Annotated in this window: 36 protein-coding genes and 1 pseudogene; 32 read left to right on the top strand and 5 right to left on the bottom strand. The window is 38.5% G+C overall.

Annotated features, from left to right (window positions below; translation table 11 throughout):
- Window positions 1–145: 145 nt before the first annotated feature.
- Entirely contained in the window at window positions 146–1189 is a 1044-nt protein-coding gene (locus J7E77_RS27305; RefSeq protein WP_214718373.1) for a LacI family DNA-binding transcriptional regulator, read from the bottom strand.
- Window positions 1190–1523: 334 nt separating this feature from the next.
- Between J7E77_RS27305 and J7E77_RS27310 the strand changes: the two genes are divergently transcribed.
- The 5 genes from J7E77_RS27310 to J7E77_RS27330 are packed head-to-tail and all read left to right on the top strand — an operon-like array spanning window position 1524 to window position 8054.
- Entirely contained in the window at window positions 1524–2960 is a 1437-nt protein-coding gene (locus J7E77_RS27310; RefSeq protein WP_214718375.1) for an L-fucose/L-arabinose isomerase family protein, read from the top strand.
- Between the two features lie 18 nt (window positions 2961–2978).
- Window positions 2979–3809 carry a transketolase gene (locus J7E77_RS27315; RefSeq protein ID WP_214718377.1) on the top strand — a complete coding sequence of 277 codons (831 nt, stop codon included), beginning with the start codon at window positions 2979–2981 and terminating at the stop codon, window positions 3807–3809.
- Window positions 3806–4774 carry a transketolase family protein gene (locus J7E77_RS27320; protein WP_214718379.1) on the top strand — a complete coding sequence of 323 codons (969 nt, stop codon included), beginning with the start codon at window positions 3806–3808 and terminating at the stop codon, window positions 4772–4774. The genes J7E77_RS27315 and J7E77_RS27320 overlap by 4 nt, the downstream gene beginning before the upstream one ends.
- A 9-nt stretch (window positions 4775–4783) precedes the next feature.
- A complete protein-coding gene (glpK, locus tag J7E77_RS27325; RefSeq protein ID WP_214718381.1) occupies window positions 4784–6274 on the top strand; it encodes a glycerol kinase GlpK in 1491 nt (496 codons plus the stop codon).
- Between the two features lie 28 nt (window positions 6275–6302).
- Window positions 6303–8054 carry a DUF5605 domain-containing protein gene (locus J7E77_RS27330; protein WP_214718382.1) on the top strand — a complete coding sequence of 584 codons (1752 nt, stop codon included), beginning with the start codon at window positions 6303–6305 and terminating at the stop codon, window positions 8052–8054.
- A 187-nt stretch (window positions 8055–8241) separates the two neighbouring features.
- On the opposite strand, the gene J7E77_RS27335 is transcribed toward J7E77_RS27330, so the two are convergent.
- Complete coding sequence (locus J7E77_RS27335) at window positions 8242–9126, bottom strand: LysR family transcriptional regulator (RefSeq protein WP_214718383.1); 885 nt, start codon at window positions 9124–9126, stop codon at window positions 8242–8244.
- 170 nt (window positions 9127–9296) lie between these two features.
- Here J7E77_RS27335 and J7E77_RS27340 point away from each other — a divergent pair, with 170 nt between their 5' ends.
- Window positions 9297–12182: a 2-oxoglutarate dehydrogenase E1 component gene (locus J7E77_RS27340; RefSeq protein ID WP_214718385.1), complete on the top strand. Its 2886-nt coding sequence runs from the start codon at window positions 9297–9299 to the stop codon at window positions 12180–12182.
- A 90-nt stretch (window positions 12183–12272) separates the two neighbouring features.
- On the top strand, window positions 12273–13532 hold the full coding sequence (odhB, locus tag J7E77_RS27345) for a 2-oxoglutarate dehydrogenase complex dihydrolipoyllysine-residue succinyltransferase (protein ID WP_214718386.1): 1260 nt from the start codon (window positions 12273–12275) through the stop codon (window positions 13530–13532).
- A 142-nt stretch (window positions 13533–13674) separates the two neighbouring features.
- Here odhB and J7E77_RS27350 read toward each other — a convergent pair.
- Together J7E77_RS27350 and J7E77_RS27355 are read right to left on the bottom strand one after the other, a co-directional pair.
- A pseudogene (locus tag J7E77_RS27350) lies at window positions 13675–14169 on the bottom strand (RNA-guided endonuclease TnpB family protein); the annotation flags it as partial.
- Between the two features lie 133 nt (window positions 14170–14302).
- Window positions 14303–14947 (bottom strand): hypothetical protein, encoded by a 645-nt coding sequence (locus J7E77_RS27355; RefSeq protein ID WP_214718388.1) that lies wholly within the window; start codon window positions 14945–14947, stop codon window positions 14303–14305.
- A 159-nt stretch (window positions 14948–15106) separates the two neighbouring features.
- Between J7E77_RS27355 and J7E77_RS27360 the strand changes: the two genes are divergently transcribed.
- From J7E77_RS27360 to J7E77_RS27435, 16 genes are all read left to right on the top strand, one after another.
- Entirely contained in the window at window positions 15107–15790 is a 684-nt protein-coding gene (locus tag J7E77_RS27360) for a reverse transcriptase domain-containing protein (RefSeq protein ID WP_251026579.1), read from the top strand.
- Window positions 15791–16102: 312 nt separating this feature from the next.
- On the top strand, window positions 16103–17671 hold the full coding sequence (locus J7E77_RS27365; RefSeq protein ID WP_214718391.1) for an alpha-L-rhamnosidase-related protein: 1569 nt from the start codon (window positions 16103–16105) through the stop codon (window positions 17669–17671).
- A gap of 380 nt (window positions 17672–18051) precedes the next feature.
- On the top strand, window positions 18052–21495 hold the full coding sequence (locus J7E77_RS27370) for a glycoside hydrolase family 3 C-terminal domain-containing protein (RefSeq protein ID WP_214718392.1): 3444 nt from the start codon (window positions 18052–18054) through the stop codon (window positions 21493–21495).
- Window positions 21496–21778: 283 nt separating this feature from the next.
- The gene (locus J7E77_RS27375; protein ID WP_214718393.1) at window positions 21779–23572 is read left to right on the top strand and encodes a sensor histidine kinase; all 1794 of its coding nucleotides are present in this window, start codon (window positions 21779–21781) and stop codon (window positions 23570–23572) included.
- A complete protein-coding gene (locus tag J7E77_RS27380; protein WP_214718394.1) occupies window positions 23550–25037 on the top strand; it encodes a response regulator transcription factor in 1488 nt (495 codons plus the stop codon). The genes J7E77_RS27375 and J7E77_RS27380 overlap by 23 nt, the downstream gene beginning before the upstream one ends.
- A 51-nt stretch (window positions 25038–25088) precedes the next feature.
- On the top strand, window positions 25089–26393 hold the full coding sequence (locus J7E77_RS27385) for an ABC transporter substrate-binding protein (RefSeq protein ID WP_214718395.1): 1305 nt from the start codon (window positions 25089–25091) through the stop codon (window positions 26391–26393).
- A gap of 240 nt (window positions 26394–26633) precedes the next feature.
- Window positions 26634–27959 carry an ABC transporter substrate-binding protein gene (locus J7E77_RS27390; RefSeq protein WP_214718397.1) on the top strand — a complete coding sequence of 442 codons (1326 nt, stop codon included), beginning with the start codon at window positions 26634–26636 and terminating at the stop codon, window positions 27957–27959.
- A gap of 86 nt (window positions 27960–28045) precedes the next feature.
- On the top strand, window positions 28046–28912 hold the full coding sequence (locus J7E77_RS27395; RefSeq protein ID WP_214718399.1) for a carbohydrate ABC transporter permease: 867 nt from the start codon (window positions 28046–28048) through the stop codon (window positions 28910–28912).
- Window positions 28912–29805 carry a carbohydrate ABC transporter permease gene (locus J7E77_RS27400; RefSeq protein WP_214718401.1) on the top strand — a complete coding sequence of 298 codons (894 nt, stop codon included), beginning with the start codon at window positions 28912–28914 and terminating at the stop codon, window positions 29803–29805. Before J7E77_RS27395 ends, J7E77_RS27400 begins: the two co-directional genes overlap by 1 nt.
- A gap of 70 nt (window positions 29806–29875) precedes the next feature.
- Window positions 29876–32710, top strand: a complete 2835-nt coding sequence (locus tag J7E77_RS27405; protein ID WP_214718403.1) for a family 78 glycoside hydrolase catalytic domain — start codon at window positions 29876–29878, stop codon at window positions 32708–32710.
- Window positions 32711–32985: 275 nt separating this feature from the next.
- Window positions 32986–33315 (top strand): hypothetical protein, encoded by a 330-nt coding sequence (locus J7E77_RS27410; protein WP_214718405.1) that lies wholly within the window; start codon window positions 32986–32988, stop codon window positions 33313–33315.
- 239 nt (window positions 33316–33554) lie between these two features.
- Window positions 33555–34382 (top strand): rhamnulose-1-phosphate aldolase, encoded by an 828-nt coding sequence (gene rhaD, locus J7E77_RS27415; RefSeq protein ID WP_214718429.1) that lies wholly within the window; start codon window positions 33555–33557, stop codon window positions 34380–34382.
- Window positions 34383–34484: 102 nt separating this feature from the next.
- Complete coding sequence (locus J7E77_RS27420) at window positions 34485–34625, top strand: hypothetical protein (protein WP_483861478.1); 141 nt, start codon at window positions 34485–34487, stop codon at window positions 34623–34625.
- Window positions 34626–34811: 186 nt separating this feature from the next.
- Window positions 34812–35798, top strand: coding sequence for an autoinducer 2 ABC transporter substrate-binding protein (locus J7E77_RS27425; RefSeq protein ID WP_251027036.1), 987 nt, complete (start codon window positions 34812–34814; stop codon window positions 35796–35798).
- Window positions 35788–37629, top strand: coding sequence for a cache domain-containing sensor histidine kinase (locus J7E77_RS27430; RefSeq protein ID WP_214718407.1), 1842 nt, complete (start codon window positions 35788–35790; stop codon window positions 37627–37629). Before J7E77_RS27425 ends, J7E77_RS27430 begins: the two co-directional genes overlap by 11 nt.
- Window positions 37626–38639: a response regulator gene (locus tag J7E77_RS27435; protein WP_214718408.1), complete on the top strand. Its 1014-nt coding sequence runs from the start codon at window positions 37626–37628 to the stop codon at window positions 38637–38639. Before J7E77_RS27430 ends, J7E77_RS27435 begins: the two co-directional genes overlap by 4 nt.
- Here J7E77_RS27435 and J7E77_RS27440 read toward each other — a convergent pair.
- Window positions 38620–39006 carry a hypothetical protein gene (locus J7E77_RS27440; protein ID WP_214718409.1) on the bottom strand — a complete coding sequence of 129 codons (387 nt, stop codon included), beginning with the start codon at window positions 39004–39006 and terminating at the stop codon, window positions 38620–38622. The genes J7E77_RS27435 and J7E77_RS27440 overlap by 20 nt on opposite strands.
- 208 nt (window positions 39007–39214) lie before the next feature.
- On the opposite strand from J7E77_RS27440, the gene J7E77_RS31885 reads away from it, so the two are divergent.
- The 9 genes from J7E77_RS31885 to J7E77_RS27480 all read left to right on the top strand — a co-directional run.
- Complete coding sequence (locus J7E77_RS31885; protein WP_374103015.1) at window positions 39215–39346, top strand: helix-turn-helix domain-containing protein; 132 nt, start codon at window positions 39215–39217, stop codon at window positions 39344–39346.
- A gap of 52 nt (window positions 39347–39398) precedes the next feature.
- Complete coding sequence (gene rhaM / locus J7E77_RS27445) at window positions 39399–39692, top strand: L-rhamnose mutarotase (RefSeq protein ID WP_214718412.1); 294 nt, start codon at window positions 39399–39401, stop codon at window positions 39690–39692.
- A gap of 92 nt (window positions 39693–39784) precedes the next feature.
- Window positions 39785–41086 (top strand): MFS transporter, encoded by a 1302-nt coding sequence (locus tag J7E77_RS27450; RefSeq protein ID WP_214718413.1) that lies wholly within the window; start codon window positions 39785–39787, stop codon window positions 41084–41086.
- Window positions 41087–41205: 119 nt separating this feature from the next.
- Window positions 41206–42183, top strand: a complete 978-nt coding sequence (locus tag J7E77_RS27455; RefSeq protein ID WP_214718415.1) for an AraC family transcriptional regulator — start codon at window positions 41206–41208, stop codon at window positions 42181–42183.
- Window positions 42184–42788: 605 nt separating this feature from the next.
- On the top strand, window positions 42789–43895 hold the full coding sequence (locus tag J7E77_RS27460) for a carbamoyl phosphate synthase small subunit (RefSeq protein WP_214718417.1): 1107 nt from the start codon (window positions 42789–42791) through the stop codon (window positions 43893–43895).
- Window positions 43873–47058 (top strand): carbamoyl-phosphate synthase large subunit, encoded by a 3186-nt coding sequence (gene carB / locus J7E77_RS27465; RefSeq protein ID WP_214718421.1) that lies wholly within the window; start codon window positions 43873–43875, stop codon window positions 47056–47058. The genes J7E77_RS27460 and carB overlap by 23 nt, the downstream gene beginning before the upstream one ends.
- Before the next feature lie 152 nt (window positions 47059–47210).
- A complete protein-coding gene (locus tag J7E77_RS27470) occupies window positions 47211–47369 on the top strand; it encodes a hypothetical protein (RefSeq protein WP_214718423.1) in 159 nt (52 codons plus the stop codon).
- 410 nt (window positions 47370–47779) lie between these two features.
- Window positions 47780–48799: a patatin-like phospholipase family protein gene (locus J7E77_RS27475; protein WP_214718425.1), complete on the top strand. Its 1020-nt coding sequence runs from the start codon at window positions 47780–47782 to the stop codon at window positions 48797–48799.
- A 514-nt stretch (window positions 48800–49313) separates the two neighbouring features.
- Window positions 49314–49691: helix-turn-helix domain-containing protein (locus tag J7E77_RS27480; protein ID WP_214718427.1), on the top strand; the 378-nt coding region annotated here is incomplete at its 3' end.

Consider the following 49691-nt stretch of genomic DNA (forward strand, 5'->3'; position numbering starts at 1 on the left):
AAGGTACTTTTTCAGTGGCCTCAATATGACTTACCGTGGGTTTTATTTTGCTATGGTAACCAACCGGGGTTCAAAATTCACCAATCGTAGTCTGTAAAGTTCCGAATAGCGGATGTATTAAAACCAAATTTTGATTTATTCCTTCCTAGGTTGTCTCTTTGTTTACTGTACATGAATTCCTTTCAATGAGTTCTGTATCAACAAACAATTTTATTTTATCAGAGTCATTATTTTCAATTTGTCTAATTAGTTTTTCAACTGATAATAATGCAATCTTGTCCTTTTTCACATGTATTGTCGTTAATTCAGGAGTAATTACTTGTGATTCAAAGATGTTATCAAAGCCGATAACAGAAATGTCTTCTGGAACTTTTATTCCTAATTCAGTCAGCGATTTTATTACGCTAATGGCCATATAATCCGCTTCACAAAATAAGGCCGTCGGTAATTGATCCATCCGTTTTTTGATTTTTTCTTTAAAAGCATCCTGGGATGAAATCACTGTTGGGGATAATGAAAAGTAATTATTTTCGGCAATTTTTAATCCGTGTTCAGTGAGTGCCTGTAAAAATCCTTTTTTTCTCATGTCAAAATTATACATTCTAGTATTTGATCCTACATAACCAATTTGTTCGTGTCCTAACTCATTTAAATATTGTCCTGCCTGGTATGCACCATATACGTTGTTCATCACGACAAAGTTTACGTTTAACGTTTCAAAACAAGTATCCAGGACAACTATATTCGGTTGTATGTTTGCGACTATATTAATTTGCTCTGGCGTTAAGTTGGTACCTAACAATAATATACCTGCCGATTTTTGTTCTTGTTCGAGCCTCGATACTTCCTCTTGAAGGCTTTCTATGCTGATAGATGAAACCGTAAGAGAATAACCACTTGAGCCGATATGTTTGTCAAGATTATGAATTAACTCCATAAAAAAAGGGAGCGATTCATATTGCTCTGTTACTATACCTACATTTGTGCAAGCAATAAACCTCAATAATTTTGTGTTTGGCTGAAAATATTGATCAGCTTTAATAATGGGGCGCGGAATGTATCCATGTTCTTGAGCGATTCTTAGGACTTTCTCGCGTGTTTTTTGACTTACCCCATTTTTCCCATTTAACGCCAGAGAGACAGCAGATTTTGAGACATTGGCTAATTTAGCAATATCATCTATTTTCATAAAATATAACACCTACCCACGTGATAAATAGTACTCGATATTTATATAAACTTATTTTATTAAATTATAGCATAAAATAGTTAGTTTAGTTATTGTTTAGTTCATTCAAATCGGAGAAAAAACAAATACTTATGATATAAATCCTTTTTATCAATCTTTAGAAAGGAAACTAAATAAAAACACCAAAATAAAAATGTTTATTATATTCTATAAATTACTAAATAAATTTATTAAATTAATTGACTGATAATTTAATAGTTGATATTATAGGTTCAAGAAGATGATATGTAACTAAATAAATTTAGTTGTTGGAATTACATAGGAGGCATAGAAAATGGAAAAGATTAAGCTTGGATTCGCACCCACTCGAAGATTTGTATTTAGTAAAGAGGATGCATTAAAGTTTAAACAATTAATTAGAGAGAAAATTGAGAGCTTTGGATTGGAAATGGAAATTGTTGATTTGGAAGGGATTAATGAAGAAGGGTTGTTGCATGAACGTTTAGATGAACCGGCCATTATTAAACGATTTAGAGATGCAGAGGTGGATGCTGTATTCTTCCCACACTGTAACTTTGGAACAGAGGATATTGTTGCACGAGTAGCAAAAGCAATTGGCAAACCTGTTTTACTTTGGGGTCCAAGGGATGAGGCTCCACTGGAAGATGGGATGCGTCTTCGTGATTCACAATGCGGAATTTTTGCAACAGGTAAAGTGCTAAGAAGATTTAATGTTAAGTTTACATATATTACGAATTGCAGTGTGGATAGCCCTGTTTTTGAACGCGGGTTTAAGAATTTTATTGGTGCAGCCAATGTTGTAAAGCAATTTACTAATCTACGAATCTTGCAGATATCCACTAGGCCCTCTGACTTTTGGTCTGTTATCTGCAATGAGGGTGAATTGTTAGAGACGTTTGGAATACAAATTCATCCGATCACTCTCGAAGAGTTGAAAAAAGGAACATTGAAGATAGAAAAGTCTGATAGCCCAGAATTAGATGAAGCAATTGGCTATATCAAGGAAAAGCTTGATTGGAGTGGAGTAACAGAACAGGATGTCCGGCGAATCGCTTCATTAAAAGTAGCGATGAAACAAATGGCTGCAGATACAGGAAGTACAGCGATTGCGATTCAATGCTGGTCAACCTTACAAGATATTATTGGCATTATGCCATGTTTGGCAAATGCGATTTTGACAGACGAACAAATTCCAGTAACCTGTGAAACAGATATACATGGTGCGATAACTTCCATTATGGTTCAAGCAGCTACATTAAATACGAAACCAACGTTTTTCGCAGATATTACCGTACGTCATCCTGAAAATCCAAATGGCGAGTTATTATTCCACTGCGGAAATTTCCCTGTATCGTTAAGTGTAGAAGAAAAGCCAAAGCTAAACAAACATTTCTTATTTGATGATCATTCTCCTGGAACTCATGAAGGAGAAATAAAGGGTGGAGAAATGACACTTGCACGTTTTGACGGAGATCATGGTGAATATTCTATATTCCTTGGAAGAGCAAAGGGCATTGAAGGGCCATTCACCAGAGGTTCATACGTTTGGGTGGAAGTAAATGATTGGCCATTATGGGAAGAAAAGTTAGTGAAAGGTCCATATATTCACCACTCAGTAGGTGTTCATGCGAACGTAATCCCGGTCCTGTTTGAGGCATGTGAATATATTCCTGGGTTGACTCCTGATCCGGTAGATCCAACTGAAAGTGAAATTAGAGCATGGCTTCGTGGGAGCGACCTTAATAAATAAAGCTGGGGGGTAAAAAGGATGACTAAAATTGAGTTTCTAAAACGTAAAGCAACAGAAATTCGAATGGAACTGCTAAAAATGATTTATGAGTCGGGTACCGGTCATACAGGTGGTTCGCTTTCCAATACCGATATCTTAACGGTTCTTTACTATCATATTATGAATGTGGATCCAAAGAATTCTAAATGGGAAGATCGTGATCGATATATACAGAGTAAAGGGCATGCCGTTGAATCGTACTGGGCGATATTAGCAGATAAGGGATTTTTTCCGAAAGAGGAATTAAAAACATTCTCCCAATTTAATACAAGATTAATAGGTCACCCAAACAATAAAGTGCCTGGTGTAGAAATGAATACAGGTGCGTTGGGACATGGGTTGCCAATCTCAGTTGGTATGGCCTTGGCTGCCAAAATGGATGAAAAATCGTATCGAGTCTATACCTTAATGGGGGACGGCGAGCAGGCAGAAGGGTCAGTTTGGGAAGGGGCTATGGCCGCTTCTCAGTACAAGCTGGATAATTTAGTCGCTATTATTGATCGCAATAGATTGCAAATAACAGGAAGTACCGAGGATGTTATGTCCCTTGAACCGTTAGGGGATAAATGGAGATCGTTTGGCTGGGAAGTCGTACAAGTTGATGGAAATGATATCGAACAGTTAGTAGAAGTTTTGAGCAATACGCCTAGAGTGAGCGGAAAACCAACGATGATTGTTGCCAATACAGTCAAAGGCAAGGGAATTTCATTTGCTGAAAATGTAGCAAAATGGCATCATTACGTACCTAATAAAGAAGAATATGAATTAGCAATGGAAGAACTTTCAAAGCAACTGGAGGTGCTACAATGACTAAAGCGGCTTTAAAAAGTGTAAAAGGAAATAAGATCGCTAATCGTCAAGCTATCAGTGATGTTTTAGAAGAATTAGCGAAAGAAAATAGAGATATTTTAGTCTTAACCAGTGATTCCAGAGGATCAGCTTCTCTTCTGAATTTTGGGAAAGAATTACCGGATCAAATTGTAGAGGTCGGAATTGCAGAACAAAATCTCGTTGGGATTGCATCGGGCTTGGCGGCTTCTGGTAAAAAACCATTTGTTGCATCACCTGCTTGTTTTTTAAGCATGAGAAGTATTGAACAAATCAAAGTAGATGTTGCGTATTCCAATACAAATGTGAAACTAATCGGCATTAGCGGCGGCGTTAGTTACGGTGCACTAGGCATGTCTCACCATTCTCTGCAGGATCTCGCTGTGACCCGTGCCATTCCAGGTCTAGATGTAATGATGCCAGCGGATCGTCATGAGGCGAAAAAAATGATTAAAGCATTAGTTGAATATGATAGACCGGTATATCTTCGAATTGGTCGCAATCCAGTTGAAGATTCATATGTATCTGAAGACTATGAGTTTCAAATTGGTAAAGCAGTGACGATGAAAGAAGGAACAGATATAACCATTATTGCAACTGGCGAGACGGTCAGAATTGCATTAGATTCCGCAGAAGCCCTTCAACAGGAAGGAATCGATTGCCGGGTTATCAATATGCATACGATTAAACCATTAGATAAGGAAGCGATTCTAAGGGCTGCTCAGGAAACAGGAAGAATTATCACCATCGAAGAGCATAGCATTTATGGCGGTTTAGGTTCAGCGGTAGCTGAGGTTGTTTCACAAAGCCACCCGATACCGCTCAAGATTCTTGGTCTGCCAGACGAACCGGCGGTTGCAGGAAAAACAGCTGAAGTGTTTGAACACTATGGATTAAGTGTAAGCAATGTTACCAAGATTGCCATGCAGATGGTGAATAATGGATGAGGTGTTCCTATGACAAACGAGAAATATATTCTTTCGATTGATCAAAGTACATCGGGAACAAAAGTATTGCTCGTTAATACGAGAGGACAAATAATTCATAAATGTTCTGTAAGTCATACACAATACTATCCACACCCAGGATGGGTAGAGCATGATCCGGTTGAAATCTATGAAAATGTTAAAACACTGTTGGAAGAGATGGTTCAAACATCTGCCGTCTCACAAGATAATTTAGCTGTTTTAGCGATTACAAATCAACGAGAAACGATAGTCGTTTGGGATAAAGAAACAGGAATCCCAGTTTATAATGCTATCGTTTGGCAATGTCGAAGAACTTCTGACAATTGCCAAGAGCTTAAAGAGCAGGGATATGAACATCTTATACAATCAAAAACCGGGTTAAAGGCAGATCCATATTTTTCTGCATCTAAGGTAAAATGGATTATGGATCATGTAGATGGCGTCAAAGACAGAGCAAGAGAAGGCGAGCTCCTACTTGGAACGATTGATAGCTGGCTCATCTGGAAATTAACAGGTGGGAAGGTCCATGCAACCGATTATACGAATGCAAGCAGAACTCTTTTATTTAATATTCATACCCTTCAGTGGGATGAAGAGTTGTTGGAACTTTTTTGTATCCCTAGAGAAATGCTTCCTGAAGTAAAAGATTCCAATGAACTATTTGGTGTTACCGAGGATGCAACTCTTCCGTTCACACAACTTCCAATCTCAGGTGTAATTGGAGATTCACAAGGTGCTTTATTTGGGCAGAAATGTTTTGAGCCGGGAATGGCCAAAGCGACATATGGTACAGGCACTTCCGTACTGATGCAAACTGATGGAATGGTGGATGGTACCAATGGTTTAGTCACTTCCATTGCATGGGGAATGAATGGGAAAGTAAGTTATGCACTGGAAGGGATTATTAATAGTACCGGTGATACGATTAAATGGCTGAAGGAGCAGCTCGAATTGATTGATGAAATTGATGAGGCTGAGCAGTTGGCAAGTTCTATATCAGATAATCAGGGTGTCTATCTTGTACCAGCTTTTGTAGGCTTAGGAGCTCCTTACTGGAAACCGTACACTCGTGCCGCAATTATGGGAATGAGCCGCAATACCGGAAAACAACATATCGTGCGTGCAGCATTAGAAAGTATCGCTTATCAGGTTAAGGATATTATTGAACTGATGCAATCAGAATCCAATATTCAAATAAAAAGTGTAAAAGTGGATGGAGGCGCAACAAGCAACCGCTTCTTAATGCAATATCAAGCAGATATGTTGGATAGCGATGTTATTGCTTCAGAAATAACTGAATTATCTTCAATGGGCTCTGTTTATTTAGCGGGTTTAGGAGTCGGAATTTGGAAATCCACAGAAGAAATAAATAAACTTAATCAAGAACATGAAATGTATCACTCTTTGATGACAAGTGATGTAAGGGATAAGTATTATCAAGGGTGGAAGCAGTCAGTAAATGGTGTTTTAATATATTAAATAATTCTACCGGCTGGAGGTTATCAATTTGGAATTTACAGAAAAAACGAAACTAGGTAATGTTTTGTCTAATAAAGAAGCTAGGGGCATATTGGAAAAACATATACCGCAACTTTTTGATTTAATGCTTGATCCAAGTCTAGGTACATTTATTAGGTTAGCTGATTTACCACAGCTTGCTTCGTATATTCCAGAATTAACACTGACGTCGGAAATTGTAACAGCACTGCAGCAGGATTTGGCAAAGGTCTCGGAGGAGTCGGAGGACAGCGGTGAGATTACACCGGCTACTGATTATGAAGATGAATCGGTGGTTAGAGGATCGGCGGCGATTACACTGCCTGATCATGTCGACAAGTGGGGCGTATTCGAGTTGAAATTGCAGGGCCCTGATCACGGAAATCCGTTTGTCGACGTAGCTCTGAGTGCTGAATTTAGTTTTGAAGATAGAACACTGGAAACACTAGGTTTCTATGACGGAGAAGGCGTTTACCGGATTAGATTTATGCCTGACACTGAAGGAAGCTGGGCATTCCGGACGAAAAGCTCCGCCAGATCACTTGATAGCATTGAAGGTCAATTTGTCTGTAAGGAAGCATTGGAAGGGAATCATGGTCCGGTTCGTGTACAAAATACATTTCATTTTGCTCATGAGGACGGAACAAGGTATATTCCGGTCGGTACGACTTGTTATGCATGGGTCCATCAGGAGGAAAGTTTGATTAAGCAAACACTGGAAACGCTTGAAACATCTCCTTTCAACAAAATGCGTATGTGTGTTTTTCCTAAATCGTATTCTTTCAATACCAACGAACCTCCCTTTTACCCGTATGAGGGATCGATTGAGGAAGGTTGGGATAATACTCGATTCAATCCATTGTTCTTTCAACATTTGGAACAAAGAATTATCGATCTCGGAAAACTTGGTATCGAAGCAGATTTGATTTTGTTCCACCCATATGATCGATGGGGATTTGCGGATATGATAAAGGGCGCTGACGATCGGTATTTGCGATACATCGTTGCCCGTCTTTCCGCCTATCGACATGTTTGGTGGTCTTTGGCCAATGAGTACGATTTAATGTGGTCTAAGGAAATAGATGATTGGGAACGTTTTGCAAAAATTATTACGGAAAATGACCCTTATAATCATTTGATCTCTATCCACAACTGTTTACAATTTTATGATTACAACCGACCATGGATTACTCATTGCAGCGTTCAACGCATTGATGTATACAAGACGGCAGAAAGCACTGATGAATGGCGGAAACAATGGAATAAGCCAATTGTTATAGACGAATGTGCATATGAAGGAGACATTGATCAAGGCTGGGGCAACATTCCTGGTGAAGAAATGACACGCCGATTCTGGGAAGGTGCCTTAAGAGGAGGATATGTTGGGCATGGTGAAACATACCTGCGTCCAGATGAGGTTTTATGGTGGTCTAAAGGCGGCAAACTGCATGGAAGCAGTCCCGATCGTATTGCCTTCTTAAGGGGCATCATGGAAGAAGGTCCAAAAGATGGATTGAATCCTTTGCAAATGTCATGGGATGCACCTGCGGCAGGAATACCGGACGAATATTATCTTTTCTATTACGGCTTTAACCAGCCTCGCTTCAGAGAATATCGGATGAAGCCAGGGACGAAGTATAAAGTAGAAGTAATTGATACGTGGAATATGACAATTAACGAATTGGAAGAAATCTATGAAGGAAAATTCCGAATCGAGCTCCCTGGCAGACAATACATGGCAGTCAGGATGTCAAGGATCTAATCTAAACAGGAATCTTCCCTTGAAAGTTTGAAAATATTATATATTTTAATATAGTTACGAAACAAAAATCAGCCAGGAAGCGTCTCCGGCTGGTTTTTTTGTTCGATATATTCTTTTTTGCATTGTCAGCGATATTGACATTTAGGAACCTGTTTGCTCAATAAATTCTCCACAGAGCTTGTTAAATTCAATTGTCCTTCCAATCAAAGTTTTCAATAAAGCGTACAAATGCCTTAACAACATTCCATTCCAGAGATTCCTTATGATAATACATCCACGTTCTTCGCAATATAGGATTTCCTTCTTGATCAAGTAGGTGGATTTTATGTAAATCTTCTATACCGGTAAGTACCCTGCTGGACAGGATGCCATAGCCTAAACCATTTATAACCATTTCCTTACAAGTATCAACTTGGTCAACTTCTATACTAATAAAGGGCGCTTGCGAATAATTTTCACCCCACCAATGATCAATGATTGATTTTAATAAATAATCCCCTCTATATTCAATTCTCGGAAGACTAGGGAGATCCATAATATCAATTTCATTCATAGAAGCAATGCAAATCTTTTCCTCAAATAATTGTTGTTTCGATAACCCTCGCCATCCATAATCTCCCCGAACAAAGCTGATATGAACATCCTTATTGTGTATAAGCTGCGTTACGTCTCTGCTCCATCCTGTAGTTACCTTGAATTCCACATGAGGATATTGCATTTTAAATAGTTTCAAAACATAAGGAAGTGCATAATTGGCAAAAAAGTTGGATACCCCCAATTTCAACGTACCTACCACTTTATCACTTTCGGTATGACTCATATTTTGGACATTTTCTTTAATCTTTTCATAATGAGCAAGGGCTTCCTCAGCACAATGAACAAGATATTCTCCTTGTGGGGTAAAATGCACTCCTCTGCTTTCACGAGTTACGATTTTAACGCCTAGTTCTTCCTGCATATGCTTTAATCGAGTCGTTAACGCGGGTTGAGTAAGAAATAAGAGGCGAGCTGTTTTTGTTAGATTCTTTTGATGATAAAGCACCTTTAGTATTTCCCAGTCACGATAATCCATTTTTCCACCCATCTATCTGATATAAATATTTTTTATAGATTAATATAATTTTTTAGCATTTTATTTATTTCAATTATTACATTATCCTTATTCTAAAGCAATTGATAATTACTTCACTAAATAATCCGAAACAAAGCATATAAAGTAACACAACAATGGGGGAATTGGGAATGGGAGTACAAAATAACGAACATAATCCATGGAGGAAATTTAATGGTCCAAACCTGGGCTATGTAATCGAACAATATGAGCGGTACACGAACGGGGAAGACACCATTGATCCAAAATTAAAAGAGCTTTTTATTAAATGGGGCTCCCCTTTGTCTTTTGAATCAAGTCATACTGAAGAACCCCTCAATAATGAATCTGTCAATTCCATAAATTCCATAAATATACAGAAAGTACTTAAAATAGTAAAACTACTTGAAGATATTCGTTCAAACGGTCATTTAGCGGCAAACATGAACCCATTACAAGGGAATTCACAAAATCCAGAGATATATAATCTAGAAAAACATGGGGTAAGTGAGCAAGATCTGAAAGCGATTCCATCCAACCTTGTTTGGGAGGAGGCACCAGCAGGTATTCAAACCGCATGGGATGCTATCAACCATTTAAAGCGTATTTATACCTCCACACTAGCCTATGAATTTAACCATGTGCAACATATGGATGAACGAGCATGGTTAACTCAAATGGTGGAGCAAGGTTCCTTGCATCGCTCCTTATCTAAAGAAGAACAAACGAACTTGTTACAGAGTTTGACAGAGGTTGAAGGATTTGAACAATTTTTGCATAAAACCTTTGTCGGTCAAAAGAGATTTTCCATTGAAGGCGTTGACATGCTTGTCCCCATGCTGAATGAAGCCGTGCACGAAGGTGTCGGGGATGGAGCACGTAATGTCGTGATTGGAATGGCGCATCGCGGCCGCCTAAGTGTCCTTGCGCATGTGTTAAACAAACCATACAGAAAAATGTTCTCTGAATTTCAGCACTCGTCTGCCAAACAACAGGGTCCGTCAGAAGATTTGGTCGACATAAGTGAGGGCTGGACTGGAGATGTGAAATACCATTTAGGCCGAAATCGATTCATGGAAGGCCCCGGAAACGTTCGCGCACGTATTACTTTAGCCAATAATCCGAGTCATCTTGAATTTGTTGATCCGGTAGTCGAAGGTTTTGCAAGAGCTGCCCAAGAAGAACGAAAGCATGCTGGTTACCCTAAGCAGGATGTTAAGAGGGCGTTTGCGATTTTGGTCCATGGTGATGCAGCCTTTCCGGGCCAGGGGATTGTAGCGGAGACCTTGAATTTAAGCGGGTTAAAAGGATATCGAACAGGTGGAACCATCCACATCATTGCCAACAACATGGTCGGCTTTACGACAGATAGCCACGATTCTCGTTCAACGAGATATTCGAGTGACTTAGCAAAAGGATTTGAGATTCCGATTGTACATGTAAATGCGGACGATCCAGAAGCATGTCTGGCTGCCGTTCGTCTGGCTTATCAATACCGAACTCGGTTCCAAAAGGACTTTTTGATTGATTTAGTTGGGTACCGGCGATTTGGCCACAATGAAATGGACGATGCAGCAGTCACCCAGCCACAGGTTTACAAAAAAATCGCGAACCATCCAACGGTAAGAGCGGTGTATTCCAAACAGTTGCAAAATAGTGGCATTCTCAAACTAGAAGAAGTGGATGAAATTAATCGCAGCGTACAAGAAATGTTGAAAGCTGAGTTTGAAAAAGTGTCTGAAAAGAAGCAGAGTGAACCTCCTGCAGAAGTAGAGGTTCCGAGGGTGATCGCTAAAGGAATTCCGCCAGTAGAAACAAGCGTGCCACTTGGTACCCTTCGTGAATTAAACCAAGATTTGCTGAAATGGCCGGAAGGTTTTCATGTATATCCAAAGTTAAAACGGATTCTGGAGCGCCGTAATTCGGCACTAGAAGAGAACGGGAAAGTAGAATGGGCGGTAGCAGAAGTGCTGGCATTTGCGTCGATGTTAAAAGATGGGACGCCGATTCGTCTAACCGGCCAAGATTCTGAGCGTGGAACGTTTGCGCAGCGGCACATTGTGCTCCACGACTCCGAAACAAACGATACCTATTCACCACTGCACCAGCTTCCGCAAGCACAGGCTTCGTTTGCGGTTCATAATAGTCCGCTGTCTGAAGCAGCGGTTGTAGGTTTTGAATATGGATATAATGTATTTGCTCCTGAAACACTTGTCATGTGGGAAGCACAATATGGCGACTTTGCCAACACAGCACAACCCCTCTATGATCAATTTGTTTCATCCGCAAGAGCGAAATGGGGGCAAAAATCAGGGCTTATTCTCCTGTTGCCTCACGGGTATGAAGGCCAAGGTCCGGAGCATTCAAGTGCCCGTCCGGAACGCTTTTTACAGTTAGCAGCTGAAAACAACTGGACAGTTGCCAACCTGACTAGTGCAGCCCAATATTTTCATATTTTACGCCGTCAAGCAACCATCTTAGGAACAGAGTTTGTTCGGCCATTGGTGATTATGACGCCAAAGAGTCTGCTTCGTCACCCGTTAGTCGCTTCTCCAGGTACTGCGCTAAGCGAAGGCCATTTCCAAACAGTAGTGGAACAGCCTCAGCTCGGAAAAGAGACAGACAAGGTAAAGCGTTTAGTATTAACAACTGGTAAGATGGCCATCGATCTGGCTGTAGAAATCGATTCAACGAAAGAAAATCGAAACTTAGAAGAGATACACATCGTTCGAATCGAACAATTGTATCCATTTCCTCAGGAAAAAGTAGAAGCGATCATGAAGCGTTACCCAAACTTGAAGGAAATCATTTGGGTACAGGAAGAACCGAAAAATATGGGCGCGTGGCACTATATCGCCCCAATTCTTTTTGATCTTGCTTCCGGGAGCCTGACAGTTGGTTACATTGGACGTCAGGAGCGTTCAAGTACGGCAGGCGGCGATCCAATCGTTCATAAAAAGGAACAAGAACGCATTATCCAACAGGCTTTGAACTATATAGAGTCTAGTAGATACTCAGAAACAAGAAAGAGAGTTTAGTTCTAACTATCCATCATCACTCACAAATTACGATAGTTGAAATACTAGCATAATAGGAGACTTACCATCATACCTAGGAGGATACACCACATGATAGAAATAAAAGTACCAGAACTGGCAGAATCCATTACAGAAGGAACCATTTCACAATGGCTCATTAACATTGGTGATAAAGTGACCAAAGGAGATAGTGTTGTTGAGCTGGAAACAGACAAAGTGAATATCGAATTAAATACCGAATACTCAGGTATAGTTTCAAAATTATTAAAAGAGACGGGCGATATCGTCGAAGTAGGCGATGTAATTGCGATTATCGAAGAGAATACGGCTGCAGGAGCCACTCCAGGCACTCCAACTGTTCCAGCTGCAGCTTCGGAAAGACCGGCAGAAGAAACTTTTAATCAACAAAGCAACCAACCTGAGCCAGAACTTTCGAAAGCCGCACGTCCAATTGCTTCACCAGCAGCAAGAAAATTGGCAAGAGAACGGGGAATCGATTTACACCAAGTAAGCAGCCGTGATCCACTTGGCAGAATTAGAACAGAGGATGTAAAAGCATATACACATACACCTGCGGTTAAAGAAGAACCAAAGTTGGAAAAGACCAGCCCAAAACCTGTCGTACAACAAATAGATGAAGAGTTTGACAAACCAGTAGAACGTGTGAAAATGTCCCGCCGGCGTCAAACCATCGCTAAACGCTTAGTAGAAGTCCAGCATACAGCGGCGATGTTAACCACATTTAACGAAGTGGATATGTCTGCTGTTATGGATTTACGCACGAAGCGAAAAGATGCCTTTTTCGAAAAACATGGTGTTCGTCTTGGGTTCATGTCGTTCTTTACAAAAGCCGTGGTTTCGGCTTTGAAGCAATTCCCGCTTTTAAATGCTGAAATTCAAGGCGATGAATTGATTTTGAAGAAGTTCTATGATATCGGAATTGCCGTGGCAGCACCAGAGGGGTTGGTCGTACCGGTTGTACGCAATGCGAACCAGAAAAACTTTGCCGAAATCGAACAAGAAATCAGTAATCTCGGTAAAAAAGCTCGTGATAATGCCCTTACTTTAAATGATTTACAAGGTGGAACATTCACGATTACAAACGGCGGAGTTTTCGGTTCATTAATGTCAACGCCGATCTTGAATAGCCCGCAAGTGGGGATTCTCGGTATGCATAAAATCCAAATAAGACCAGTAGCGATTGATCGTGAACGAATGGAAAACCGCCCGATGATGTATATTGCCCTTTCTTACGACCATCGAATTGTCGACGGAAAAGAGGCTGTTAGCTTTCTTGTTGCAGTGAAAGAATTGTTGGAAGATCCTACATCTTTATTATTAGAAGGTTGACTTCGCCCCTGGATAAATCCAGGGGATTCTTTTTTAAACCTTCATCAAAGCCGCCTTTCGGCCGGGGCTTCCAGGTCTTACTACTTCTCCAGTTCATTACGACATGTAGTAAAAACTCAATACCGCAGCCCAATCATAGGCACTACGCCACTGCCCTTTGAGCCTCATTGTGCGAGACAATGGGAGCTAAAAGGACTCGGCGATACTTTGTATCTTCTCTTTTCGGTAGTTCCCGATTTTTCGTTAGCTGTTTATTGATAGACTTGTCCAAAATATTCATGGCGCCTATTACATCCCGATGTCCTTCCGCGCCACAACGACAGTCGAAGTTTCGATTCCTTTGTTTGCGGAATTCTCCACATGACGGGCACGTGCCGGAAGTATAGGACTCTTCCACAAGTTGGACTTTGACTCCTCGAAGTTTTAGTTTGTATTTTATTTTTCCGATTAATTGCCCAAAACTCCAATTGGACAATTGTTGACGAATTTCTTTACGGGTTTTCCTTTCCTTTTTCGTATTCTTTTGAACGCCATCCGGTGTTCCTATATAGAGTGTTTTAATTTGGTTTTCCACACACCAATCCGTGACCATTTTCGAAATAGCATGCAATAGATACTCCATTCTCCGTTCCAGTTTTTCTAAAAAACGGGTTTACGCAAAATGAGTTTATGCCTTTTATTCGAACCTGGCTTCTTCCGGCTAATCAGCTTCTGAAACTCTTTCAACCTTTTGTTTCTGTAGCGCTGTAACGAGCGAAGTTCTCTTCCTGTTACAATGAGGTGAATTTCCCATTACTTAAAACGGCCGCATGGATGATTCCTAAATCGCAGCCGGCTTCCTTTTTACCTTGAACCTGTTTTTGTTTTTGTACTTCCACTGCTAGATGCATCCAGTATTGATTTTTGTGCCAAACGATTTCGGCACTTTTTATCGTATGGAAATCAATGTGCTTCGGTTGAGGGATTACTAAGGGGGATTGTTGTTTTCCATTGCTAAACTTGAGCTTTTTACCGTTCAATGTAATCGCACTTTTTTTATATTTAACGGAAAAGAACTTTTTGTATTTCCAAGGGTACCGCCACTGTTTCTCACCTTTTGCCCGTAGCTCCCTTGTTCTTTTGCAAGTTTCTTCATGTAACTCGATGGTCGCTTGAATCGTTTGCGAATGTAATTTATGTGTGGTGGCATTGTACCATTTCTTTTTTTCAGATGCATTTGTCCAAACCTGATAGGCATCATATAGCCACCAATGGAGATCTAAGCAGTCATTCCACAAATTTGCTGCTTCCTTACGTAGAGTATCGACTAAGTTTCTCTCCTCGCCGGTTAAACGGAGCGGAAATTTCCGAATGACAATATCACCTTTCGATTCTTTTTTCTTCTGCTTTTTCATGTTCTTTTTATGGGGTTTCATTTATTTTCCACCTCTAAACAGAACATTTGTTCTGTATACTTATTATACTACTATGGATTAGGAATTGATAGTGAAAAGAGAAAAATATGGCTTATATCTCCATTTCTTACGCCACTATTTGATAATATCTTTATAGGAATCGAGTGTTTAAATTTAATATTGAATAAAATAGAGATGGGAGGAGTCCATCTCTATTTTTTTTGCGTGCCCAGCAAGCCGTTAATTGCTATTTCACCACTTCTTGCAAATATCTATCTGAATACAATGGATAGGCTATGGCAGAAGAAATTTGCTCATCTCGGTGAACTGGTAAGATATGCAGATGACTACGTCATCATGTGTAAAACCAAACAACAAGCATTGGAAAGTAAACAAGTTATTCAGTCAATAATGGGGAAATTAGACCTTTCTATTAATCGAAATAAATCGAGATTAGTCAATTTGTGGAATGACATAGATGGCTTTGATTTCTTAGGATTTCATAATCGGAAATTCCTAATTAGACGAAAAGGTGGAAACACGTTATATGTCATGTCCCATATCCCGAAAAGAAACGCAATGAAGAAAATGCGTGCAAAGATTAAAGCATACACAGAACCAAGGAATAAATTATATTTAGACATCAGTGACTTGGTTAAAGGGCTAAATAGGAAGCTACAAGGTTTCAAGAATTATTACCTTCTCTCAACTCACGCAAAGAAATGGCTAAATCGCATCGATTGGTATGTGTTAGAGCGACTTACCTTGTTCTACAACAAGAAAAAGAATAATCGAAAGAAATATGGGAATATGAAGGATGTAAGAAAAGAAATTGAACATATTTTAGTGAAATTAGCTAGTTAGTTACCGTAAAGCCAAAGAAAGAAGAACGTCGGAAAGCCGTATGAGGGAAAACCTCACGTACGGTTTGATGAGGAGGAACTGAAAGTAAAAGAGATAGCCGTGAGGCTATCCCATTGAATCAGTTTCTTACTCTACATTGAAACTGGTCTGCTCAACAATCCCCAAACATATCCCAAAAAAGTCCGTACACAAATCAAAAAAATGGAGCACTATCGCTCTAATTACTGCTGGGATATCATGATTGTATTGGCGAACAATAACGAGAATTCTTAAATTACGAATTCGAAACCTGAAAGAAAAGGGGAAAGGGATATGACCATTCAGAAACTAGAAAATCAAATAATTATAAGAAACGAGAAATTTATCAAAACAGCAGAACAATTTAAGCCAGAACTAAATGAAACAATAGTGAAGCCTACTTCAATTGTAGAAATAAAAGCGGATACAAAGGCGATTCATGGCTGGAGGTCGCAGGTTATTGCCCCGGCTTCCGCTCTAGCAGACTACGAAAATAAAAAAAATGATTCGTGTATTCTAGATTTTGGAGACCATCAGGTTGGGTATCTATCAATGAAGATTCATCCAGCTGGCAGTCCCCCTGATGCCCCTCTCAAACTAAAATTGACCATTGGAGAAATGCCTGTTGAAATGGCTGAACCGTTTGAAAATTATAATGGATGGCTCAGCAGTTCATGGCTGCAGGAAGAAACTATATTTGTGGATGTATTGCCCGCTGTAATATCATTGCCTCGTCGTTACAGCTTTAGGTATGTAAAGTTTGATATTATCGATACATCACCTAAATACCAGGTTGTCTTTGAAAATGTGGAATGTAGAGCTGTTACATCGGCCAATATAAGTGCAGTTAAAAAGAGTTTACATCAGGATGTGGAACTTCAAAAAATAGATGAAATTAGTATTAAAACACTTGCGGATTGCATGCAAGATGTATTTGAAGACGGACCGAAACGTGATCGTCGACTTTGGCTCGGCGACTTACGATTGCAAGCACTCGCAAACTATGAAACTTTCGGAAACAATGACCTTGTTAAGCGTTGCCTATACCTTTTTGCAGGTGTTTCAGATGATAAAGGTAAGGTTCCGGCAAATGTTTTTGTTGCTCCACAACTGATTGCAGATGATACCTATCTATTTGACTATTCATTGTTCTTTGCTTCTACTTTACATGATTATTACTTTGCCACAAGTGATTTAGAGACTTTGAAAATTCTTTGGCCAACTGCTTATCACCAGGTTGAACTTGCCCTTGAAAGACTGGATGAAAATAATATTTTGAGAGATTCGTCCGACTGGTGGTCCTTCATTGATTGGCAGGAAGGGTTAAACAAACAAGCTCCGTCACAAGCAGTGTTAATCTATACTATGAAGCAAGCCATACTTCTGGCTGAAGAATTAAATATAGAAGAAATAGTTAGTTTGAAAGACCGATTATCAGAAATTGTAGAAGCTACGAAAACACATTTGTGGGATGATGAGCAGCAATTTTTTATCAGCGGTTCGAACTGTCAAGTTTCTTGGGCAAGCCAGATTTGGATGGTCCTTGCGGGTGTTTTGACTAAGGAAGAAAGTAATAAACTAATGAAGCGTCTTTTAACTGAAAATCCAGCTGTTGGAATTGCAACGCCATACATGTATCATCATTTGATTGAAGCCTTGCTGGTTTCAGGAGAAAAAGAGCTGGCAATCGCAGAAATGAAGAACTATTGGGGCGGCATGATTCAAGATGGAGCGGATACGTTCTGGGAATTATATGATCCGAAAAATAAAGATTTTTCTCCTTATGGAAGCCATTTAATTAACAGTTATTGTCATGCGTGGAGCTGTACTCCAACTTATTTAATAAGAAAATATGGCTTATAAGAGGATTATATTGAAAGGACAACCATTTATTATTATTGGTTGTTCTTTTTGTTTTTGCTGTTTAGTAAACTTTGTTTTTTTGAAAAACTATCTTCTGTGGAAAATCCAACACTACATCTTATACTTGGTAATAACTTAGGTTAGACTTTTTCTTACTTAGATCGTTTGCTAATACGCTTCCTAAGAGCGCTTATGAAGGACAAATCTCATGTTACATGTTTATGTTTATCTTTCTCATTCCAAAAAATGCATACACGAATCAGAAAAATCTGACACTATCGAACTACTATGGTGCAGGCTATGATATTTATATAGGAGACCGGTCCCTATTTTTTAAAAAATGGAAGCGCTTTATAATTCTGGGGGAGGTAGTGAATTAGATGAAAAAATCCCAACTCTTAAAGATGGGAAAAAGAACAATATCCTTAATGCTTGTTACTACTCTTGTAGCAGGTTTAGTTGGTTTCAGTGCGCCTGCGAAAAAAGCTGAAGAAATTCCCGTATTTAAAAAGCAAGTCGGTGGGGTGTTTGACGGGATGCCATTGTTTGATGGCGTACCTAAGCATCTTGATGCATTTGTCGATGCTTATTTTGATTATACCAGTTTAGAAGGACCGGCTGTATATGCAACCGGTTCAAGAAATCATTATACCTTACAGCAAGGAGCAAATGCAGGAAAAGTAATCCCAGGTGCTCTTTCTGCGGCTGACAACGTTCAGGGTATATCTACCGATTTCCCGGCGTTAGTCGGTATGGGGCAAACCTGGAATAAAGAGCTTCTTTCTGATATTGGAAAAGTAATGGGGAGCGAGAAAATCAGTACGTTAAAAGTGAAGCAAGGGGAGTCAAACATACATGGCGGTGCCAATGCTTCTGCCACTGTTGCCTTCACGGTTGTCAGCGACATGCGCATTAATCCACTTAGTGGAAGATTTGATGAAGGTTTTTCGGAAGATCCCAATATGGCTGCTTCAATGGTTGATAACATGGCAGCCGGTCTGAGCGGTACTGATCAAGAAAAGAGTAATGACGGATTCTGGACGCGAGCAGTGGTAGGCACGAAGCATTTTTCCGTCTATAACGCACAGTGGTTCCGTCAAACAGCCAGTAACAGTGCAAGCGCTCGGTCCATATTCGAATATCAGACAAAGAGCCCTTTGAAAGCGCTTAGTTCTGGCTCGGTCGGAGGAGTAATGACCTCATTTGGGCGTACCAACGGCATTCCAAACATTCTCTCTCCATATCAACGACATGCCAATAATTACTCGAAATACGGAGTATACAGCTCTCCGGACTTTAATGCGGACCAACTTGTATTCACTGAAGGCTCGCAAGGGAATGGATACGATACGAAGTATGCAACAGACCGTACTAACGCGACTATTTTGATGATTTTGGCCAAGGCGAACGCCGGCCGTCCTGGTCCGAATGTTCAGAATGCAAAAGATGATGTGGCCGCTATTGTGAATGCAGTTGAACAAGGTAAATATGGCCTTACCAAAGCAGACCTAATCGAGGCTGCACGTCCACATATAAACCAAATGGTACGTGTCGGTATCTTTAACGAAGTAGACGACAACGGAATTCCAAAAAATTACCCATTCGCTCAAGAAGCTAAGGATGTGAGGTCGCAACCAGCTACATTCAGTACACCTGAACATCAACAAGTAGCACTGCGTGCCGCCGAGGAGAGCATCGTATTGCTCAAGAATGATGGAGTGCTGCCACTTGCAAAGAACAAGAAGGCTGCTGTTTCCGGGGTATATGCCGATTCAAGGTTTAAAACTACCTACTCTGTAGGAACAACGCCAAGTATTGAAAACTCCGGTATCTCTCCATTATCGGCAATTATTAAAGCCAATGGTGCTAACAACGTTTCCTACGACCCAGCCGTTAAAGTTGTGGCATTAAAATCTAAACTGAACGGCCGGACTGTCACAGCTGACGGTAATGCTCAAGACGTTGCAAAAGGTTCCCAGCTCGTGACAACTTCTGAAGCTTTAGATGTTAATAACCCTGCCCATTTGTTCGAAGTGTACAATTGGGGGCAAGAAGGTTACAGCTTACGTTCATTAAAGAACGGGCGCTGGGTGACATCTCCTACGACGGCAAATGCAGCTGTTGAAAATACAAATAATACGGCATTAAATTTGACCAATAACGATTGGGATCTTGCACAGATGGTTGGCCAAACAAGTGCAATCCCGCCAACCATTCGAGTAGAGGAAAATGAAGATAAATCGGTTTCACTTATCTCAAGCGGATTCAGAACAGGTTTCTCCGGGGATTTCACAAATTGGTATTACTCCAATGGCCGCTTTATTACAACCGGTTCAGATGGAAAATTGAAAACTTCTGAGACAACCCTCGGTAACAAAGTAAATGCAGCTAACCGAAATGATGAGGTGAAATTTGAACAAACAATAGTAAAGGGAGTAGGCTCTGAAGCAGTCAAACGTGCAGAAACAGACGATTATGCTGTTGTGTTTGTAGGCGCTATTCCGCGACACAGTGCAGGAGAAGGTACTGATCGCTCTGACTTAAATATGGGCGAGACAGATTACCAATTGGTTGATAGAGTATCGGCCGCTTTTGCTGCAAAGGGGAAAAAGACGGTTGTCGTGGTAAAATCCAGCTTCCCTGTTGGTATGGAAAAGATTCAAAACAATCCGAATGTATCTGCAATTGTATACCAGCCATATGGCGGCCAGTATGATAGCTTGGCATTAACTCAAGTACTATATGGTGACTATGCCCCAACAGGCCGTTTATCATCTACATGGTATGCAGATATGTCTGCATTTCCTGCTATCAATAAGTACTCCATTCCAGAAGGAAATACGACTGTACCATTGGATGGGGTAGACCCGCGTTATACTGTGGATATGACAAACGCTGATCCAGAGGAATCAAAGCTAACATATATGTACACAAATGCAAAGGTAACCTATCCATTTGGTTACGGCCTATCATACAGCAAATTCAAATATAGCGACTTCGCTGCGCCGAAAAGTGCTAACGGAAAAGCTCCTTTCAACGTAACAGTAAAAGTCAAAAATGATGGAAAGGTAAACACTTCCGAAGTCGTTCAACTGTATGTAAAAAACAAAAAATCTGCATACGGTACACATGCACCGCAAAAGCAATTAGCAGCTTTCGATAAAGTATCCTTAGCGGCCGGTGAAACAAAAACAGTGACTCTTTCCGTAAATCCAGAGGATTTCGCTATTTGGGACGTAAATGCCGGTGATTTCATTGTTGAGGAAGGAAACTATGAACTTATGGTGGGTGCTTCTTCACTAGACATCCGAGGCAAGGAACAGATTGAGATAACTGGCGAATCGCTTGCCGCACTTCCTACAAATAAGCCGTTTAATGTCTTCGACCATGCTTTCGCCTCAGATAAGGTTGTTTATCATGAGGTATCTAAAGCCAGAACGGCTGAAAACTTAAAAGCGAAGAAGGTTGTTGGCGGGTATTATGCTGTCAGCTCCAAACAAAATGGTTCATGGGTTGCACTTCCAAAAGTGGTATTGACTGGATCTAACGAATTATCAGCAACGGTTGCTTCGAATGGTACTGGCGGTAAAATCACTTTACATGCTGATTCTGTAAATAGCGAACCTTTTGCTGAAATCAATGTTCCAAAGACGGAAAAAAATACGTACACAATTGAAAATGCTGGTGTGACCGTAAACGAGTTAGGTTATAGCAATGTAACTGTTAACTTGGGCAAAAATGCACCGAAAGGGCAGCATACAATCTATGTTGTATTTGAAGCACCTGACCTTCGTATTGACAGTTTGGCATTCGAGGTAAAGTAATACAGGTTAAGGAGAATCTACCTCTTTATCCTCGTAAGAACCCCATTTGAAATATTGGATCACAGCCCTTGTCTGTAGGCATGGGCTGTGGTATTTTGATAAGTTTTTTAAAAAACGGAAGTAAATTCACGTTTAATAGAGATTAAACAAATAAAAACAAAATTTTTTTTTCTGTTTGATATAGAAATACTCATCATTTGGGTTTATGATGACAATAACAACTTATAAAAGGACAAGTTTTTTGAGAAAGCGGATAAGTAATACTTATAAAAGGTGGACAATTATGAAAAGAGTGTTCAGAAGAGTCAGAAATTATATCCGTAGTGACAAAATTAGATATAAATACTTTTTTATAATGCTCTGCCTATCCATATTGCCCCTTTTATTATTAGGGTTTATTTCTTTCAATATCGCAAAAAATACACTAGTTCAAAACCAAGTAGAAACTACCGGAAATAATTTGCGAACCTCAAGTGAAACTACTGATCTTTTATTTCGAAATATCATTAATATGGAACGTGTCATTTCATGGAGTAATAGTGTTCGCCAAGAATTGGTGGACAGTGCTGCTTTTTCAGAAGTGGGAAAGAATGTATTAGACGAGAATACAACCAAACGAATGCAGGATTTAATATCCAGTTATTTTATTGATACAGAAGATATCGATTCCGTCTGTTTATTTGATGTTCATTTTCGACCTGTTTGTTATGGGAATCATAATAGCCTTGGCAGCTATGACACGAACAATATGTACAAGGAGATTTATCATTCGGATTGGTATAAAAAGAGTGTTAAGGCACAAGGGAGGCCCATTTTCTTTAGTTATAATGTCTTGGTAAAGAAAGAGGATGAAACTACTTTTTCTTCCGTTAAACTATTACGTGACCCACAAAATGTGTTTAACCCCAAGCAAATTGGCTTATTAGTGGTCAATATTAAAAAATCAATGTTTTCTAGAGTTTTAAATGATGATAGTAACAGTGTGATGGCTGTCATCGATTCCTCCAAGAATGGAGTAAATACTGTTTTTAGTAATACTTCTACATTGGATAAGGAATTGTCTCTAGGGAAGAATAGTTTATCTACGTTTCGAAACTTGGAACAAAAAGGTTACCTAATTAGTAGTTACACGAATAATACGACCGGATGGACATTCGCGAATATTACAAAAGAAAAGGAACTACTAAAGCAATCTAATAAAATTGGAATCATAACCATTACTATTTCTACTATTATCGCATTAATAGCTTTATTAATTTCATATATTCTATCAGGCAAAGTTGCACGACCTTGGGTGCAATTAAAGAAAATGACGGTGGATTGGGCTAAAGGGCTGTGGGGTTCAGGAGAAGACAATGAAACGGATACAATTGGTGTAATCGGAGAAACATTTCAACGAATAACAGTTGAAAATAAAGAACTAAATGAACGGCTTGTTCATTCACAGTTAAAAGAGCGAGAAGCCGAACTTCGTGCCTTGCAAGCACAAATCAAACCTCATTTTTTATACAATACGCTTGACTCTATTTATTGGATGGCCATCTTGCAAAACAATAAGGATATCGCTGAAATTACCGTTGCCCTATCACAAACTTTTAAATTAAGTTTAAATAATGGAGAAGATTTGATACCTATATCAAAGGAATTGGAGCATATTCACCATTATATGACCATCCAAAATTTCCGTTATCAGAACCGTTTTCAATATATTGAGGATGTGGATTCCGCTCTATTGGATAAACCAATTCTTAAACTATTGCTTCAGCCGTTTATCGAAAATGCTATTTATCACGGTCTAGAGCCGAAGGTTGGGGAAGGTACCATTAAGTTAATTGGAAGAATCTCCAAAGGCTGGATTACCTTTACCATCAGCGATAATGGAGTAGGAATCGAAGACTTAGAGAGAACAGAGAGAGGTTATGGTATAAAGAATGTTTACGAGAGAATTAAATTGTTTTACGGGCAAGACAGTACACTTTTCATCTCTAGTAAAATAAATGAAGGAACCTGTATTGAGATTAGTTTTCGTGATGTTGCCAAAGGAGGAGTAATGGATGTTAAAAGCAGTGATATTTGATGATGAATACATTGTTCTTCAAGGGTTGCAAAAGATGATTGACTGGTCAAAGTACGGGATTGAACTGGTAGGTACTGCTAATAATGGCTATGCTGCAATAGACTTAGTTGAAACACATTCTCCTGATATTATTTTTACGGATATCCGCATGCCGGGAATGGACGGCTTAGAAGTTGTTGAAAAAATTCTAGGTGCTGCACCCGAGATTATTTGCGTGGTTTTTAGCGGATTCAATGAATTTGAGTATGTAAAGAAAGCTTTAAAGCTAGGGGTATCAGACTATCTCGAAAAACCCATCACCATACCAATCATGGAGGATACCATTCGAAAAATTTTAGAAAAGTTACATCATCAGAAAACAGTTCTTTCTTTAGAGGAGAAATGGGAGGATAGTCGAATTGATCTGATCGAAAAAGCAACCTTGGATTTACTTCTTCAAGGGGATGAGGCCTTGCCAAAGTGGAGGAAAAGTTTCGAGGAAGAAGCGAAGGAGATCGAGGCGGTTACCGTATTAGCCCTTTCAGAAAAAAGTCCTGACTTATCAAGTCACTCTGCTTACTTTCCCGTCTATATTCGAAATGGAGCAGAGCACTTGCTGGTCATTTTTCATCTTGAAGAGGATTCAACAGAATGGATGAATCAGTTTTTATTTTGGCCGAGCAAATATGGCATAACATTAGGATCCGGACGGACCTATACCCATCTTACCGATGCATCCAAAAGCTACAAAGAAGCATTACAAGCATTACGATATGGACAGTTTATGGAACAAGGAGAATGGACACGTTTTGAGGAAATTGGAGAAAATCCGAATATACCTGGTGATTTATCAGAACAGGAAGAAGCTATTATTTTCTATTTGCGAACGGGTGATAAAGCAGGGCTTTTCCAACAACTTGATGGATTTATAAGCAAAATTCAATCACAACGCTTAAACCCGGATGTAATCGAACGTGAAATATTAAAACTGATTTATCTGGGGTTGGAAGTAGCAAAAGAAACAGGGGAAGATGTATCACAAATAAGTCAAGAAAATTACCTGCCGCACGTAGAAATAAGATTGCTGAATACGAAAGAAAAAATGTTCAGTTGGCTTAAAGACCAAATGGAAATGATTATGGATTGGTTCCTTCGGATAAGAAAGGATAAAAAGCATGATGCAGTAGAAAAAGCTTGTAAATATTTAGACATAAACTTTGCAAAGGATTTGACTTTACAAGATGTTGCGGAGTATGTTAGGATGAATCCTACCTATTTTAGCCTTCTTTTTAAAGAAGAAATGAAGTTAACTTATATTAAATACTTGACTAAGTTGCGTATGGAGCAGGCTAAGGAACTTCTACGGGAGGGGAATAAAGTAGCGGATGTAAGTGAAAAGGTGGGTTATCATACATATCGACACTTCTCTGAGTTATTTAAGAAACATGCAGGGGTAAATCCTGGTCAATATCGAGATTCTTTTTAATACTCATTAATTTAATAAACAAAACAGATGATAGAAAGAGCGGAAATGAGTATGTTAACCAATAGAAAAATATTGTTATTCATATCAAGTGTACTATTATTATTTTATATTTTAGCAGGATGCAGCAGTAACAATGGAAGTAGATCAACTCATTCAAAAGAGGTTACCTTAACTCTTCTAATTGATAATCAGGCGGACCAGGATGGTATTAGGGCCGTTGCAGCTAATATTGAAAAAAAATATCATATAAAAACGGAAATTGAAACACGTCCGAGCGGAGTGGAAGGTCATCAGGTGATGAAAACCCGATTAGCAACAGGTGATATGGCTGATTTAGTCATGTACAATTCAGGTTCTCTGTTGTATGCACTTAACCCGGAGGAATACTTTGTGGATTTAACAAATGAGCCGTTTATGGATAATATATTAGACTCCTTTAAGGAATCGGTTTCTATTAATGGCAAAGTATTCGGGGTCCCAATGGGTGGCGCTATTGCCGGCGGCTGGTTGTATAACAAAAAGGTTTATAGAGAGCTGGGCCTAACTATCCCACGAACTTGGGATGAATTAATAGCAAATAATGAAAAAATTAAAGCTGCCGGTAAAACAGCTGTTATTGGTACGTATAAGGATGATTGGACTTCACAGCTAATCGTCGTTGCGGATAACCACAATGTAATTTCTGAGGATCCAACATTTGCTGTCGATTTTACAGTACATAAATCCAAATTTGCTACGACACCTGCGGCTTTAAAGAGTTTTGAAAAATTAGCGGAAGTGTACCAAAAGGGCTTTTTAAATCAGGACTTTCAAACAGCTACATATGAGGACGGAATGAAAATGCTAGTAGATGGCACTGGTGTGCACTATCCTTCGCTTTCATGGGTTCTAATGGCGATCGCAACAAATTACCCCGATAAAATTAAAGATATCGGATTCTTCCCTCAGCCTGGTGATACTCCGGGCAAAAACGGAATGACAGTTTTTATGCCGGCTGCCGTTTATGTGAATAAGAATATCGAGCATTTAGATGCTGTTAAAAAGTGGCTAGACTATTTTGTTTCTTCCGAAGGTGTGGAAACATTTCTTGCGGACCGGAGTCCCATTGGCCCGCTTGCGATAAAAGGTATTAAATTTCCTACTAATACTATACCCGCTATAAAGGATATGCTTCCTTATTTTGATGAGGGAAAAGCAACGCCTGCACTTGAATATCTCAGCCCATTAAAAGGACCTCGCTTACCGCAAATTACTATCCAGGTAGGCAGCGGACAAATTTCCGCAAAAACCGGTGCGGAGTTATATGATAAAGATGTTGAAAAGCAAGCAAAGCAACTGGGTCTTAAAGGCTGGTAAACTTCAAAAAAAATAGTCTTTCTTTCATTCAATGAGAGAAAGACTATTTTTTTATCACGAAAACTATATGGTATTCCGAAATAAATTCTAATTATTATACTATTCCAAAAAAAACGGACGTATTTCCAAAAAAAGCATCACTTAAATATTCGTATGAAAGCGCTTAAAATTAAGTTAATTACTAAGGTTTGACAGAGATCTTAGTGGTTATAATTAGTGACTTTAAGAGGGGGAGAAAAGATGATCCAAAATAAAAGAAAGAAGTTTTTCTCATTATTGCTTAGCAGTGCGCTAATGGCCGGGATTTTGGGTGGTTGCAGCAGCAAAGAGGAAGCCACTTCAGGCGGTGCTAAGAGTAATGATAAAGAAACAGAAAAAGTAACATTTTTAATTGACAATCAAACACAATTAGATGGAATTAATGCGATTATCGATGAATTTGAAAAGAAGAGTAATATTAAAGTAGAAATTGAGACTCGTCCTGGTGGCTCAGAGGGTGATAATATCATTAAAACTCGATTAGCTACCGGTGACATGACGGATTTGGTATGGAATAACTCAGGTTCACAGTTACAGGCAATTAATCCGGACCAAAATTTTGTTGACCTTAGTAAAGAACCTTTCATGGAAAATATCATGGATGGTTTCAAAGAAGCAGTTTCCGTCAATGGAAAGGTGTTTGGAATTCCAGGTACACCGACGAATGCAGGCGGCTGGTTATATAACAAAAAGGTTTATGCAGAGCTGGGTCTTTCCGTTCCAAAAACATGGGATGAATTAATGGCTAATAATGAAAAAATTAAACAAGCCGGTAAAACGGCGGTTATTGGAACGTATAAAGATACTTGGACATCCCAAGTCATCGTTCTTGCAGATAACTATAATGTCCTTGCAGATAGCCCGAATTTCGCAGCAGACTTTACGGCAAACAAAGCAAAGATTGCTACTACTAAAGCTGCTCTTCGCAGTTTTGAAAAATTAGCAGAAGTGCATAAAAAAGGTTATTTAAACAAAGATTTCCTTGCAACTGGTTACGATGCAGGTTTAAAAATGTTAGCTGATGGTACCGGTGTACACTACCCGATGATTACTTTTGCATTGGCTAATCTTGCAGCAACTTCACCAGACAAGATGCAGGATATTGGATTCTTCCCACAACCAAACGATAGTGCTGATAAGAATGGTTTAACCGTGTGGATGCCTGCCGGAATCTTTATCAATAAGAATAGTGAGCATATTGATGCAGCTAAGGAATTTTTGGAATTTTATGTATCTCAAGAAGGAACAGATTTATACACATCCAAAATCAAACCAACTGGCCCGGTTGCCATAAAGGGTATTCAGCTTTCTGACGATGTTTACCCGGCAGTAAAGGATATGCTTCCATATTTTGAATCAGGAAATACAGCTCCTGCTCTTGAATTTTTAAGCCCAGTAAAGGGGCCTAGCCTAGAGCAAATTACAACCCAAGTGGGCAGTGGAATTAGTTCGGCCGTGGAGGGAGCTAAGCTATACGACAAAGATGTTGAAAAACAAGCAAAACAACTAGGTCTTGAAGGTTGGTAAAATTTATTTAATCCATTCAGTTATTGGCCCTGACTAGTTTCTAGCAGGGCCAATAACTTATAAAGAATTGAAGGGAGGAGAAGCAGATGAATAAGCTAACAAATAAAACTTATACCTACTACTTCCTATTACCAGCAGGTATTGTATATTTCGCCTTTTTCTTGTTGCCAACAATTATGTCCCTGTTTTTCAGTATGACATGGTGGACGTTAACGGATTGGAAATTTATTGGTTTTGAAAACTTTAAAACATTCTTAACAGAACCGTCTTTAAATATTGGTTTTAAAAACACCCTAATCTACGCGGTTGTAACATGTGGATTGAAAGTGATTCTTGGTCTTTTACTTGGTGTTTTCCTAAGTTCAAAACTGAAAACAGTCGGATTTATTCGTTCAATGGTCTTCTTCCCAACATTGTTAAGTACAATCGCGGTTGGTATTGCGTTTACCATGTTGATGCATCCTTCACAAGGACTTATCAATATTGTCCTTAATGGGATGGGGATTGTTGGGCCGGACTGGTTAGGGGATACAAAGATTGCTCTTTTATCTGTTGCATTGGTTGATGTTTGGAAAGGCGTCGGAATGGCAACCGTCATTTTTATTGCCGGAATTATGTCGATCCCAGAAGATTACTACGAGGCACTAATGATAGATGGAGGAAACGCATGGCATAAATTTAAGAGTATCATTTTACCTCTAAGCCGGCCCGCAATGAACACGGTTATTATTCTTTCCTTTATCGGCGGTTTACGTTCGTTTGATTTGATCTGGACAATGACAAAAGGAGGACCAGGTTTTAGTACCGACCTGATTGCCTCAATTATATATAAGCAATACCAGGCAGGTTTTTTCGGTCTTTCCACAGCCGGAAATGTCATTTTATTCGTCCTGGTTTCTGCGTTAGCCTTCCCTCTATATGCTTATCTGAATAGTAAAGAGGTGGATTTGTAATGAGCAAGGTTGTTATAAATGATTTGGAAGCAAAACCAATAGTTACAAAGCATAGTAATGGGAAGAGATATAAAAAGCTATGGAAACTTCTTTTCGAATGCTTCGCAGTTGTAGCGACACTAGGGATTTTTGGAATACCTTTTTATTTTGTTATTATTAATGCGTTTAAAGATGTACAGGAATCATCGTTGTTGAATATGGATTGGCCAAGTTCCTACCATATCATAGAGAATTTGCAAGAGGTTATATATGCGAGAGATGGAATGATACTTCGTGCGTTTTATAACAGTGTAATGATCACAGGATTATCTATTATCCTCCTAATCTTACTTGGTGCTGCTGCAGGTTATGTATTACAGCGTAAAGTATCGAAAGTAACTCCTTTTATTAATTTTTTAATTCTTGCGGGGCTAATTATTCCTCCGGCAGTAGTCCCAACCATATGGGTGCTCCAAGAAATTGGGCTGTTTAAAACAATGCCGGGAATTGTCCTTGTTGAGGTGGCACTGAACTTACCGTTTACGATTATATTGTATCGCGGGTTTATGGTCACGATTCCTAAGTCTCTTGATGAGGCTGCATTAATAGATGGATGTGGACGGTTTCGCTTATTCTTTCATATTATTTTGCCATTGCTAAAACCAGTTTCAGCGACAGTCATCGTATTAACAGCAGTAAGTGTATACAATGATTTTGTTAATCCATTATACTTCTTTCCGGGTGCGGAAAACGCCACATTACAGTTAACACTCTATAATTTTATGAGTATGTACATTACAAAATGGAATTTACTATTTACAAATATTTTAGTCATCTCTATTCCTCCGCTCATCCTATTTATCATCTTTAACAAGAAAATTGTTGCCGGAATGACAGCTGGATCGGTTAAGTAGGGGAATATAAGTATGGGCCCGGGGATTTCAGTTCTGAATGAACCGGGTCTTACGCATGGGAGGTAGAACGATGGAATGGAAAGCAAATTGGATTTGGGATCGGAGCGGGGAACATCCGAGGAATCAATGGACTTGTTTTAGAAGAACTTTTACTGTTAATTCGGAATATGAATCAGCTAGATTATCAATCTCTGCAGATACGAAATATGTTATTTACCTGAATGGGGAACAAATTGGATCAGGTCCTGTCCGGGGCTGGACCTCGGAATGGTATTATGACCAATATGAATTAATTGGGCTAAAAAAAGGGGTAAATGTCATTGCAGTATTGGTTAATCATTATGGAATGGGAACGATGCATTATATCGAAGGGCGCGGAGGATTATTAGCGCAAATTGATTTCTATAATAATGGCCAGGTGATGAGCCGGCTACTTACCAATGAGAGGTGGAAGACTGCCAACCATGATGGCTTTATTAAAGAATCTGTCAAAATGTCCAATTGTTTATCTTGGGCAGAAATTTATAATGCCAATCGATTTGATCGTGATTGGGAACAGCTTTCTTTTGACGATTCCGAATGGGGTAACGCAGAGATCATTGGTCCTTATGGGATAAGTCCATGGAAGGACCTTAATCCTAGAGATATTCCTCATTTAACCAATGAACCCATCTATCCGAAAAGTGTAAAATCGTTAAAAGCAGTGAAACCTGTAGCACAACACTTTTCGATTGATTTAAAACCGACTTTTTTCCCCGGTGAAATGGATTGTAATTCCGGAAAAATTATGCAGGGTTATTTAGTTACTGAACTCCATTCAAATGAAAATACTGAAGGGGTAATCACGCTTACTTTTGATGCCCATTCAGAGGCCAAATGGGAATTTAACCTAAATGGAGAAGAGTATAAAACGCAGAATGGAAAATATGAAAAAGTAAGACTTAGAAAAGGTGCCAATTTATTAATCGTTGATGTGGGCGGATTTTTTCACGAACCAACGATGCATCTTACTTTAGATTTCCCTGAAAGAGTAAACCTTAAAGCACCATTTAATCAGGATAATACTATATTTTTAGGGTTTGGACCTTTTTATTCAACCACCCAATTACAAGTTGGTAACCTAGTTGAATTAGAGATTCCATTAGATAATGAATATTCAAAAATGAAGCATCTATCATCTATTGGCGAGTTAGAAACCTTTAAAAATTGGGCGAAGGCTATTCCGAATGATCATATTTGTACTGATAATGTAAGCCTTCTTTCTATCTTTAAAAATGACCTGAAAACATATCCTATCGATTTTCAACATCAGAATATGGTATTTCCAAATCAGAGTTTTACGTATGTCTCACCTAAGGAAAAAGGGGATACAGAATATCTCATTGACTTTGGCAAGGAATACTTGGGACACATCGATTTCGAAGTGGAAGCTTCAAAGGGGACAATTTTTGATTTCTTTTTATTTGAAAGTATCCATCAAGATGGAAGGATCGAGCACACTTTTTCATTGAACAATTCATTAAGATATGTTTCAAGGGACGGCCGGCAAGTTTATCGGTCGTTTATTCCAAGAGGGTTCCGCTATATGCTGCTTACGATTCGAAATTTAAAAACACCATGTAAAATATTCAAGATTAAAGTAGATGTAACGACATTCCCTACAGGAAATGTAGGATCATTTCGCAGTTCGGATTATCTATTAAACCAAATTTGGGATATCTCAAAACATACCGTTCGAATGTGTGCTCAAGATACAATCATCGACTGTCCTGCCTATGAGCAGGCACTTTGGACTGGTGATTCTTATAACATTTCCCTAATGAATTACTATACATTTGGAAACTATGATTTAGTCAAACGATGTTTAAAGTTAATTTCTAAATCAGTTTACCGGTCGCCGCTGCCAGAATCACATGTTCCAAGTGGATGGCAGAATGTTTTAACCGCTTGGTCCATTCTATGGATGATGGCCTGCAGAGAATATTATCGATATTCCGGTGACTTAGAATTTATTAAAGAAGTTTATCCCGAATTAAAGCTGACAGTTCAACGGTTCCAAGAATTTATAAATAAAGATGGGCTATTAGAAATTTCTGCTTGGAATATGTTAGATTGGGCACCGATGGATACAGAGCATAAAATTGTAACCCATCAAAATGCTCTCTTTGTCGATGCATTAAGACAAACTGCTTACTTAGCATCCATCCTAGGGAAAAATGAAGATGAAATGAAGTTTTTATCTTTGGCAGATAAATTGAAACTAGCGATTAACAAACATCTATGGGATGGAGAAGAAAAAGTTTTTGTTGATAGTATTCATGAGGATGGAACACCGTCTAAAATTCGTAGTATGCCAACAAACCTAATGGTCTATTTAACGAATAATGCTGATGGACAGCGTAAAGATGTTATAGAAGAATATTTAGTAACCCCCCCTGAGAGTTTCGTCCAAATTAAGAGTCCCTTTGTCCTCTTTTTCTATTATCAAGCTTTAATGGGATTAGGGAAAACTGATATGGTGCTCAATAATATCAGGGATGTTTATGGTTATATGCTTGAAAACGACGCAACAACATGTTGGGAAGGATGGGAATTAATTGAGGGAGACTTTAGCCGCAGTCATTGCCATGCTTGGTCCGCAGCCCCAACCTATGTGTTTGGAAATCTGTTTTTGGGTGTAAAACCATTAGAGCCCGGATTTACAAAAGTAGCCATTTCTCCGAATTTAAACGGATTGAAGTGGATAAAAGGATCCTTACCCATTCCACAAGGTAAGATTGATATTTATTGTAAAGATGCAGGGGAGTATATTGATTTGCAAATTACTCTTCCGGAAGAAGTTGAAACACAAATAACAACATCTAAAAATACAAGATTGCAAGTAAATGGCAAGAAAATAAATTAACACACAAAAAGCCAAACTTAAATCCAAGAGTTTGGCTTGTTTTATATAAAACTTTCATTGAACTAGAGGTGACTTAATGGAAATTATAAATATATTTCAATCACTTAAGATCTATCCAAAGCTAGTTCTAACATTTTTATTCCGATTTACGTGATCGGGTTAATAATTAATGAATCAGGTGCACAGCATGTGAAGTTACCTCTGGAACCACTGGATATTTTCCAAATCCTTCTGAGGTTGCTTGCTCAGAGCCATATCATGGACCATTTGAGGTATTGGGAAATCCACATGTAGTAGACGAATCAAATACTTCTTTCCGTTCGCAGATTTGTTCTGTCTTTAAGCATCCAGGTAAGAAGGATTTGTACATTGCCATAGCAGACCGATGGATATCATACCTATCGCAATCACTGCCTTATGAGAAGTCAGCGGAAATTTTTGAAAGAATATTTAATCCGGACTTTCAAAATCAGGAAATAGAGAGGGGACCTGAGTTTGTTGTAGATACGACAAAAGCGGATTATGTATGGCTGCCGTTTCGTTTTGATGGGAAACTGGCTTATCTTGATTGGAAAGACGAATGGCGTATCGAAGATTATGAATAAAGGATGGGTTTCTCATGGGAACCAAAAGCAAACAGACCTTAAAGGTCTGTTTTTGTTTTTTTAATCGGAGGAAAACAAATTATATTTGTGAGGAAAATGTTAATAAAACAAAAATAACCAAAAATATAATCTTTATTTGTGTTGATTTGTGTTGGTTATGGAGTTATGATGTTTATGTAAAGAAGATAAATAAACAATATAAAAGTCAATTTTTTATAAGGGAGAGAACAAACATGAGCATGACATTAAGAAATTTAATATATACAGCACCATTTATACAAGAAATGATCGAGGCAACTTCTAACCTATACCGATTAGGCTGGGATGAACGTAATGGCGGGAATATTAGTTATTTGTTAAATGAATATGAAGTTTTACCTTACTTGGATGTTGATAAAGTGGTGAGAACAGTACCAATGAATTTTGATGCTTCTACGCTAGCGGGAAGATATTTTGCTGTTACAGGTTCCGGGAAATACTTCAAAAATGTAAAAGAGGATCCGGGTTCAAACCTGGGAGTCATTCGTATTGCGGTAGATGGCCAAAGCTACGAAATTCTTTGGGGCCTTGAAGATGGTGGAGTAGCAACAAGCGAACTTCCAACACACCTAATGAATCATATGAAGCGCTTAGCAGCCGATAAAAACCATCGCGTGATCATGCACTGCCATACAACTAATTTGATTGCCATGACATTTACACATAGTTTGAAGGAAGAAGAATTCACGAAAACCCTTTGGGAAATGTGTACAGAATGTATCGTTGTTTTCCCTGAAGGGGTTGGCGTGATTCCATGGATCGTTCCAGGGACGAATGAAATTGGCGAAGCAACAGCAGAAAAAATGGAACATGTCCGCCTTGTCCTTTGGCCACATCATGGGATTTTCGGAGCAGGGACAACAATGGATGAAACATTTGGACTAATTGAAACAGCTGAAAAAGCAGCTCAGGTTTATACCCTTGTTTGTGCCCAAGGTGGTAAAAAACAAACGATTACTGACCAGCAACTTCAGGATCTTGCGGACGCTTTCAAGGTTGTTCCTAGAGCAGGAATTCTAAATTTATAAGAGTTTAATTCATTTATCCAGATTTACTATTGGGGGCGGAATCGTCCCTTAATTTTAAAAATAAATTTGTGAAATACTGAACATAAAAGAGGAGGAATCATTGTGAGTGTAGATTACGTACCAAGTACAGAGGTAGATCTAGAAAAGCTTGCTGTTAATTCTTTAAATGATGCTTGTGCACCAGGAAACCCATTCCAGCCTATAAAAGAAGAAGTTATTGCAATGTTTAAGGAGATTCTCTAATTTCAAGTAATAACAAGACCATAAAAACTATTTTAATATATGATATAATGTTAAGAGGCCAAGCTGTTTTCTAGGGCCTCTTCTTATATTTATTTGCTCTTTTGTGAGGTGTTGGTGTTGAACACAAATATTTACTTAAGATTATCGATATGCTTTTTATTAGTGATATTTGTAAGCGGTTGCGCTTTGAATTCTACAAATTCAGAGAAATATCAAATTATATATAACGGCGAACAAAAGAAAGAGCAAAAAAACCAAAATAAAGGCAATGAAGATTACACGATTGCGATTATTCCTAAAGTGAGTGGGATTCCATATTTTAATGCGGTGGAAGAAGGTGCATTGGAGGCTGGGAAGGACTTAAACCTTAATGTTCTATTCACAGGTCCGCCGATAGCCGATTGGAAGCAACAGCGAAATATTATTGAGGATTTCATTCAGAGAGACGTTGATCTCATGGCCGTTTCTGCAAATGATCCAGATAGATTAGGTCCTGTGTTACAAAAGGCGAGAGAAAAAGGAATTAGAGTGATCACATGGGATTCTGATACGGATGTAAAATACAGAGAACTGTTTATTAATATGGTTGACCCTGAAAATCTTGGCCGCCACTTAGTGGACAATTTGGCTTCCAAGATGGGTGAAAAAGGCGAGTATGCAATCTTGACCGGTTCTCATGTTGCGGCCAATTTATCTGAATGGATGAACTATATCATTAGGCAGCAAGAGGAAGTCTATCCTGAAATGACTTTAGTAGAAGTAGTTGATACGGAAGATAATCCCCAAAAATCATATTTGGGCGCTGAAAAGCTATTAAAAAACTATCCTAATTTGAAAGGGATATTAGGCAGTTCATCTGTTGGGCCCCCTGCAGCTGCACAGGCAGTTCAAGATGCTGGAAAGATTGGTAAGGTTACTGTAACAGGACTCTCTACCCCGAATTTAATGCGGACCTATTTAAAAGATGGTTCAGCCCAAATGATAACGTTATGGAGCCCTAAAAAGCTAGGCTATTTAACTGTTAGCTTAGCTAAAGAATTATTAAATGGTGACAAGCTAAAGGACGGGCAGCATATCGGAAAAGTTGGCAATATCAAAATTAAAGGTGACACTGTGATTATGGGACTGCCAATTGATTTTACAAGGGAGAATATTGATCAATATGATTTCTAAGCTTCTTGAAAAATTACAATTAAAAAACTCCCGGTTATCAACGAAACTAATTATTACCTATATTTTATTAACGGTTATTCCAATGGGTTTATTAGGGGTACTCGGTTATTATGAATATACGAAATCGATTGAAGAAAAAGTAGGAGAATATATTCCTAAACTACTAAAGCAAGCGAATAATAATATTGAAAACAGTCTCGGTGAATTAGAAAGACTGCCGGAATTAATTTATAGCTCAAGTGATGTTATGTCGGTCTTAAGGGATAGCAGCTTTAAGAATCAGTCACAATTACATCAGGATCAATTTATTGTGGAAAGTTTCTTAACGAATACTTATCTTGATAATAGTTCCGAAATATTAGGTGCGTACCTATTATCCAAAAATCGTTCCTTTGTCAGTACAAGGATCCCCTATGAGGGATTTAATCTTCAAAATCTAACTCTGCCTTATGGTGAAGAACATGCACTAGGGGAGAAAGTTGAACTTATGCTGCCGAAACAAACAAGTTTGAATTTTGAAGGAAATCCTCCTTATATATTACTAATGAAACAAATAACAGATTTTGATAATAGAAAGTCGCTTGGTACCCTCTTTTTAGCTGTTAAACTATCCTTTATTGAAAATGTTTTAGCTGATTTAGAAAAAGAGAAAAATACAACGATGTGGGTGATGGATGAGAATGGACAGGTTATTTTTCACACAGATTCCTCTAAAATTGGCTCTGTTTTCAGTGAGCTAAATGACTATCCGCTGATTAATGGAAGTTTTCAGACAGGAATAGGTAAGGATAAAACGCTCATTAGCGTGAACAAATCCGCTCGCCACAAATGGATATTAGTTCATAGTATTCCATTAAAATACCTGACGATCGGTACTGATATAGTCAGAAAGGTAACCGTTTTTGCCTTTTTTGCGCTAGTCATCATAACGGCGGTGATTTCGGTCTTTCTAGCTTGGTCCGTCACAAAGCCGATTAAAAAGCTCGGGTCCATAATGCAGGAGGTAGAACAGGGAAACCTAAGCGTATCCATCCCAATCCAGTCTAAAGATGAGGTGGGTGTCCTGGCACAGAGTTTTGACTCGATGCTGAAGGAAATCAGGGAGTTAATTCAGAAAAACTATTCGATTGAAATTCGCCAAAAAAACGCTGAACTATATGCACTGCAATCGCAAATTAACCCGCACTTTATGTACAATACACTGCAGACAATCAGTATGGCGGTTGAAGATGGAGAATCCGAAACGGTTGTTGAAATGGTCACTCTCCTTGGACGTATGCTTCGTTATTCACTAAGCAATAAAGAACGGCTCGTTCAAATTGCTCAAGAAATGGATCACATTGAGGAATTTTTAAAAATCCAGAAATTCAGGTTCGAAGATAGAATCACATTTGAAATTCAAACGGAACTGGATTCAGGAGCCTATTTTACTCCTAAATTTATTTTACAACCGCTTGTTGAGAATTCTATAAAATATGGATTGGAGAAACGGAAAGGATTAAGTATCCAAATCATAGTGGAAGAAATTATTAATGAGCATGGGACAAAAGATATTTTATTTACTGTCGGCGATAATGGTCCAGGCATTAGCGAGGAGAAGTTGGCAGAACTAAATGGTAAATTGCAATCAGATCCAATGGGAAAAAGAGATTCCGGTTTTGGTATTTTGAATGTTCACGCCCGGGTGATGATGATGTTTGGAAATCAATACGAATTAATAGTTAAGAGTTCCATAGAAAAAGGAACAGAGATTACCATACAAATTCCAGCAATTTTAAAGGACGACGTAACAAACTACTCTGCGCCTCAAGGGGATGGTGATGGGAAATGACACAAATTAGAACGGTAATTGTCGATGATGAGGGAAGAATTCGAAGAGGAATTGAACGAATGGTTCGCTCGTTAGGTGATGAATGGGAAATCGTCGGAACCTTTTCTGATGGATTAGAAGTTTATGAAGCCGTTTTAAACCAATCTATTTCTTTCGACCTACTTATTTCGGATATTAGAATGCCGGAAATGGATGGATTAACCTTAAATAAAAAACTTAAAAGCCATCTAACGTGCCTAACCATTTTTATAAGCGGATATGATGATTTTGAATATTTGCAATCTGCCCTACGAGACGGAGCCGTAAATTATATCCTGAAGCCAATTGACAAGGAACAATTTCAATTACAAATGGATGAAGTTAAACTAAAGATTCAAAAGGTGCACGCGGAAAAGTACGAATGGCTTACTATGCAGGAAAAAGCATCTCAAGTGGAATATACAAAGCAGCTTCAGCTTTTAAGTGAAATGACCTGGAAGGAAGAAAAAGATATTGCTTATCTCGATTGGACCCAGCAATTTCCAAGCGGCTGTTATCAATTGATTCATATTAGTGTTGATCAGGTTTTTTCACAAACGAAAGAATTCTCACCAGAAGATTGGAATAAGTGGTCTCAAGAAATCGAAAATATATTAGCAGAAAAAGTGGTCGTGCCTATTAGAGGTCATCAAATCTTTAGTTGGTGGTGGCGAGGCAGTAAGTTCAGCTATTGGATATTACTACACATCGAAGATAAAGACAATAATCATGATTTTTCATTGGTTTTCCGACAGTTGGCAGAAGAACTAAGAATCTCTATTCACAAAGCTACACCTTTTACGGCATCTGTTGCCCTTGGATATGTATTTAATGATCTTGCTCTTTTTAGTAATATGAAATCACAGTTGCTTACTCTGCTTCAGTTTCGAATCATTCAAGGAGGAAATCGAGTTTTTCAGGCTGATTTGTTTAAAGTCATTAAAGCTCAGAAATCAAAAGGGATATCGTCTTCTATCCCAAATTATTTTTAATCCACACTTTTGCAATCTGAATAGGATTCTGCTGCTCCTTGTTCAAACCAGCCATTTTCTCCATTACATGTAGAATCCACAATTTAACCCTATCCTTCAATTGAATGAAGTTTGAGGCATGCTTTGTGATATTTAAGGCATCTGTTAGTAAATCCGGATCCTCACTATAGCCATCATTTTCAATCCAATGATTAGCGATTCCGATTAATAAGTAATGAACCGCTTCATTAATCATAACAGGCGATGATAAGGCTTCTACCTCACGAAAAAATCCTTGTAACGCCTGAAGTAACTCATCCTTTTTCCCTTGTGTAAAAAAGAGTATTACTTGTTCTGTATACTTTAGGACAGTGGCTGGGTCAGACACCTTCCCAATTCAGGGATCAATACTTTAAATCGTCAGCAAATAATATGAATCCCAACTACTTTTGTGATTATTCAGAAAATTGAAAGGGATTCCAAAAAAACCTGCTGAGCAATTTTTTTTATTGTAATATTGTCTGTCAAGGAGTGTAATTTATCCTTGGCTTTTATTGTTTATTTTAAAACTCAAACTGGAGAGACCATTTTAGATTATTGTCACAGCCGCAAGACTTGAAAAAGCTAAGGAATTATTAGAGAAAACAGATTTAAAAATTTACGATATTTCCTTATCAGTCGGCTATCAAGATACGAAATATTTAAGTAAGCGTTTTACAAGAGTATAGTTTAGCTATAAGGAAATTAAATTCTAGAAAGGAAAATCAAAATGAGAGTATCATGTTTGTCAATCCTGATAGTTATGATGAATATAATCGCCGCCATGATGAAATATGGCCGGAGATGGCCGCAGAATTAAAGGCACACGGAGCACACAATTATTCTATTTTTCTTGATAAAGAGACTGGTAGATTGTTTGCCTATTTAGAAATCGAAGATGAAAAGAAATGGGAGCAAATGTCGCAAACAGAAATCTGTAAAAGATGGTGGGCATATATGGAGCCAATAATGGAGACGAATGCCGATAATAGCCCTGTTTCAATTAATTTAGATGAAGTCTTTTATTTAGAATAATTGCTTTCGTTATTTCAACTTTAGAAATAATAACAAAAATGAAACCGTTTGCTTTTTTTTGGGTAATAAACAAATGATTAGGAGGTATTACAATGGCTAAGATTGGTTCCAAAAAAACGACTGGCTGGAAAGCTACCATTTCTGTTGCAATGGCCAACTATATTGAAGCTGGATCAATTATCGCGGCAGCAAGTAGTTTAACCATGTGGCAGGCATATCTTCATTTGGATAATATGGCGGTGGGGCTGTTAAGTGCAGTGAGTGCTAATGCATTTGGAGCGGCAGTGGGAGCTTTGTTTGGTGGATATTTATGTGACAAATATGGTCGGAAATTTATTTACACCTATGACTTGTTGGCTTATATGCTTGGGGTATTATTGATTGCCGTTTCTGTTAACTTCCCAATGCTATTAGTCGGAACAATAATTACAGGGATTGCAGTAGGTGCCGGGGTACCAGCCTCATGGACATACATTGCAGAAGAAGCACCAGCCGATAAGAGGGCTGCACATGTTGGAACTGCACAGTTAGCATGGTCAACGGGTCCAGCAATTACATTTTTACTTGCCGTTTTGCTTACACCACTAGGTTTGTTAGGAAGCAGAATTATTTTTATCCACTTATTAATCATTGCATTTATTACTTGGTACATCCGACAAGGTTTATCTGAATCAGCTATTTGGAAAGAAGGAAAAGAACGAGAAGCTAAAGAAGGCAACAGCAACAATAAAGGTGTACTCAAAGAATTACTAAGCCTGAAACCAAATCGAGCAGCATTATTTCTATTAATTGGAATTTATTTGTTCTGGAATTTAACTGCAGGTGCTATGGGATATTTCATGCCATATATTTATCAAAATGTTGGGGGATTATCTGGTACTCAAGCGAATTTACTTCAAGTTCTCCTATGGAGTTTAACCGTTGCAACCACTTATTTTGTATTCATGAAACTTGGGGACAAATTTAGTAGACGTGCCTTGTTTGGAATAGGAGCAGTGATGGGTATTGCAGCATGGTTAATTCTAACATTTACTGGAATGAACTGGTTCTCACTCTTTGCTTTTGTTCTACTTTGGGGAAGTGCTGCCGGCTTTGGTGCCCAAGCATTCTATGGTTTGTGGGCAAGCGAACTATTCCCAACAAGATACCGTGCTGGTGCCCAAGGAATTATGTATTTCTTAGTAAGATTAGGGATCGCGATTTGGTCATTTATTTTACCAACAGTTATGGATAAATTAGGATTTAAAACAGCAGGCATTGTGATGCTTGTATTCTTAGCCATTCATTGTGTGATCGGTATTCTTCTTGCCCCAAATACAAATGGAAAAACATTGCAACAAATTGAAGAAGATCGGTTTGGTACTTCAAAAGAATTAAAAAGAAAAGCTATTTAAAAGAATAGAGTTGGAATTAACCTGGGATTAATAAACATAGCCCAGGTTTTTTCTTTAGGCAGGTATTTGAAGTATGATATGATTTGACTAAGAAACCATCTATGAAACAGGTGAATCACATGAGCCAGGAACTTCTAAGTGAACTTTTACAGATTACAGATGAAGAGAAAACCATTCTTGAACAACGTACGAACGTAAGCAAGGAACTTTATACTAGTAATACAAACTTTATTATTGAAAGCGAAAAATTCCTAAGCAAAGATAAGATGATTATGGTTCGTAAGCACACAAGATTTGTAAATTTCCCTTTACATAAACACGATTATATTGAAGTCAATTTTGTCTATACCGGGGAATTGAATCAAACTGTGGGCGGCAGGCAATTAACCTTGAAAAAAGGAGAACTTCTCTTATTAAATCAACATATTGAACATGAGATCAAGGCCTGTGCCAAAGAAGACATTGTCATTAATTTTATCATTCGTCCTTCTTTCTTCGACTTTATTTTTTCCTTTTTAAGTTCCGAAAATATAATTAGTGATTTTCTACTTAATAGCTTATATAACAACACGCAGAACGGTCAATTCCTTTATTTTAAAGTGGCTGATGTACCTGCTATTCAGGATATGATTGGAAAAATGATTGAGGAAATCATGCATCCTTCTGCTTTCTCAGAGTCAACCATTAAACTGTATATGGGGCTTTTCTTGATTGAACTCCTTAAGAATTCCGATAAGGTAGAGAGAAAAGAAGAGGCATCTATCAATCATTATTTGGTAGTAGAGTCCCTAAAGTATATTGAAGATCGATTTAAGGATGCCTCGTTAAATGAATTAGCCATTCGATTGAAACAATCTCACTATGGATTAAGTAAAACAATAAAAAAGGCCACATCCCACACATTCAAAGAACTTTTGCAAGAAAGGCGACTGGTTAAAGCGAAAGAATTACTAGAAGGAACCGACATGGCAATTGCTTCTATAGTGGAGCAAGTGGGCTATGATAATATTAGCTATTTTTATCGGATTTTTAAAAAGAAGTATGGGCAGACGCCAAAGGAATTTAGAGAAAATAACCCAAAAGGCTTTGATTTATAGAGACAAATAAATTGAAGCGATTTATTCTGGAGGGTTCCTGTCATTATGTAATGGAAGATAAGGAACTTGAAGATTTTGAAAACGACGATCACGACTACCATCACCATGATGAAAGCAGCGACTAGCGTAGGAATAGCATATTAGACCGTTTTTTGTTCTAAAGAGTGGTCTTTTCGTGACATATTATTTTTTTGTATACGTAAGAACATTTGTTCGTGTTTAATATATACGGAGGAGTTCGACCAGCAATAAATAACCAAGTTTGTTTTTCTAAATGAAAAGGAATGAAAGGATTATATAATAGAAGAACCTAATAATAGTGGACAATTTTCTTATTTTAAATAATACATTATAGTGGCAAATAAGGAGATTATAGGTAGTGACCTGTAAAAATACAAATTAGGAATGAAGTAGTTTTAACTTTATGCAATATTAGAATTTTTAGCGGAACTCCTTCAATTTGTAAATCATTGGAATTGCTCGTGATGCCCTCCAGATACTATAAAATGAATCCTCCTTTTACGAGGAAGAGAAGATCAACAGGCGTTAATCAAACGATTGCGGGGTAGAAGGATAATGCGTATGGAAGAAAGGAGTGTAATGGTATGAAACGTCAACTCATTTTAGAAGATGGTACTGTATTTGTTGGAAAAGGATTTGGCAGTGAAAAGGAATTGATAGGTGAAGTTGTATTTAACACAGGGATGACCGGCTATCAGGAAATTTTGTCGGATCCTTCTTATTGCAGTCAAATTGTTACATTGACTTACCCACTTATTGGTAACTATGGAATTAATCGTGATGATTTTGAATCGATTGAACCAACAATTAATGGTTTGATTGTAAAAGAATTTTGCGAAATACCGTCAAATTTCCGTAGTCAATTTCCACTTGATAAATATTTAAAAGACAAAGATATTCCAGGTTTAGCGGGAATTGATACAAGGAAGCTTACAAGAAAAATCCGCGAGCATGGGATTCTAAAAGGAAGAATCTGCAGCATGGATGTTATTGTTGAAGAAGTAGTGGCAGATTTAATGAAAGCAGAATGGACGAGAGATCAGGTGAAACAAGTATCAACAAAACGTTCCTATCCGAGTCCTGGAAGAGGTTTTAAAGTCGTGCTAGTCGACTACGGAATGAAGCACGGTATTTTACGGGAGTTAACGCTGCGCAACTGTGATGTTATAGTCGTTCCGTATGATACAACGGCAGAAAAAATATTTAATCTAAATCCGGATGGCATCATGTTAAGTAATGGGCCTGGGGATCCGAAAGAAATAACAGAAGGAATTGAAATGATTAAAGGTGTGCTTGGGAAAATACCATTGTTCGGCATTTGCTTAGGTCATCAATTGGTCGCACTTGCATGCGGAGCAGATACAGAAAGATTGAAGTTTGGCCACCGCGGTTCAAACCATCCTGTTAAAAATTTAGAAACAAATCGCGTTGAAATTACCTCGCAAAACCATGGGTATACAGTTTGTATGGATTCTTTAGAAGGAACTGATTTATCAGTAACACATATTGCATTAAATGACGGGACAGTTGAGGGGTTAAAGCATGACAAGTATCCAGCTTTTACTGTCCAATACCATCCTGAGGCATCCCCGGGACCAGAAGACGCAAACTATTTATTTGACCGTTTCATTGAATTAATGGAAGCAAGGAAGAAGGTAGGGACGAACGATGACAAAACGCTTAGACATTGAAACAATTTTAGTAATTGGATCAGGACCAATTGTTATTGGACAAGCGGCAGAGTTTGATTATGCGGGCACGCAGGCATGTATCGCATTAAAGGAAGAAGGGTACAAAGTCATTCTTGTTAACTCAAACCCAGCGACAATTATGACCGATACGGAAATGGCAGATAAAGTATACATTGAGCCGTTAACTGTTGAGTTCGTAAGCTCCATCATATATAAAGAACGTCCGGATGCCATTTTACCGACACTAGGTGGACAAACAGGGTTAAATCTTACCGTAGAACTTGCCAAATCAGGTATTTTAGAAGAGCTGGGCGTTGAAATTTTAGGAACAAAATTAAGCGCGATTGAACAAGCAGAAGACCGAGATTTGTTCCGTTCATTAATGAACGAACTGAATGAACCAGTTCCGGACAGTGAAATTATTCATACGGTTGAAGAGGTATTTGCATTCGTGGAACAAGTCGGCTATCCTGTTATTGTTCGTCCGGCCTATACACTTGGAGGAACGGGCGGCGGTATTTGCCACAATAAAGAGGAATTAATTGAAACTGTAACGAACGGCTTAAAATACAGTCCTGTTACCCAATGCCTGCTCGAGAAAAGTATTGCCGGGTTTAAAGAAATAGAGTACGAAGTAATGCGTGACAGCAACGACAATGCTATTGTTGTGTGCAACATGGAAAACATCGATCCTGTTGGTGTCCATACGGGTGATTCAATTGTTGTAGCACCAAGTCAAACTTTAAGCGACCGTGAGTATCAATTATTGCGTAATGCATCTTTAAGGATTATTCGTGCACTGAAGATTGAGGGTGGATGCAATGTTCAGCTTGCTTTAGATCCCTTGAGCTTCCAATACTATGTCATTGAGGTAAACCCGCGTGTCAGCCGCTCATCCGCACTAGCATCAAAAGCAACAGGGTACCCAATTGCGAAACTTTCGGCGAAAATTGCAGTAGGTTTGACGTTAGATGAAATGATGAATCCTGTAACAGAAAGAACATATGCATCGTTTGAACCTGCCCTAGATTATGTGGTAACTAAAATTCCGCGCTGGCCATTTGATAAATTCGAATCGGCCAATCGTAAGCTTGGTACACAAATGAAAGCGACAGGTGAAGTAATGGCAATTGGACGTACTCTCGAAGAGTCATTATTAAAAGCGGTTCGTTCACTTGAATTAAAAGTATATCATCTAAATTTAAAAGATGCCGATCAAATCAATGACGAATTGATTGAAAAACGTATTCGTGTTGCGGGTGACGAGCGCTTATTCTACATAGGTGAAGCACTCAGAAGAGGTATAACGATTGAACAAATTCATGAGTGGAGCAAAATTGATATTTTCTTTCTTGCGAAGTTTGACAATATAGTCAAGTTTGAGAAGGTTATGGAAGAAAACAAAGGCGATAGAGAGGTTTTGCTTGAAGCAAAGAAAATCGGTTTCTCAGATAAAACTATAGCAAAACTATGGGGTATGACAGAACGTAAAGTTTATGAATATCGGAAAGAGAATGGAATTATCCCTGTATATAAAATGGTGGATACATGTGCAGCTGAATTTGAATCTGAAACGCCTTATTTTTACGGTACGTATGAAGATGAAAACGAATCAGCTGTGACTGAAAAGAAGAGTGTGATCGTACTTGGATCCGGACCAATTCGTATCGGACAAGGAGTGGAGTTCGACTATGCAACGGTTCACTCTGTCTGGGCTATTCGCGAAGCCGGTTACGAGGCAATTATTATTAATAATAACCCCGAAACTGTTTCAACCGATTTTAGTATTTCAGACAAGCTGTATTTTGAGCCATTAACTATCGAGGATGTTATGCATATTATTGATTTAGAAAAACCACTTGGTGTTGTTGTACAATTTGGCGGACAAACAGGGATTAACTTGGCTGGAGAATTGGCAAGCCGAGGTGTGAGAATTTTAGGAACATCACTTGAGTGTCTTGAGGCAGCAGAAGACCGTGAAAAGTTCGAAAAAACATTGGCATCTCTGGATATTCCGCAGCCTTTAGGGAAAACAGCAAAGTCTGTAGAAGAAGCGGTTAAAATTGCAGAGACAATTGGCTTCCCTGTACTTATTCGGCCTTCTTATGTACTAGGCGGAAGGGCAATGGAAATTGTATATCAAACAGAGGAATTACTTCATTACATGAAAAATGCGGTCCAAGTACATGAGGATCAGCCGGTATTGATTGACCGTTATTTAACAGGCCAGGAAATGGAAGTAGATGCTATCTCTGATGGGGAGAATGTATTCATTCCAGGTATTATGGAACATATTGAGCGTGCAGGTGTCCATTCAGGTGACTCGATCGGTGTGTATCCACCACAAAGCCTATCAGAAGAAACAAAGGCGACAATTATTGACTATACAACAAGAATTGCAAAAGGTTTTCAAATAGTAGGTTTACTTAATATTCAGTTCGTCTTATCAAAAGGTAAAGTGTATGTATTGGAAGTTAATCCGCGCGCGAGCCGTACAGTGCCATTCCTAAGCAAAATTACACGTGTTCCAATGGCAAATCTTGCTACCAAAATAATGTTAGGAAAAACGTTATCGGAGCTTGGCTATGAATCAGGCATTCATCCCGAAGAGAACAATGTTTATGTGAAAGTCCCTGTATTCTCATTTGCAAAGCTAAGAAAAGTAGATATAACACTTGGACCCGAAATGAAATCAACCGGGGAAGTTATGGGACAAGATACAACATTGGAAAAAGCACTGTATAAAGGATTTATTGCTTCCGGTACTTCAATCAAGCCCCACGGGTATGTATTGTTCACAGTTGCGGACAAAGATAAGGCGGAAGCTGCTGAACTGGCTAAACGTTTCTACAACATTGGGTATCGAATCCTGGCAACAGCAGGGACTGCTGCTGCATTTAAGCAAGATGGGATTCCTGTAAATGTTGTAAATAAAATCGAATCCGAAGAGGAGAACTTGTTAGAGGTAATTCGTAATGGTAAAGCACAGCTTGTGGTCAATACACTAACAAAGGGAAAACAGCCTGCACGTGACGGATTTAAAATTCGCCGTGAAGCAGTTGAAAATGGTATTCCATGTTTAACCTCTCTTGATACAGTAGTTGCAATCTTTCGTGTACTTGAAACCATTCGTTTCCAAACAACACCAATGCGAAGTAAATAACAGCTAGCTTGGTTTTATGATGAAGCTAAGACCAATACACAATTGATTACATTTTTTAACTCTAGGACAAAGTTGCTCTAATAATCAGAGTATTACTTGATTTATTTCAGGTCAAATTCAAAAAGTTATTGGTAGGATAGGGAGGGATAAATATGAATAAGTCGGAAGCTGTTACTAAAAAGGAACAGAAACAAGATAACATTAAAAAATACAGTGAAGTCAACGAATTCAACCATGAAAGCAATCAAGTTGCCAAAGCGCAAAAACAAATGTCTTCACAAGAGACAACTGGAGTATTAGATCAGGAATAGTTCCGGTGCTTGGCACGCCCCGAAAAATCTTGTTTTACAGGTGTTATTTAATTATTTAGGAACTATACCAAGTAAATAGCTATCTGAACTAAGAAAAAAACACTAGTTATTATCCGAAAGCTGGATAATATCTAGTGTTTTTTTAATTTCTTAGTTTCAACGCCGGGGTCAGTCCCCCAGTGAATTAAAGCTTTAACGCACCGGGGGGACTGACCCCTTTTTTAATTTCATAGATTGTGAAAAAGTGTACTTAAACATACGAGGCAGTTTAATTGAAAAAGGACGGAAATCCTTAACTATCTTAACATTAAAAATATGTTAACTATTAAATACCTAGAAGGTATCCGCTCCCTTTGTAAAGAATTAGATTTAGATAAGAACAAATTTTTTTCAATTGGGAGTGGTTCACTATGTTAGCTTTAGCTCTACAAGGCATTGGGGGAATGAACTCATTTGCGGCTGGGGTACTCCAAACGCTTCGAAAAGAGGGGGTTAAGCCAGATTTGATTTCAGCTACCAGCGGTGCCATATTGTCAGCATATTATTTTTTGCAAAAAGACACTAATGCTATTGAAAAACATTATGTTGAGTATTTTAAATCCGAAGAAAATGGAATCCCACCTTTGTTCAAATTCATGCAATACGCATACTTGGGCGTTCCTAACAAATTTTCTCCTAATTACCTCAACATTATTGAAAGATTGTCTGACAATTGGCCTTTCTTGAGATCGGAGGAATGGATCAACTTCTGCTTCCCTAACAAAATTTACAAATCTGAATTTCCTCAACAATTTTTTGATGATATCGCCAATTGTTTTTCCACCAATGAGGAAGTGGGAATTATTATGAATGCCTATAATGTTAATAACGATCAGGCAGTTTTGTATGTGAACGAACGTGCTCGGGATACAATGGAATTAACTAAGAGGGGAAATTTTGAGGTCAAACCAATAACTCCGGATGGTGTGAGAGCATGTTTGCAGCTGCTTCAATATGGAGACTTTAAAGGGGAGTATGATGGAGCTTATCAATATAATCCGGTTTTGTCTCCGTTGGTAGTAGCCGACGAGATTATTTTGGTGACAGTAGCGCCACTAGGCAAATCTCTGGACCAAATCGATAACTTCTTTGATATCGAAGACTTTAAATTGAAGATGTTATTTAAAAATGCCCTTTATGCAGAGCTTAATGATATTTCTCGGATCAATAAACTTATTGAATACGGAAATAAGCTGGTTCGTCCAGAATCAGAAAATAAACCGTATAAAGAGTACAAATCGATTAAAGTGCAAACAATTCAGCCTACAATTCATCGTGGATTATTTGAATATTTTGTGGAAACCCGTGAATATTACGAGGATGGTGTGTCTCAAGCGAAAAAGTTTATTGATGATAGTCTAAATAAGCAGATACAGATTGAACGCGGATAAATCCCTCGTATCAATGTTTTAAAGGGTGATACTTTTGTATGGGGTAGATGTTTTTATCAGTAATTTTACTCTTTGATTATGTTTGTGAAATAGTGTACTTAAACTATCGGGTGCTTTTGTTGAAATTGGGATTGCGTCGTAGCAAGCCCAATTTTTTTATTTGTAGACACTGAGCAAATACCTTTACAATTGTAAGCGTTTGCAAATATAATGTAATTAGGTCGGATGACAATGGTGGTCATCACGGTATTCAGCGTAGGCGGAGCTGATACTAACAGGAGCTATAAGCTCTATTTTTTTTTGCGAAAAATTACTTATTTAACGGTGCTTTGTTAATTAAAAATGATGATCGTTGCAGAAGTCTTTTTGTTGTTGGACTAATGGGGCAGTTTACTTTAAGTGTACCTCTTCACAAAGTTATAGAAAAAAGCCGACCTTCCGTTTTGATATGCTCCCGATAAAGTAGACAGATGAAATAATAAAAATCTGTTTTACGTTATTGGGGGCTTTTTCTATGGCAAAAAGTGCTTTTACTGCACAAGAAAAATATGAGTTAATAGTGGCATTTGAGGACAGGCAAACCTCGATTCTAGACTTCTGTGTTCAACACAATATATCTAAACATACTATCAAAAATTGGATCTATTTATTTCAGACATATGGAATTGATGGACTTCAAGATTCAACTAGTTGGAAACGGTACTCCCAAGCGGTAAAAACAGCTGCCGTACTTGATTATCTTTCCGGAACCTATTCCCAGACTGAGATTGTACGTAAGTATGAAATTTCAAGTCGCTCAGTGTTGCGAAAGTGGATAAGCCTTTATAATGATCATAGAGAATTAAAAGAGATGCAAAGGATGAGTAACTCTATGATTAAAGGTCGGTCTACT

The organism is Bacillus sp. ISL-77, from assembly GCF_018613105.1.

Bases quoted from the DNA above. Each gene is read 5' to 3' on its own strand.
- J7E77_RS27305 (WP_214718373.1), bottom strand. From the start codon at position 1,189: ATGAAAATAGATGATATTGCTAAATTAGCCAATGTCTCAAAATCTGCT.
- J7E77_RS27310 (WP_214718375.1), top strand. From the start codon at position 1,524: ATGGAAAAGATTAAGCTTGGATTCGCACCCACTCGAAGATTTGTATTT.
- J7E77_RS27315 (WP_214718377.1), top strand. From the start codon at position 2,979: ATGACTAAAATTGAGTTTCTAAAACGTAAAGCAACAGAAATTCGAATG.
- J7E77_RS27320 (WP_214718379.1), top strand. From the start codon at position 3,806: ATGACTAAAGCGGCTTTAAAAAGTGTAAAAGGAAATAAGATCGCTAAT.
- glpK (WP_214718381.1), top strand. From the start codon at position 4,784: ATGACAAACGAGAAATATATTCTTTCGATTGATCAAAGTACATCGGGA.
- J7E77_RS27335 (WP_214718383.1), bottom strand. From the start codon at position 9,126: ATGGATTATCGTGACTGGGAAATACTAAAGGTGCTTTATCATCAAAAG.
- J7E77_RS27340 (WP_214718385.1), top strand. From the start codon at position 9,297: ATGGGAGTACAAAATAACGAACATAATCCATGGAGGAAATTTAATGGT.
- odhB (WP_214718386.1), top strand. From the start codon at position 12,273: ATGATAGAAATAAAAGTACCAGAACTGGCAGAATCCATTACAGAAGGA.
- J7E77_RS27355 (WP_214718388.1), bottom strand. From the start codon at position 14,947: ATGAAACCCCATAAAAAGAACATGAAAAAGCAGAAGAAAAAAGAATCG.
- J7E77_RS27365 (WP_214718391.1), top strand. From the start codon at position 16,103: ATGACCATTCAGAAACTAGAAAATCAAATAATTATAAGAAACGAGAAA.
- J7E77_RS27370 (WP_214718392.1), top strand. From the start codon at position 18,052: ATGAAAAAATCCCAACTCTTAAAGATGGGAAAAAGAACAATATCCTTA.
- J7E77_RS27375 (WP_214718393.1), top strand. From the start codon at position 21,779: ATGAAAAGAGTGTTCAGAAGAGTCAGAAATTATATCCGTAGTGACAAA.
- J7E77_RS27380 (WP_214718394.1), top strand. From the start codon at position 23,550: ATGTTAAAAGCAGTGATATTTGATGATGAATACATTGTTCTTCAAGGG.
- J7E77_RS27385 (WP_214718395.1), top strand. From the start codon at position 25,089: ATGTTAACCAATAGAAAAATATTGTTATTCATATCAAGTGTACTATTA.
- J7E77_RS27390 (WP_214718397.1), top strand. From the start codon at position 26,634: ATGATCCAAAATAAAAGAAAGAAGTTTTTCTCATTATTGCTTAGCAGT.
- J7E77_RS27395 (WP_214718399.1), top strand. From the start codon at position 28,046: ATGAATAAGCTAACAAATAAAACTTATACCTACTACTTCCTATTACCA.
- J7E77_RS27400 (WP_214718401.1), top strand. From the start codon at position 28,912: ATGAGCAAGGTTGTTATAAATGATTTGGAAGCAAAACCAATAGTTACA.
- J7E77_RS27405 (WP_214718403.1), top strand. From the start codon at position 29,876: ATGGAATGGAAAGCAAATTGGATTTGGGATCGGAGCGGGGAACATCCG.
- rhaD (WP_214718429.1), top strand. From the start codon at position 33,555: ATGACATTAAGAAATTTAATATATACAGCACCATTTATACAAGAAATG.
- J7E77_RS27430 (WP_214718407.1), top strand. From the start codon at position 35,788: ATGATTTCTAAGCTTCTTGAAAAATTACAATTAAAAAACTCCCGGTTA.
- J7E77_RS27435 (WP_214718408.1), top strand. From the start codon at position 37,626: ATGACACAAATTAGAACGGTAATTGTCGATGATGAGGGAAGAATTCGA.
- rhaM (WP_214718412.1), top strand. From the start codon at position 39,399: ATGTTTGTCAATCCTGATAGTTATGATGAATATAATCGCCGCCATGAT.
- J7E77_RS27450 (WP_214718413.1), top strand. From the start codon at position 39,785: ATGGCTAAGATTGGTTCCAAAAAAACGACTGGCTGGAAAGCTACCATT.
- J7E77_RS27455 (WP_214718415.1), top strand. From the start codon at position 41,206: ATGAGCCAGGAACTTCTAAGTGAACTTTTACAGATTACAGATGAAGAG.
- J7E77_RS27460 (WP_214718417.1), top strand. From the start codon at position 42,789: ATGAAACGTCAACTCATTTTAGAAGATGGTACTGTATTTGTTGGAAAA.
- carB (WP_214718421.1), top strand. From the start codon at position 43,873: ATGACAAAACGCTTAGACATTGAAACAATTTTAGTAATTGGATCAGGA.
- J7E77_RS27470 (WP_214718423.1), top strand. From the start codon at position 47,211: ATGAATAAGTCGGAAGCTGTTACTAAAAAGGAACAGAAACAAGATAAC.
- J7E77_RS27475 (WP_214718425.1), top strand. From the start codon at position 47,780: ATGTTAGCTTTAGCTCTACAAGGCATTGGGGGAATGAACTCATTTGCG.